A 57,671-nucleotide genomic window follows, 5' to 3' on the forward strand; every position below is an offset into this window, starting at 1 on the left:
ACGTTGGTGCGGATGAAGTCGCCGGGGCCGTGGATGGAGCGGTCCACGTGGCTTTCGGCGGCAAAGTGCACCAGGGCGCGGGGGCGGTGCTCGGCCAGCAGCCGGTCGATGAGCGCCCGGTCGCAGATGTCGCCCTGCACGAAGAGGTGCCGCGGGTCGCCCGCCAGCGAGGCCAGGTTCTCCAGATTGCCTGCGTAGGTCAGGGCATCCAGGTTGACCACCGGCTCGTCGCTTGCGCGCAGCCAGTCCAGAACAAAATTTGCGCCAATGAAGCCGGCGCCGCCGGTTACGAGAATCATGGAGGGTCCTCTGGAAAATCGGAATCTGGGTGCGCGTGCACAAAAGCAAGTCCGGCTTGCAGCACTGACTTGAAGCACCTGAACCTGGCCGGACAAGGTCACCCCTTGCGCCGAGGCCTCGATTTTATACGACAGGCATGACCACCGGATTGACACTGCGCGGGCATTCTCCACGATCGGGATCAAACTCACCGGATAACTGCCGTTAAACACGCTGGAAAGACTCGGGACTTCCTGCATGCGCGCAAACGCCAAAGCTCCAGGATCGGACCCCCCATTGCCGGCCGACAGCAGTGGCGCCGGGCGCGGCTGGCTACGGACGGTGCTACTGCCCACGCTGGTCATCTGTGCGCTGGCGGTGCTGGTAGGCATCCAGGCGGTAAACCGGCTGAACGAGGTCAATGCCCAGGCCCGGCGCGATGCCTTCACCCTGAAGACCTCCGAGATAACCTTGCGCATCGAGGAGCGCTTCAAGGCTTACCGGCAGGTGCTCACCGGCGCCCGCGCCCTGTTCCATGCCTCCCGCGAAGTGTCCCGTGGTGAGTGGCAGACCTACGTGGATGCCCTGCGTCTTCCGGCAGCCTACCCGGGCATCCAGGGCATCGGCTTTGCCGCCTACATCCGGCCTGCCGAGCTGCGGGCCCATGAGGAGAACATCCGTGCGGAAGGCTTCCCGGACTACCGGGTCAGCCCTCCCGGCCCACGCGCCGAGTACAGCGCGATCGTCTTCATCGAGCCCTTCGACTGGCGCAACCAGCGGGCCTTCGGCTACGACATGCTGGCTGAGCCGGTGCGTCGCGAGGCCATGATGAAGTCTCTCGAGCTCGGCCTGCCGGCCCTCTCCGGCAAGGTCCGCCTGGTCCAGGAGACCGCCAGCGTGCCCCAGGCCGGGGTCCTGCTCTACCTGCCGCTGTTCCGCCAGGACGCAGGCCTGCACACCCCGGGCCTGCGCGAGAAAGCCCTGCTGGGCTGGATCTACAGCCCGTTCCGGATGGGTGACCTGATCACCGGCACCCTCGACAACTCGGACACGCTGGTGCGGCTGCGCATCTACGATGGCCATGAAACCACGCCCGAGAGCCTGCTTTACGACAGCCACCCGGAACGCCCGACCGCAGGCCGGCTGCAGGACAAGACCCAGTTGGAGCTGGACAGCCGGATCTGGACCCTGGTCTTCGACAGCCCTCCCGATCGCGGCGGAGACGCCCCCGCCTACCTGGAGCAGGGCGCCATCGTGCTGATCTGCGGCCTTTTCGTGCTGCTCGCCGCCTCTTTCTTCGCCGCCCGCAACCGGGCCCGTGAGCTGGCCCGGATCGGAGCCTCCCTCAGTGCCAGCGAGGCGCGCTACAGCACCCTCGTGAACCAGTCCTTCGAGGGCATTGCCGCGCTCGATGCCGGGCTGCGCTTTTCCTTTGCCAACCCACGCCTGCAGGACTTGCTCGAAGCGCCCGGAGAAACCCTCATCGGTACCCCGTTCACCCGTTTCTGGCCCGACGACCCGCCCCGCGTCCGCCACTTCACCCAGCGCCTGCAACAAGGTCGAGCGGGCACCTTCGAGCAGGAGCTGCTGACCCGCGACGGGCGCAGCCTCACCGTGATCGTCACCGACTCCCCGCGCCTGGACGCCGACGGCCACCTCCAGGAGGTGATCCTCACCCTGACGGACATTTCGGAGCGCAAGACCTCCGAGGAGCGCATCCGCTTCCTGGCCAGCCACGACTCACTGACCGGGCTGGCCAACCGGGCCAGCTTCATGGAGCGGATGGGCGACAGTCTGCTGATGGCCCAGCGCCACCACACCCGGCTCGCCCTGCTCTACCTGGATCTGGACCACTTCAAGGAGGTCAACGACACCCTCGGCCACGCCGCCGGCGACCTCCTGCTCGTCGAAACCGCTCGCCGCATGCGCCAGTGCCTGCGTGCCAGCGACCTGCTGGCGCGCCAGGGGGGTGATGAGTTCATGGCCCTTCTGCATGACATCGGCACCATGAACGAAGCCATGGGCGTCGCCGAGAAGATCCGCCGGGCGATCAACACGCCCTACCTGATTGATGGCCGCGAATGCCGGGCCTCGGTGAGCATCGGCATCGCCCTTTACCCGGACCACGGCCTCAACCTGGACAGCCTGGCCCGCCAGGCCGATGCAGCGATGTACCGGGCCAAGTCCATCGGCCGCAACAGCGCCGCGCTGGCCCCCGTGGTGACCTCCGGCGCTGCGCCACCGGACAGCCCGCCGCCCTTCGAGCCCTGAGCCGAGCCGCTCACAGGCCCTTCGCTTGGCCTAGAATGCCGCAGTCCCACGACACGGCCCTGCCGCCCATCCCACCCTGGAGACCCCATGTCCCGCCACACCAAGATCGTTGCCACCCTCGGCCCCTCCTCCTCCGATCTCAACACCCTGGAGCGCCTGGTTCAGGCCGGCGTAGACGTGGTTCGCCTGAACTTCTCCCACGGCAAGGCGGAGGACCACATCGCCCGTGCCCGGCAGATCCGCGAAGCCGCCCAGCTGGTCGGGCGCCCGGTGGGCATCCTGGCCGACATGCAGGGCCCCAAGATCCGGGTCGGCAAGTTCGAGGAAGGCAAGGTCAACCTGGTCAAGGACGCGGCCTTCATCCTTGATGCCCAGTGCGAGTTCGGCAACGCCCAGCGGGTCGGCCTCGACTACAAGGACCTGCCCCGCGACGTGAAGCCCGGTGATGTGCTGCTGCTCGACGACGGCCGCCTCAAGCTCGGCGTCGAACGCGTGCTCGGCCACGAGATCCACACCAAGGTAAAGGTCGGCGGCGAGCTCTCCAACAACAAGGGCATCAACCGCCAGGGTGGCGGCCTGACCGCACCGGCCCTCACCGCCAAGGATATGGAGGACATCAAGACCGCCGCCCTGATCGGCGTGGACTTCGTCGCCATCTCCTTCCCCAAGGGCTCCGCCGACATGTACATGGCGCGCCAGCTGCTGCGGGCCGCCGGCAGCAGCGCCGTACTGATCGCCAAGATCGAGCGCACCGAGGCGGTGGCCAACCTGGACGAGATCCTCGACGCCTCCGACGGCATCATGGTGGCGCGTGGCGACCTCGCCGTGGAGGTGGGCGACGCCACCGTGCCGGCCCTGCAGAAACGCATGATCCGGGCCGCCCGCGAGAAGAACAAGCTGGCCATCACCGCCACCCAGATGATGGAATCCATGATCCACAGCCCGGTGCCCACCCGCGCCGAAGTCTCCGACGTGGCCAATGCGGTGCTCGACGGCACCGACGCAGTAATGCTCTCCGCCGAGACCGCCTCCGGCAAGTTCCCGGTGGAAGTGGTCGAATCCATGTCGCGGATCTGCCTGGAGGCGGAGAAATCCGCCGAGGTCACCATGGACCGGGATTTCCTCGACCGGGTGTTCACCCGCATCGACCAGTCCATCGCCATGGCCGCCATGTGGACCGCCTACCACCTCAAGGTCAAGGCCATCGCCTCCCTCACCCAGACCGGCTCCACCGCCTTGTGGATGAGCCGCCTCAACAGCGGTGTACCCATCTACGCCCTGACCCCCGAACTCTCCGCGCGCAACCAGATGACCCTCTACCGGGAGGTCTACCCCCTGCTCATGTCCCAGGTCCACGCCGACCGGGACGTGCTGCTGTGGGAGGCCGAGCAGATCCTGCTGGAGCAGGGGGTGGTGGACTACGGCGACCTCATCGTGCTGACCATCGGCGAGCCCATCGGCGCCGCCGGCGGCACCAACACCATGAAGATCGTACGGGTCGGTGAGACCCGCAAGCCCGGCAGCGTGTGACCGGCGACACAAATTGCGCTTCCCGGATGCCTGCCCGCTGCGCAGGCATCATGCTGCCTTGGTAGAATTACGGTTTTACGCCTATACCCGGCCGGGCTCCCGGCCATCGGAGAAAACACCATGTCCCTCGTTTCCATGCGTCAGCTTCTCGACCACGCCGCCGAGTACGGCTACGGTCTGCCCGCGTTCAACGTCAACAACCTCGAACAGGTCCAGGCCATCATGGAAGCCGCTGCGGAAACCGACAGCCCGGTGATCATGCAGGCCTCCGCCGGCGCCCGCAAATACGCCGGCGAAGCCTTCCTGCGCCACCTGATCGATGCGGCTGTCGAAGCCTACCCGCACATTCCCGTCGTGATGCACCAGGACCACGGCCAGTCGCCTGCCATCTGCATGGGCGCGATCCGCTCCGGCTTCTCCTCGGTGATGATGGACGGCTCCCTGCTCGAGGACGGCAAGACCCCCTCCTCCTACGAATACAACGTGGACGTGACCCGCCGCGTGGTCGAGATGTCCCACGCCATCGGCGTCAGCGTCGAAGGCGAACTGGGCTGCCTGGGCTCCCTCGAAACCGGCCAGGCCGGCGAGGAAGACGGCGTCGGCGCCGAAGGCACCCTGGACCATTCCCAGATGCTCACCGATCCCGACCAGGCCGCCGACTTCGTCAAGCAGACCAACTGCGACGCGCTGGCCATCGCCATCGGCACCAGCCACGGTGCCTACAAGTTCACCCGCAAGCCCACCGGCGACATCCTTGCCATCGAGCGCATCAAGGCCATCAACGCCCGCATCCCCAACACCCACCTGGTGATGCATGGCTCCTCCTCGGTGCCCCAGGAACTCCTCGAGATCATCCGTCAGTACGGCGGCGACATGAAGGAAACCTACGGCGTGCCCGTCGAAGAAATCGTTCGGGGCATCAAGTACGGCGTGCGCAAGATCAACATCGACACCGACATCCGCCTGGCCATGACCGGCGCCGTGCGCAAGTTCTTCATCGAGAACCCCTCCAAGTTCGACCCGCGCGACTTTCTCAAGCCCGCCCGCGAAGCCGCCAAGCTGGTCTGCAAGGCCCGCTTCGAAGCCTTCGGCACGGCCGGCAACGCCAGCAAGATCAAGCCGATCTCCCTGGAGAAGATCGCGGCCGGCTACAAGAGCGGCGCCCTGAACCAGGTCATCCGCTGATCCGGCGCCACACGGCGCCCACCCACCTGCGGGGCCGGCTTGCCGGCCCCGTTTGCTTTCCCGAGGAGATCTCCGATGGCACTTCCCTGGTCCACCCTGGTCAAGGCAATTCCCTGGTCCGACGTCATTTCCAAAGCCCCCGATCTCGCCCAGGGCGCCCGCAAGCTGTGGCAGAAGGCCTCCGGCCAGTCCGGAGCCGGGGAGCGGCAGGCCGAAGCCGCAACGCCGCTCGCCGACACGGACGCCCGCTTCGCCAGCCTCGACACCCGGCTCGTCGAACTGGCCACCCGCCAGCAGGAAGTCACCGAACTCCTGGCCGCCCTGGCCACCCAGAATGCCGAACTGGTGAGCACCGCCGACACGCTGCGCCAGCAGTTGCGCCGACTGTGGGTCGCCGTCGGCCTGCTCACTGTGCTGAGTGTGGGTAGCCTGATCCTGCCCTTCCTCACCCGGTGAACTTGTTGCAGCGCAGCAACGATATGTGATCCAGGGCACGACCCTCAACGCCCTCGCCCTTGCCAGCCTGGCTTCCGTAACGGCAAGATTGCTTCCCGACCATCCTCGCGAGCGCGCCGTCGCCCCGCCACCATGACCCTGCCCGACCATTTCGCCGAGCACGCGCAGCGCCACGCCCTCAACGACGAGTTCCACGCCCGGCCTCCGGTTCCGCTGGAAAGCCCCCAGCTCATCAGCTATCTGGCCATGCACCACGACGGTTGCGAACCCGGCGCGGCGTTGCAGCACCTGATCGCCCTGGGCAAGCTGCTTGGCCAGCCCATCGACGCGGAGGGCAGCCATCGGCTGATCGATTTCGGCAGCTTCCAGCTCAGGTGGGAACTCCACAACGAATTCTCCAGCTACACCTTCTTCAGGCCGGTGGCCCGCGGCGAAGGCCTCGATCACAGCACCTCGGCCCTCGCCGCAGCCCCCCAGGCCTGGCTGCAGAGCCTGCCCGGCAAACTGATCGTGGCCACCCACGTGGAGCTGCGCTCCGCCGCCGAAGTGACGCCGGACAGCGTGATGGACAAACTGTCGCCCACCGGCACCGCGATGGTCGGCGCCCAGGTGGCCGACGGTGCGGCCTGGGTGTTCACCGACTTCCTGTTTGAAGAAGGCTTCTCCCGCTTCCTCGTCATCGACGTGTCCCTGACCCGCCGCCAGGCCGGCCGTACCGTGCAGCGCCTTGTCGAGATCGAGACCTACCGCCTGATGGCCCTGCTGGCCTTCCCGGTAGCCAAGGAGGTCGGAAAAATGCTCGGCACCGCCGAACAGACCCTCGCCGATCTCATGGTCCGCACCGGCGCCGCCCGCTCCCCCGACGACGAGCGCAGCGTGCTGGCCGACCTCACCAGCCTGGCCGCAGAAGTTGAACACTCGGTGGCCCGCACCACCTTCCGCTTCGGCGCGGCGCGGGCCTATCACAGCCTGGTCATGCAACGCATTGCCGAACTGCGCGAGCAGCGCATCATCGGCCTGCCCACCTTCCATGAATTCATGGAACGCCGCCTGCTACCGGCCATGCACACCTGCGAGACCATGGCCCGCCGCCAGGAAGACCTGTCCAGCCGCGTGGCCCGCAACAGCCAGCTGCTGCGCACCCGGGTCGAGGTCGAACTCGAACGCCAGAACCAGGAGCTCCTGGCCCAGATGAACCGCCGGGCCAAGCTCCAGCTACACCTCCAGGAAACCGTGGAAGGCCTGTCGGTGGTGGCCATCACCTACTATGCCTCGCAGCTGGTCCAGTACATGGCCAAGGGCGTCAAGCACTACATCGAGCCCTTCACCCCGGAAGGCCTCACCGCCGCCGCCATCCCCGTCATCGCGGGTCTTGTCGCCTTCAGCATGCACCGCATGCGCAAACACCTCGCCGCCGCCGACGGCGGACACTGACCGACCCGCGCCACCCCGCTATAATCGCTTTTTGACCGACGGACTCTCGACCGTGACCACTCCGCTCTTCGAATCCTCCATCCGCAGCCTGCCCCTGCTGGGCCGTGGCAAGGTGCGCGACATCTACGCCATCGACGCCGACAAGCTGCTCATCGTCACCTCCGACCGCCTGTCGGCCTTCGACGTGATCCTGCCGGATCCGATTCCCCGCAAGGGTGAAGTGCTCACCGCCCTGGCCAACTTCTGGTTTGCCCGCCTCGGCCACATCGTGCCGAACCAGCTCACCGGCATCGACCCGGAAAGCGTCGTCGCCGCCGACGAGCGCGACCAGGTGCGCGGCCGCGCCCTGGTGGTGAAGCGCCTGGCGCCGCTGCCCATCGAGGCGGTGGTGCGCGGCTACGTGATCGGTTCCGGCTGGAAGGACTACCAGGACACCGGCGCCATCTGCGGCATCGACCTGCCGGCCAACCTCAAGCAGGCCCAGAAGCTGCCGTTCCCGATCTTCACCCCCGCCAGCAAGGCCGAGGTGGGTGATCACGACGAGAACATCAGCTTCGAGCAGGCCCAGGAGCGTACCGACACGGTGCTCGCCCAAGCCCTTGAAGGCACCGGCAAGACCGGCGCCCAGCTGGTTGCCGAAGCCCGCGACGCCGCCATCCGCTTGTATTCCGAAGCCGCCGACTATGCCGCCACCCGGGGCATCATCATTGCCGACACCAAGTTCGAGTTCGGCATCGACGCCGCCGGCACCCTGCACCTGATCGACGAAGCCCTGACGCCCGACTCCTCCCGCTTCTGGCCGGCCAGCAGCTACGCCGAGGGCATCAGCCCGCCGAGCTACGACAAGCAGTACGTGCGTGACTACCTGGAGACCCTCGACTGGGGCAAGGTCGCCCCCGGGCCCAAGCTGCCCGACGAGGTCATCGCCCACACCGCCGCCAAGTACGTGGAGGCTTACGAACGCCTCACCGGGAAGACCCTGTAAAAGGGCTTTCCGGCGACACAAAAAAACCCGCCTGCCGGCGGGTTTCTTCATGGCCCCAGGTCCTTACACCTGGAACAGGCTGATCATCGCCTGCTTCTCTGTCGCCGACTCCTCCAGCACCGCCTTCAGACGCTCCTCGTCCAGCCCCAGCGTGGCGGCCTTGGCGAGGCCATGGCGGAAACCCTCGTCCTCCTCGGAGAAGGGATTGGGCGTCTCGGCCAGCAGGTGGCCGATGAAGACCAGGTCGGTGATATTGGTCGGAGGCCAGTCGCCGCCGTAGATTTCCGGATTGTCGACCACGTCCACCAGCTCCCGCGGCATGTTCATGGCCGCCAGGACAGCCCGCCCTATGGGTGGATGCCAGACCCGCACGAGGTCGGACAAGGGGCTGTCATCCTGCAGCATCTCGGGATACTCCCAGACCCTGGCCAGCAGGAAGAACTGGCCGATGTCATGCACGATGCCGGCGAAGAAGGCCGCATCCCGGTCCAGCGAGGTACAACGGCGTGCCAGCACGCTGGCCGTTGCGGCCACATCCACGCTGTGCGCCCACAGCTTGCGGACAAGGGGCTGGTAAGGGCCCAGCACATCCCGATGGATCAACTGTTCGGCAGCCACCGCCATGGCCAGCGCCCGCAGCTTGCCGAAGCCGATGCGCACCAGGGCCTTGGGCACATCCGCCACCAGACGCCCGCCGGGGTTGTACCATGCGGAATTGGCCAGGGCGACGGTACGCGCCGCCAGCAAGGGTTCCGCCGAGACCATGGACGACATCCGGGTCAGATCGGTGTCTGGATGGTCGAGGGCCTCGAGTACCCTCAGAGTCACCTCCATGGAGGTGGGAAAGCGCAATTCGCCACGCTCCAGCTCCTGGGTAATCGTGTGCAGGAAAGCCTGCTCGCCCAGATTCAAAGCCTTGTCGCTCACAACCGTCCCCTTTACGCTTCCATCGTCCAGCCGGAATCCGTCGCTCCAGGCGACACCCCGCACGGAATTCGGCAAAATGAAACCACTCAACCGACTGCACCCCCAACCATGACCACCACCACCGCCTCTCCCCTGCTTGAACTGTCCGGCCTGCCGCGTTTCGACGCCATCCGGCCGGAGCACGTGGAGCCCGCCGTGCGTACGCTCCTCGAAGCTCTGCGGAACACTGTCGAACGCCTGCAGGACGACCCCGCCACCCCCACCTGGGCCGGCTTCGTCGACCCGATCGAGATCGAGGGCGAGCGCCTTGGCCGGGCCTGGGGTGTCGCGGTGCACATGCACAGCGTGATGGACACCCCCGAATGGCGGGAGGCCTATAACGCAATGCTGCCCGAGGTCACCCGCTTTTACGCCGAACTGGGGCAAAACCTTAAGCTTTTCCAAAAATATAAAGCGATTGCCGACGGCCCGGAATACCCTTCCCTGTCGCCCGCCCGCCGCCGCATCATCGACAACGAACTGCGCGGCTTCCGCCTCTCCGGTGCCGAGTTGCCCGACGACCTGAAACCGCGCTTCCAGGCCATCCAGGAAGAACTCGCCGGCCTCGGCGCCAAGTTTTCCGAGAACCTGCTCGACGCCACCAACGCCTACAGCCACCTGGTCAGCGACAAGAACGACCTGGCAGGCCTGCCCGAGGACGCGATCGCCGCCGCCGCCGAAGCCGCCGAAAAGGCCGGCCAGAGCGGCTGGAAATTCGGCCTCAGGATGCCCTCCTACCTGCCGGTCATGCAATACGCCGACAACCGGGTCCTGAGGGAGACACTCTACCGCGCTTACGCCACCCGCGCAGCGGAGATCGACAACGGCTACAGCAAGCCCGAATGGGACAACAGCCCGCTGATCAAGCGCCTCCTCGCCCTGCGTGCCGAAGAAGCCCACATGCTCGGCTACGCCAACTATGCCGAAGTATCCCTGGTGCCCAAGATGGCCGACACCCCGGCGCAGGTCCTCGGCTTCCTGCGCGAACTGGCCGCCAAGGCCAAGCCCTTTGCCGAGCGCGACCTGGCCGAACTCACCGCCTTCGCCCGCGACGAGCTCGGCCTGACACCGCTCGAGCCCTGGGATGTGGCCTATGTATCGGAGAAGCTGCGGGTCGCCCGCTACGCCTTCTCCGAACAGGAAGTGAAGGAATACCTGCCCGAGCCCAAGGTCCTCGACGGCCTCTTCGGGGTCATCCAGAAGCTCTACCAGGTGAGCATCAAGCCCGACAGCGGCCCGGTGTGGCACCCGGATGTGCGCTTCTTCCGGATCGAGCGGGACGGCCAGCTGGTCGGCCAGTTCTACCTCGACCTGTACGCCCGCGACACAAAGAAGGGCGGCGCCTGGATGGACTCCGCGATCACCCGCCGGCGCCTCGCCCAGGGTATCGAGACCCCGGTGGCCTACCTGGTCTGCAACTTCCCCGGCCCGGTCGGCGGCAAGCCCGCCACCTTCAGCCACGACGACGTGATCACCCTCTTCCACGAAAGCGGCCATGGCCTGCACCACCTGCTGACCCGGGTGGACGACCTCGCCGTCTCCGGCATCCATGGCGTGGAATGGGACGCCGTCGAACTCCCCAGCCAGTTCATGGAGAACTTCTGCTGGGAGTGGGACGTGGTCCGCGAGATGACCGCCCACGCCGACACCGGCGAGCCCCTGCCGCAGGCGCTCTTTGACAAGATGCTGGCGGCCAAGAACTTCCAGAGCGGCATGCAGACCGTGCGCCAGCTCGAGTTCTCCCTGTTCGATCTGCTGATCCACATGGACTTCGACGCTGAAAAGCAGGATGTGCTCGAGCTGCTCGCCGAAGTCCGCAAGGAAGTCGCCGTGCTGGTGCCGCCGGCCTGGCACCGTTTCCCCAACAGCTTCAGCCACATCTTCGCCGGGGGCTACGCCGCGGGTTACTACAGCTACAAGTGGGCCGAGGTGCTGTCCGCCGACGCCTTCGCCGCCTTCGAGGAAGCCGGGCGGCCCAAGGGCAGCGTGCTGGACGCAGAGACCGGCGCGCGCTTCTGGGACGAGATCCTGGCCGTCGGCGGCAGCCGCCCGGCCCTCGACTCCTTCAGGGCCTTCCGCGGCCGCGAACCCCAGGTGGACGCCCTGCTCCGCCACAGCGGCATGGTGCCTGCGTGACCGCCCGCGCCGGCCTCGCCGCGCTGCTGCTCGCCGCCGCGCTGCCGGCGGCGGCGCAGAGCGCCTACCGCTGGGTGGATGAGCAGGGTCGCGTACAGTACAGCGACCAGCCGCCGCCCCAGTCGATCAAGAAGTTCGAGGAGCGCAAAGTCCAGCCCAATCGGGGCGACGCCCTCGAGGCCTTCGAGAACCGCAAGGCGGCCGGCAGCTTTCCGGTGACGCTCTACACCGGCAAGGACTGCGGCAAGCCCTGCGACGACGGCCGGGCCCTGCTCAAGAAACGGGGCATCCCCTTCAGCGAGACCACCATCGAAACCGCCGAGCAGGTGGCCGAGTTCAAGAAACGCTTCGGTACCGAGCCCTACGTTCCCGCCCTGGTGGTCGGCCGCAAGATCGAATCCGGCCTCGCCGAAGGACTCTGGCACAGCCTGCTCGACGACGCCGGCTACAAGGCCAAACGCTGACAACCACCGTGCGCCGGCCCCTTCAAGCCCGGCCCGGCGCACGCCTTGCCCCAACGCTCTACCCCTCTCCCCATGAAAATCGCCACCTGGAACGTCAACTCCCTCAAGGTCCGCCTGCCCCACGTCGTCGACTGGCTCGCGGCCAATCAGCCGGATGCCCTGTGCCTGCAGGAGCTCAAGTGCGAGAACAGCGCCTTTCCGCTGGCCGAGATCGAAGCCGCCGGCTACCAGGCCGTGTTCAACGGCCAGAAGACCTATAACGGCGTGGCCATCCTGACCCGCCAGTCGCTGGCGGACGTGACCCACAACATCCCGGGCTTCGCCGACGAGCAGAAGCGCATCATCGCCGGCACCCTGGACGGCGTGCGCATCGTCTGCGGCTACTTCCCCAACGGGCAGGCGGTCGGCTCCGACAAGTTCGCCTACAAGATGGCCTGGCTGGAGGCCCTCACCGCCTGGCTGCAGGATGAACTCAAGGCCACGCCCCGGCTGGTGCTGGCCGGCGACTACAACGTCGCCCCGGAAGACCGCGACGCCCACCCCGACTGGAAGGACGAGATCCATGTGTCCGAGCCGGAGCGCGCCGCCTTCCGCCGCCTCATCAACCTGGGCCTGACCGACGCCTTCCGGATGTTCGAGCAGGAAGAGCGCGCCTTCTCCTGGTGGGATTACCGGATGGGCGCCTTCCGCCGCAATTTCGGCCTGCGCATCGACCACCTGCTGATCTCCGCGCCCCTGGTGGAGCACTGCACGGCCTGCTACACCGACAAGGCCCCACGCAAGCTCGAGCGCCCCTCCGACCACACGCCGGTGGTGGTGGAACTGAAGTAAGGCCTGACCGGAGCCCTGCGATGATCGATGCCCCCGCCGGCGATGCGCTGTTCGCCCTCTACCCGATCCTCGCCAGGCTGCCCGAGGCCGCGCGCGATCGCCTGCGCAGCCGGGCGCGGATCATCGGCGTGCCGGCCGGCACCACCCTGTTCGACGAACGCCAGGCCTGCCAGGGCTTTCCCTTCGTGCTGTCGGGGAGCATCCGGGTCATCAAGGCAGCCCCCAACGGCCGCGAGCTGCCCCTCTACCGGGTCACGCCCGGGGAGACCTGCATCATCTCCTCGGCCTGCCTGCTCGGTCAGGCGCCCTACAACGCCCGGGGCGTCACCGAAGCCGAGACCCGCCTGCTGCTCCTGCCAGTCGAAGACTTCCAGGCCTTGCTCGCCGAAACCGCCTTCCGTGACTTTGTCTTCCAGCTCTTCTCCGAGCGCATCGCCGACCTCATGCAGCTGATCGAGGAGGTCGCCTTCCGCAAGCTGGACCAGCGCCTCGCCGCCCTGCTGCTGGGCAAGGGCACCCGCATCCACACCACCCACCAGCACCTGGCCGACGAACTGGGCAGCGTGCGCGAGATTGTCAGCCGGCTCCTCAAGGGGCTGGCGGAGCAAGGGCTGGTGGCCCTGTCACGGGAGCAGGTGGAGATCCTCGACCCCGCCGGCCTGCGCCGTCTCGCTGGCGGCTGAAGGGAACTGAGGGGAGGCTGTGTAACCTTGGTTACAGACGCTCGCCATCCCTGAATGCTGAAATGGGCCCACATCAACCCATTCCTGCCCAGGAGGCAATCATGAAAACGAATGTAGGTGGTATCGACAAGGTCTTGCGGATCGGCGGCGGCGTGGCCCTGGTGGCCTGGGCTGTCATGGGCGGCCCCGTCTGGGCGTGGATCGGCGTGGTGCCCCTGGCCACCGGGCTGACCGGCTTCTGCCCGGTCTATCCCCTGATCGGGCTCAACACCTGCCCGCTGAAGAAGGACTGAGCCTCAGCGCAGGACACGGTAGCCCACACGATCCCGGCCCTGCCCGGGATCGCTGCCGTTTACGCCGGAGCGCCGCCCCTGCCGGCCGCAGCCAGGTAGTCGGCGATCCGCACAAACTCCGCGACGCTCAGCTTCTCGCCACGCAGGCCGGGGTCGAGGGCCAGGGCCGCAAAGTCGGCCTCGTCGAGCCAGCCCCGCAGGGTGTTGCGCAAGGTCTTGCGGCGCTGGCCAAAGGCTGCGGTGACGATCTTGCCGAGCAGGGCGTAATCGGCCGCGGTGCATTCCGTCACCGGGCGCGGCACCATCCGCACAATGCTGGACATCACCTTGGGCGCCGGGCGGAAGGCCCCCGGCGGCACATCGAACAGCCGCCCCATGTTGAAGCGGTACTGCAGCATCACCGACAGGCGCCCGTATTCCTCCGTGCCGGGCTCCGCCACCATGCGCATCACCACCTCCTTCTGCAGCATGAAGGTCATGTCCTTGACCCGCTCGGCGAAGTCCGCCAGGTGGAAGAGGATGGGCGTGGAGATGTTGTAGGGCAGATTGCCCACCACCCGCAGCGGCGTTCCATCCGCCGCCAGGCTGCCGAAATCGAACTTGAGGGCATCACCCTCGTGGATGGTCAGCCGCTCGGGCGGATGGGTCGTCTTCAGGCGGGCGATCAGGTCGCGGTCGATCTCCACCACATGCAGGTGGCCCAGACGCTCCATCAGGGGTTCGGTCATCGCCCCCAGCCCCGGGCCGATCTCGACGATGCGCTCGCCCTCCACGGGACGGATGGCGTCGATGATCTTGCGGATGATGTTGGGGTCCGACAGGAAATTCTGGCCGAAACGCTTGCGGGCCTGGTGTTGTTCACTCATTCGATGATCCTCAACCGTTTTTCTTGTCCCAGGCCGCGATGGCCTCGCGGACCCGCGCCACCGCGGCGAAGCCGACCTTCTCGCCCTCCAGGATGGCTTCGTGGCGCTGCTGGAAGTTGGTGGCCGGCAAACCGCGCAACTCGGGGCGGATCACCACGTCGGCGTCCGCCAGTTCCACCTTGCCCAGGGCACCGCCCATGATGGAGATGGTATCGAGGAGCACATCCACGCTGCCCTGGTTCTTCTTGCCGCTGGGGCGCCCCGAGATATCCACGGCGATGACCAGGTCGGCGCCCATGCTGCGCGCCTCCCGCACCGGGATCGGCGCCACCAGCCCGCCATCCACGTACTCGCGGCCATTGATCGCCACCGGCGGAAACACCCCGGGGATCGACGAGGACGCGCGCACGGCGGTGCCAGTGTTGCCGCGCTGGAAGATGATCGGCTCGCCGCTCTGCAGGTCGGTGGCCACGGCCGCAAAGCGGCGCTTCAGCCCCTCCAGCGGCTTGTTGCCGACATGGGTGTTGATGAAGCGCTCCAGCGCCTCGCCCTTGATCACGCCACGGTCGAAGAGGCTCCAGTCGGTCACCGACGATTCATCCAGCTGGATGGCAAGCTTCTGCAGGTCGAAGGGGCCGTGGCCGGCGGCATACAGCGCACCGACCACCGAGCCGGCGCTGGTGCCGACCACAATATCTGGCAGGATGCCATTGGTTTCGAGGGCCTTGATCACCCCGATGTGGGCAAAACCTCGGGCGGCACCGCCCCCCAGGGCCAGGGCGATGCGCGGCTTGCGGCCCACCCTGGCGGCCACCGGCTCGGGACGTTTCTGCAGTTCGCCACAGGCGGCCAGGCCGAGGGCCGACAGCCCTCCCAGGATCAGGCGACGGCGATCGGTCACGGGCGGCGTCCCTTGGCCATGGCGATGGCCAGCTCGACCGCCGCGAACAGGCTGCCCGGGTCGGCCCGGCCGGAGCCGGCCAGATCCAGCGCCGTGCCATGGTCCACCGAGGTCCGGATGATGGGCAGGCCCAGGGTCACGTTGACCCCGCCGCCGAAGCTGGCGTGCTTGAGCACCGGCAGCCCCTGATCATGGAACATGGCCAGCACCGCGTCCCCCTGTTCGAGGGTGTGCGGCACGAACAGGGTATCGGCCGGCAGCGGGCCGCGCAGGTCCATGCCCTCGGCGCGCAGCGCCTCCAGCACCGGCGTGATCACTTCGATCTCCTCCATGCCCATGTGGCCGCCTTCGCCGGCATGCGGGTTGAGACCCGCCACCAGGATGCGCGGCGCGGCGAGGCCGAAGCGCGCCTTCAAATCCTGGTGCAGGATGCGCAGGGTGTCGGTGAGCAGCGGGCGGGTGATTGCGGCGGGGACGTCCTTGAGGGGCAGATGGGTGGTCGCCAGCGCCACGCGCATACCGCCGCCCACCAACATCATCACCACCAGCGGGGTGGCCGTGGCCTCGGCCAGGTATTCGGTGTGGCCGGAAAAGGGCACACCGGCGTCGCAGATGATGCCCTTGTGCACCGGCGCAGTGACCATGCCGGCAAACTCTCCGGACTTGCAGCCGGCGATGGCCCGGTCGAGCACATCGAGCACGTAGCGGCCATTCAGGGGCTCGAGCCGGCCGGCCGTAGCGGCCACCGCCAGCGGCACATGCAGGACTTCCAGCGCCCCCGGCCGGGGGGCGCCGTCGGGCTGGTAGGCGAGGATGTCGAGGGCCGGCTCGACGGCATGGATGCGCGCCGCGATCATCTCCCGGTCGCCGATGACCACCAGGCGGGCGGGCCATTCGCGGCGGGGCAAGGCGGCACAGAGATCGGGGCCGACACCGGCAGGTTCGCCGCTGGTGATCGCAAAGGTGGGCAGACTCATGATGCGGAATTCCAGGTACGGAAAAGGGATGGGAGCCAGTGGACAGCCGGGCAGGGCCGCGGGTTCACCAGGCGGGGTCCCCAAAAACACAAAGGCCGCCGGCGCCGGGTGAGACCCGGCCACCGGCGGCCCGGAGGACTGCCTATCGCTCTTCCTGGCGATACTCCACGTAGGCCCGGTCGCGCAGCTGGCGCAGCCAATCCTGGTAGGCCTCGTCGGACTTGCGCTCTCGCAGGGCATTGCGGGCGGCGGCGCGCTTGCGCTCGTCGGAGACGTCCTGGACCCGACGATCCTCGACGAGGATCAGGTGCCAGCCAAAGGGCGACTGGATCGGCTGGCTGACCTCGCCGGGCTTGAGGGCGTCCATGCCCTGCTCGAACTCCGGCACGGTGTCACCCGGGTAGATCCAGCCCAGGTCCCCGCCCTTGGAAGCGGACAGATCGGCCGAATGCATGCGGGCCAGCTCGCCAAAGTTGGCCCCGCCCTGCACGACGCTTTCACGCAGGTCGGCGAGACGGCGGCGCGCATCCGCGTCGGTCACCACTTCGCTGGTCTTGATGAGGATGTGGCGGGCGCGGGTCTGCTGCACCTGGGCCGGCACACCGGACTGCCCGCCGCCCTTGCGATCGACCACCCGGACAATGTGGAAACCGGCGGCGCTGCGCAGGATGGCGGTGGTTTCACCAGGCTTCAGCCCGGTAACCGCCTCGGCGAACAGGCTGGGCAGGCGATCGGCGCCACGCCAGCCGAGATTACCGCCGGTCAGGGCATCGGGGGCATCCGAGTAGCTGGCCGCCAGCTTGTCGAAGGGCTCGCCACGGGCCACCCGGGCCGCCACGTCCTCGGCCTTGGTGCGCAGGCGGGCCAGTTGTTCGGGGGTCGCGCCATCCGGCGCCCGGAACAGGATGTGGGAGAGGTTGTACTCCTCCTGCCCGCCGGCGCTCTCGGGATGGGTGAGGAAGTTGCTCACCTCTGCGTCGGACACCACGATGCGGCCGTCCACCTCGCGCTCGCGTACCCGGGTCAGCAGCATTTCGTTGCGCACCTCCTCGCGGAAGCGCTCCCAGGAAAGGCCGTCCTGCTCGAGTGCCTTGCGGAACTGGGTCATCGACATCTTGTTGCTATCGGCGATCCGCCCCACTGCGCGGTCGAGGGTGAGGTCGTCCACCCGCAGGGAGGTTTCATTGGCCAGCTGGATCTGCAGCCGCTCCATGATCTGGCGCTCGAGGACCTGCTTTTCGAGCACGTCGGCCGGCGGCAGCGTGGTGCCCTGACGGGTGAGCTGGCGGGTCACCTGGGCGACGCGCTGACGCAGGTCGGAGAGGGTGATGACTTCGCTGTTCACGACCGCCACGATGCGGTCCACCTCGACGGGGCCGGCGGCAAGGGCCGCACTGGAAATGACGGAAGCGGCGATAAGGGAAACGATCAGTTTCATGGGTCGAGGGAGCGCTTTCAGAATTCGTCGTCGTTGGCGAAGGGGTTGGAGCCGTCGTTGATCTTCCCATAGCCGGGAACGCTGCGGCGGAGCACGTTGAGGGGGCTGGACCCCAGGCTGCCGGCGCCGTTGAACTCGAGCTGGAAGAAGAAGGCACGGGTGACGTCGGTGGCACTGGTGGTGAGGTGCTGCACCACACCGCGGAAGACCCAGCAGCCGGCGTTGTATTCGACGCCTGCAATACCCTGGGTCAGGCGGTGGTCACGCAGGTTGCGGTTGTAGCGCCCGACCCCGTACCAGTTGCCCCACAGGGGCCATTGGCCGGTCAGGTCGATGTCCCGGAAACCGTTGGGGTTGGCCGGGTCGGTGGAATAGTTGCGGCGGTAGCGCCAGCTCACGCCGAGGGTCTTGGCATAGGCCGGCTGGAAACGGAAACCGAAGTTGAAACGCTCGGTCCAGTTGTCCCGCGGGTTGTACTGCCAGGCGGTGTCGAGCTGGGTCTTGGGCGCAATGGTGAGGCCCAGGGCGGCCAGCAGGTCGGCCTGCTTGCCGGTGCGGGCCGGGGTGTCCTTGTTCAGGGTGACCCGCTGGTCGACCAGGTAGTAGCGCTGCCCCAGAGCCGCCCGCACGGTCTCGGCGCCGGTCTGCGGATCGATCAGGCGGCTCTGCACCGCGGTGGTGATCTGGTTGGCGTTGGAGATGCGGTCGCCACCGGTGTAGACGTTCTCGGCGAAGATCTGCGCGAAGTTGAAGTCGTAGAAGCCCGAGTCGAAGTTCGGGATGGTCGACTGGTCGCGGTAGGGCACGTACAAGTAGTAGATACGCGGCTCGAGGGTCTGCACGAAGTCCCGGCCGCCGAACTGGGTGTCCCGCTCGAAGGTCACGCCGCTATCCACCGACACGATGGGCAGCGTGCGGGTCAGGGAGTTGTCCCCCGCGCTGAGGCGCCGGTCAAGCTCGTAACGGGTGGTGTGCACGCCGATCTTCGGGGTCACGAAGAAGGAGGCCGTCTGCAGCGGCAGCGAAAGCTGCGGATAGAAGGTCAGCCGGCGCCCTTCGTCGAAGGTCGGGTGGCTGAAATCCACGTATTCGCTGGCCAGCTGGAAGGTCACACCACCGGGCAGTTCAGGGCGGTTCGCCGTGAGCGTGAGCTGGGGCAGCCGCTTGTAGGGCGTGGCGATCGTGGCCCCCGTCTTCGGATCGGTGAGGGTCTGGTAGGCCTGCAACATGCCGGTGGCCGACCACCAGCCACCGCCGGCGTAGGTCACCGAGCCTTGGCGCAGCAGGTTGACCTGGGAGGTCAGGGTCAGGCGCGAACTCAGGTCGATGAAGTAACGCGGGTCGGACACCCCGTTGAAATTGACGTTGCTGCTCCAGCCGCCGCCAAAGTTCTGATCATGGCGGATCGAGCCGGCATACCGGCTGCGCCCTTCGACCTGGTCGTCGGGCATGTATTCGACATAGGCGATACCCTTGTACATCGGGTCGATGTAGCGGGCCTCGTTGCGGAACTGCAGGCCACGGCGCCCCATCAGGCGGGTGGTCAGGGTGTCGTCGTAGTTGGGCGCCAGGTTGAAGTAGTAAGGCACCGTGAGGTCGAAGCCGACCTTGTTGGACGTGCCGAAGGTCGGCGACAGCAGGCCGGACTTGCGGCTCTCGCCGAGGGGGAAGTCGGCCCAGGGCAGGTAGGCGATGGGCACATCCTTGAACCACATGGTGCCGCTGCGGGCCTCCCCCACCTCGGCGTCGTAGTCGAGGTCGAGCTCCTTGGCCTTGAGATACCAGTCGGGGCGGTCGGGCTTGCAGCTGGTCCAGGTCGCATTGAACAGGCGGAACTGGTTCTCCCCCTCAAGCACCAGCGAATCGGCATCGCCGTGGCCGCTGATCGGCTGCTGGCTGGCGGGCAGGGCCTGACCGGGGAGCAGCGGCGCCTGGCCCGGCCGTGGCGGACGCGCCGGGCGGCTGATGGCATAGCGCGGGGAATCAAACACCCCGACCTGCTCCTGCACCTTCATGCGGGCATGCGGGCCGCTCATCTCGTCGGTACCGCGGGTCACCTTGACGTTGCCGGTGGCCTCGACCTCATCGGTCAGCTCGAAATACTGCAGTCGGTCGGCACTCACCCGGGTGGCGTCACGCACCAGCACCGCCGAGCCTTCGGCCGCCACGTCCGTATCCTGGCGGCCGAACACGCGGTCGCCGGTGATCCGGGTTGCCCCGGGGAGCAGCTCGGGATCCTGGGGCGCCGGCGGCGCAGCCTTGCGCCCCGGCCTGGCCGGCGTGGCAGCTGCGGCAGCACGACCCGGCGCCGCGGCCGCGGACCTGGCTGCTGCAGCGGCAGGCGGCTGCGTGGCTGCGGCTGCAGCGGGCGGCTGCGTGGCAGCCCGGGGCACGGGCCGGCTGGCCGCGGGCTTGCCCAGCAAGGCCGGCGACACCACGAAGGGCGGGAGATCCTCGGCCCCCGCTCGCCCCCACAGGGCGAACAAGGCAATGGACAGGAAGCGCAACTGGGTACGTGGTTTCATCCGGGGACTGGAACCAGCCGGCGAGCCGACCGCATGGTTTGATAAACTGCGCGATTTTACACGAACGCATCTCCGACTCCCGTGGAACGACGCCAACAACTCCAGTCCTGGATCGCCGCCGAATTTCCCGGCCGCCCCTTCGAACTCGCCCCGGCCAGCGCCGACGCCAGCTTCCGACGCTATTTCCGCGTCACCTTCGCGGACGACCCGGTCACCCTGATCGCCATGGATGCACCGCCGAGCCACGAAGACTGCCGTCCCTTCGTGCATGTAGCCGAGCTCTTCGGCGCCGCCGGCGCCCATGTCCCCGCCCTGATCCGGCAGGATCTGGAACAGGGCTTCCTGCTGCTGTCCGACCTGGGCAGCACCACCTATCTGCAGGCTCTCACCAAGGACAATGCCCACAACCTGTATGCAGACGCCCTCGGCGCCCTGATCTGCATCCAGAAGGCCAGCCGCCCCGACGCCCTGCCCGAGTACAGCCGCGAGCTGCTGATGCGCGAGCTGGAACTCTTCCCGGTGTGGTACGTGAGCCGCCACAAGGGCGTCACCCTCACCGACAAGCAGGCGACCCAGCTGTACGAGGTTTTCGAGCGCATCCTGGACGTCAACATGGCCGAGCCCAAGGTCTTCGTGCACCGTGACTTCCACAGCCGCAACCTGATGCTGTCCAGCCCCAACCCCGGCGTTCTCGACTTCCAGGATGCCGTGTACGGCCCCATGAGCTACGACCTCGCCTCCCTGCTCAAGGACGCCTACATCCACTGGGAAGAGGATTTCGCCCTCGACCTGCTGGCCCGCTACTGGGAAACCGCCCGCGCCCTCGGCCTGCCGGTGCGCGAGAACTTTGCCGAATTCCACCGGGACTACGAGTGGATGGGCGTGCAGCGCCACATCAAGGTACTGGGCATCTTCGCCCGCCTGTACCACCGGGACGGCAAGGACGGCTACCTGAAGGACATGCCCCTGGTCATGCACTACCTGCGCAAGGCCTGCGAGCGCTACGGCGAGCTGCGGCCGCTGCTGCGCCTGCTGGAGCAACTGGAACCGACCGTCACCGAAATCGGCTATTCCTTCTGAGCGCCCCATGAAAGCGATGATCCTCGCCGCCGGCCGCGGCGAACGCATGCGCCCCCTCACCGACCACTGCCCTAAACCGCTCCTCGAGGCGGGGGGCAAGCCGCTGATCGTCTGGCACATCGAACGCCTGGCCGCCGCGGGCTGCCGCGATCTGGTCATCAACCACGCCCACCTGGGTGCGATGATCGAGGCGGCCCTCGGCGACGGATCCCGCTTCGGCGTGCGCATCCGCTATTCGCCGGAAGGGAGTGCCCTGGAAACCGCCGGCGGCATTGCCCGAGCCCTGCCCCTGCTCGGCGACGGGCCCTTCATCGTGGTCAATGGCGACGTCTTCTGCGATGCCGACTTCGACGCCCTGGGTCGTGCCGCGGCCGGTCTGGGCGGCGACGGCCGCCTCGCCCACCTGCTGCTGGTGGCCAACCCGGAGCACAACCCCGCAGGCGACTTCGGCCTGCAGGCCGACGGCCTGGTGCGCGACGAAGGCGGCGAACGCCTCACCTTCTCCGGCCTGGGGGCCTACCACCCGGCGCTCTTCGCCGGCCTCTCGCCGGACGCCCCGGCCAAGCTCGCCCCCCTGCTGCGTGCCGCCATGGCCCGCGGCCAGGTCAGCGGCAACCGCCTCGACGGCCGCTGGGTGGATGTGGGCACCCCGCAGCGCCTGCTCGACCTCGACACCAGCCTGCGCACCGGCCGGCAGGCAATCGGCTAAGCTCGCAACGTTCCGCGCCCAGCGCAGTCAATCCCAGAACACCGCCACCGGACACCGCCATGCCCCTCGACATCACCCCCTTCCAGGCCCGTCGCACCCGGCTGCTCCAGACCATGCAAGCTGCCGGCGGCGGCGTCGCCATCATCGCCACCGCCCCGGAGCGCATCCGCAACCGGGACGCCCACTACAGCTACCGCTTCGACAGCTACTTCTACTACCTGACCGGCTTCCGTGAACCAGAGGCGGTGCTGGTGCTGGTGGCCGGCGAAGCGCCCCGCAGCCTGCTGTTCTGCCGCAGCAAGGACATCGAGCGCGAGATCTGGGACGGCTACCGGCACGGCCCAGAGGCCGCCCGCGAGACCTTCGGCTTCGACGAAGCCCACCCCATCGCCGAGCTGGACGAGCAGCTCACGACCCTGTTCGCCAACCAGCCCGCCGTCTTCCACTCGGTGGGCTACGACGACGCCTGGGATGCCCGCGTCACCGGGGCCCTCAACCGGGTCCGTGCCATGGCACGCAGCGGCGCCCACGCCCCGTCCCTGATCCGCGACGTGCGCAGCCTCGTCGACGAGATGCGCCTGATCAAGGACGAGGCCGAACTGGCCATCATGCGCCGTGCCGCAGACATCTCCGGCGGCGCCCACCGCCGTGCCATGCGCGCCACCCGCCCGGGCGCCTGGGAATACGAGATCGAGGCCGAGTTGCTGCACGAATTCCGCCGCCACGGCAGCCAGGCCCCCGCCTACAGCTCCATCGTTGCCGGCGGCGCCAACGCCTGCGTGCTGCACTACGTCGAGAACGACGCCCTGCTCAAGGACGGCGACCTGCTGCTGATCGACGCCGGCTGCGAACTCGACGGCTACGCTTCCGACATCACCCGTACCTTCCCGGTCAATGGCCGCTTCAGCGGCCCGCAGAAGGCCGCCTACGAACTGGTGCTGGCCGCCCAGGCCGCAGCCATGGCCGTGACCCGCGCCGGCGCCGGCTGGAACGACCCCCACGATGCCGCCACCCGGGTGCTGGCCCAGGGCTTCATCGACCTCGGCCTGCTCGAAGGCAGCCTCGACGGCGTGCTCGAATCCGGCAGCTACCGCCAGTTCTACATGCATCGCACCGGCCACTGGCTGGGCCTGGACGTGCACGATGCCGGTGAGTACAAGCTGGCTGGCGAGTGGCGCCCGCTGGTCGCCGGCAACGTACTGACCATCGAACCCGGCTGCTACATCCGCCCGGCCGACGGCGTGCCGGAAGCCTTCTGGAACATCGGCATCCGCATCGAGGACGACGCCCTCGTCACCGCCGACGGCTGCGAGCTGATCACCGGCTCCGCGCCCAAGAGCGTGGCCGACATCGAAGCCCTGATGCGGGAGGCCTGATGGAGCGCCACGACCTCGCCATCATCGGCGCCGGCCCGGTGGGCATGACCCTCGCGCTGGCCCTCAAGGATGCCGGCCTCGACATCGTGCTGCTGGACGCCCGCCCCCGCGGCGCGGCGCGCCAGGACCCGCGCGTGCTGGCCCTGTCCCACGGCACCCGGCTGACCCTGGAGCGGCTGGGCGTCTGGTCGCGCCTGCCGGCCACGCCCATCAAGACCATCCACGTGTCCCACCAGGGCGGCCTCGGCCGCGCCCTGCTGCGGGCCGACGAATACGGCCAGCCCGCCCTCGGCTACGTGGTCGCCGCCGGCGACCTGGCCGCGGCCCTCGACGATGCGCTCGGCGCCACCGGCATTCCGGTTCGCGACAATGCCAGCGTCAGCGGCCTGGCGGCCGGCGCCGAGGATGTGCTGATCAGCCTCGCCGACGGCAGCCACCTGAGCGCCCGCCTCGCCGCCTGCGCAGAAGGGGCCATCCAGGGCAGCGATGACACCGGCCTGATCGAGCGCGACTACGGCCAGCACGCGGTGATCAGCATCGCCACGCCGGCCGCAGCCCATGGCCAGCGGGCCTGGGAACGCTTCACGCCACAAGGCCCGCTGGCCGTCCTGCCCTGTGGCAGCGGCTGCGCCATCGTGCATACCGCCGCACCCGACGACGCCGACGCCCTGATGGCCCTCGACGACGACACTTACCTGGCCCGCCTGCAGGCCCACTTCGGCAGCCGCCTGCGCTTCGCCTCGGTGGGGTCGCGCGCCCGCTACCCGCTGCTGCTGCGCTACCGCCCCAACCCGGTCGGGCAGCGCACCGTATGGCTCGGCAACGCCGCCCAGACCCTGCACCCGGTGGCCGGCCAGGGCTACAACCTGGCCCTGCGTGACGTCTGGGCCTGCGCCCAGACCCTGCTCCGAGCCGGTGGCGACCCCGGCGCAGCCGACACCCTGGCCGCCTACGCCCGCGCCCGCCAGCTCGACCGCCAGGGCACGATCCGCTTCACCGATGGCCTGGTGCGCCTGTTCAGCACCGCCGCGGCGCCCCTCAAGCACCTGCGCGGCGCCGGCCTGTTCGCCCTCGACCTGCTGCCGCCCGCCCGCCATTTCGTGGCCAAACGCATGATGTTCGGCGCCCGCGCCTGGCCCTGAACAAAAACTTCCGGCTGGCGTGACAAAGCTCGTCGCCGCGGCGCAACAAACGCCGTAGAATCCGCTCCCTGCGCGCCACCCGGCGCCCCGCCGCCCACGGGACCAGCACCATGGCCGAAGCCGACGACCTCCAGCAACACGACGACCTGGACATCCACCTGCGTGAGGTGCAGCACCTGCTCGCCCGCCACAAGCTGGTCGAAGACCTCGTCCATCGCCAGGACATGCCCAAGCACGACCTGGTGGAGAACCTCGTCCACAAGCAGCACATCAACGAGCTGACCCACAAGCTCGACAGCCTGCACTCGGCCGACGTCGCCCACATCCTCGAAGCCCTGCCGGTCAGCGAACGTCTGTTCGTATGGGACCTGGTCAAGGCCGAACGGGACGGCGAGATCCTGCTGGAAGTCTCCGACGCGGTCCGCGAGTCCCTGATCGAGGCCATGGACTCGGCCTCCCTGCGCGCGGCGGCCGAACAGCTGGATGCGGACGAGCTGGCCGACCTGGCGCCCGACCTCCCCCACGAGGTGATGGAGGCGGTGTACCAGGGCCTCGAACCCGAGGAACGCGAGCAGTTGCGGGCAGCCATGTCCTACCCCGAGGATTCGGTCGGCGCGCTGATGGATTTCGAGATGGTCACCGTCCGCGAGGACGTCAGCCTCGAAGTGGTGCTGCGCTACCTGCGCCGCTTCGACGAGCTGCCCGATCACACCGACCAGCTCTTCGTGGTGGACCGGGACGAACACCTGCGCGGCGTGCTTCCGATCAACCGGCTGCTGCTGAACGACCCGGAAACCGAGGTGAGCGAGATCATGCTCACCGACACCCTGACCCTCGAGCCCGCCGACGAGGCCGAAACCGCGGCCCAGGCCTTCGAGCGCTACGACCTGGTGTCAGCCCCGGTGGTGGACTACCACCGCAAGCTGGTCGGCCGGGTGACGGTGGCCACGGTGGTGGACTTCATCCGCGAAGAAACCGAAAGCGAACTGCTCAACCAGGCCGGTCTGCGCGAAGGCGAAGACATCTTCGCGCCGGTCTGGGACTCGGTGAAGAACCGCTGGGCCTGGCTGGCCGTCAACCTGGTCACCGCCTTCATCGCCAGCCGGGTGATCGGAGCCTTCGAAGGCTCCATCGAAAAGCTGGTGGCCCTCGCCGCACTGATGCCCATCGTCGCCGGCATCGGCGGCAATTCGGGTAACCAGACCATCACCATGATCGTGCGCGGCATCGCCATGGGCCAGGTCCAGGACGAAGCCCTGACCCGGCTCCTCAAAAAGGAAATGGGCGTCGCCCTGATCAACGGCATCGCGTGGGGCGGCCTGCTCGGCGTGCTGTCCTGGATCCTCTACGGCAGCGGCAAGCTCGGCGCCGTGATGACCGCCGCCATGACCCTCAACCTGCTGCTGGCCGCGATCGTGGGCGTGATGGCACCGATGATCCGCCACCGCTTCGGCCAGGATCCGGCGGTAGGCTCCAGCGTGATCATCACCGCCGTGACCGACTCCGGCGGCTTCTTCATCTTCCTGGGCCTGGCGACCATCTTCCTGATGTAGGGGCGGATTCATCCGCCCCTACAAGCAGGCCGCTCAGCCGGCGTTGGCCGCGAACCAGGCGTCCGCAGCCGCGACGGTGCTGTCGATGTCTGCTTCGGAATGGGCCGCGGACACGAAGCCGGCCTCGAAGGCCGACGGCGCAAAATAGTGGCCGGCATCCAGCATGGCGTGGAAGAAGCGGTTGAAGCTCTCCTTGTCGGAGCCCATCACCTCCGCGTAGCTGCGCGGCACCGCGGCGGCGAAGTAGAGGCCGAACATGCCTCCCACCGAATCGGCCACGAAGCGCACGCCATGCCTTGCCGCAGCGGCGTTGAGCCCCGAAACCAGGCGCTCGGTGCGCGCCGTGAGGGTCTCGTAGAAACCCGGCCGGGCGATCTGCTCGAGGCTGGCCAGCCCTGCGGCCACGGCCACCGGGCTGCCCGACAGCGTCCCCGCCTGGTACACGCCCCCCAGCGGGGCGATCTTTTCCATGATGTCGCGACGGCCGCCGAAGGCGCCCACCGGCATGCCGCCACCGATCACCTTGCCCAGCGTAGTCAGGTCGGGCGTGATGCCGAACAGGCCCTGCACGCCCCGCGGCCCGACCCGGAAGCCGGTCATCACCTCGTCGAAGATCAGCACACTGCCGTACTCGGTGCACAGGCGACGGAGCAGGTGCATGAACTCGGCCGAGGGCTTGACCAGGTTCATGTTGCCGGCCACCGGCTCGATGATCACGCAGGCGATCTCCGCACCGCGAGCCTTGAAGGTTTCCTCGAGCTGGGCCGGATCGTTGTAGTCGAGCACCACGGTGTGCTTGGCGAAGTCTTCGGGCACCCCGGCGGAGGACGGATTGCCGAAGGTCAGCAGACCGGAGCCGGCCTTCACCAGCAGGCTGTCGGCGTGACCGTGGTAGCAGCCCTCGAACTTGATGATCGCATCGCGGCCGGTGAAGCCCCGGGCCAGGCGGATCGCGCTCATCGTCGCCTCGGTGCCGCTGGAGACCAGACGCACCATCTCGAGGCTGGGCAGCAGCTCGCACAGGCGCTCGGCCATGTCGATCTCGCGCTCGGTCGGCGCGCCGAAGGACAGGCCCTCGAGGGCCGCCGCACGCACCGCCTCGACCACCACCGGGTCGGCGTGGCCGAGGATGGCCGGGCCCCAGGAGCCCACGTAGTCCAGGTATTCCTTGCCATCCGCGTCCCACACCCGGGCGCCCAGCGCCTTCTTCAGGAAACGCGGGGTACCGCCCACCGAGCGGAAAGCCCGGACCGGCGAATTGACGCCGCCGGGGATGGTGCGCTGGGCGCGGGCAAAGAGCTCTTCGTTGCGACTGGTCATACGGGGACTTTCCAAGAGGTCATTCAAACAGCCCGGCGAAGGCCGCCGCGCGGGCGGCCGGGTCGGGCGCGGAAAACAGGTCGCTGATCACCGCCGGCAGGTCGGTGCCGGCCTGGATCAGGGGGCGCGCATTGTCCAGGGTGATGCCGCCGATGGCCGCCACCGGCAGGCCCAGCTCAGCCTTCGCGCGGGTGATCAGGCTGACCGGCGCGCACGGCGCCAGGGGCTTGGTGGACGAGGGATACATGGCCCCGAAGGCCACGTAGTCGACACCGGCAACCGCTGCGGCTTCGGCCCGCGACCACTCGCCGTAGCAGCTCGCCCCGAGGATGCGGCCCGGCCCCAGCGCGCGCCGCGCCTCAGCCAGATCACCGTCATCGCGCCCCAGGTGAGCACCATCGGCGCCGAGCTCGAGAGCCAGCGGCAGGTCGTCATTGATCAGCAGCGGCACCCCGGCTGCACGGCACAGGGCCAGCAGCCGCGAGGCCTGCTCCCGACGCAGGGCCGGGTCGGTGGCCTTGCTGCGGTATTGCAGCAGCGCCGGCCGGCCTTCAAGCACGCGGCCCACGGCATCAAGGAGGATGGCGGTGTCCAGCCAGTCGGGGGTCACCGCGTAAAGTCCGCGCAGGGCCATCAGGCTTCCTCGTCGTCACGGCCCGGATGGGCCCAGAAAAAACGGTTGGGAATATGCTGCCCCATGCCAGGCCGGAAGGCGCTGGCCAGGGACTGCCAGGTGAAGCCCTGGGCCTCGAAGACCGCCTCGGGCATCTCCAGCCCGTGGGCCAGGGCTGCCGCCACGGCGGATGCCAGCGTACAGCCCGAACCGTGGTAGCTGCCCGGCAGGCGCTCCCAGCTGTCAGCGCGGATCACCCCGCCGGCACCGTAAAGCGTATTCACCACCTGGGGCGTCTGGGCGTGGGAGCCGGTGATCAGCACGTACTCGCAGCCCGCCTCCAGCAGATGCTGGGCGCAATCAGACAGGGTGCCGCCGCCGTCCTGGCCGTCCGGCAGGCTGGCCACCAGGCGGCGGGCCTCCATGGTATTCGGCGTGATCACCGTGGCCTGCGGCAGGATCAGCTCGCACAGCGCCTCCAGCATGCCCTCGGAAGCCAGCTCGTCGCCCCGCCCGGAGGCAATCACCGGATCGACCACCACGGGGATGTGCGGGTAGTCGGCGATGATTCCGGCGATCGCCGCCACGTTGTCGGTACTGCCCAGCACACCGAGCTTGAAGGCTTGCACGGGCATGTCCTCGAGCACTGCACGGGCCTGCTCGGCGACGAAATCGGCATCGATGGCGAGCACATCCTCAACGCCAGTAGTGTCCTGGACGGTCAGGGCGGTGATGACCGTCAGGGCGTGACAGCCCATGCCTGACAATGTCATGATGTCGGCCTGGATACCGGCGCCACCCGTGGGATCGGCGGCAGCAAAGACAAGAACGAGGGGAGGGTGGGGATCGTTGCGGTTTATAGTCATTAGGAAGGTCGAGGACGCACAAATTTAACTGCGACTGCGCTACCATTCACGATCCAGTCGATTCTAGCCGAAATCATCGCAACGCACTCAAATGGCCAATTCCCCATTCCGGACCTGGATGTGTCTGATCTGCGGTTATATCTACGACGAGGAAGTCGGATCCCCCGAAGAGGGCATCCCCCCCGGCACCCGCTGGGAAGACATCCCCCCCAACTGGACCTGTCCCGAATGCGGTGCCCGCAAGGACGATTTCGAAATGGTCGCCATCTGACCCCCCGTCGCCCCCCTTTCGGCTCCCCGTCAGCCCCGGCCCGTTCCACCCGCAACGACATCGGTATGCCTCCTGGAGAATCAAGGTGAATCTCAGCGGAATAAAAGTCATGGTCATCGATGACAGCAACACCATCCGCCGCAGTGCCGAGATCTTTCTCGCCCAGGCCGGCTGCCAGGTGGTGCTCGCCGAAGATGGCTTCGACGCCCTTTCCAAGATTGCAGACCACGCGCCCGACCTGATCTTCGTGGACATCATGATGCCCCGCCTCGACGGGTATCAGACCTGCGCCCTGATCAAGAAGAACGCACGCCTCAAGTCCACCCCGGTCATCATGCTCTCCTCAAAGGACGGCCTCTTTGACCGGGCCCGTGGCAGGCTCGCAGGCTCCGATGAATACCTCACCAAGCCGTTCACCAAGGAAAGCCTGCTGCGCTCGGTGGCTGCCCATACGGCCCATACCCAGGCAGCCCGCCAGACCACGGCCAACGACTGATCAGCCCGAGACGGACCCATGACGATCAAGAAAATCCTCGTCGTAGACGATTCCCCCACCGAAAGACTCGCCCTCTCGGAAGTACTGGTGAAGAGCGGCTACCAGGTGGTCACCGCCGAAAGCGGCGATGAGGCGGTGGTCAAGAGCAAGACCGAGATGCCCGACCTCATCCTGATGGACGTGGTCATGCCCGGTACCAACGGCTACCAGGCCACCCGGACCATCGTGCGCGACGACGCCACCCGCAACATCCCGGTGATCATCTGCACCAGCAAGGGCCTCGAGACCGACAAGATCTGGGGTTTGCGTCAAGGGGCCTACGATTACATGGTCAAACCCCTGGACCACGCGACACTCCTCGAGAAAATCCGGGCCATGGGCTGAGGACGGGCGATGGCCAAGCGGATCAGTCTCCACGAATTCCAGGCCGGCCTCGCCCGGCGTCTGGCCGAGGCCCGCGACACCCGGGCATCGGCACTGCTGGCCATCCAGGCCGGCAAACGCAACTGGCTCGTCGACCTCACCGAAGCCGGCGAGATCCTGGCGGTCCCCCCGCTGGCGCCGGTCCCCCTCAGCCAGCACTGGTTCCGGGGCCTGGCGAGCGTGCGCGGCACCCTTTTCGGCGTCGTCGACTTTGCCTCCTTCCACAATGACACACCGATTGCCGCCGCCGGGCATGCCCGCCTGCTGCTGGTCGGCGTGCGCCACGACCTGAACTGCGCCATCCTCGTCAGCCGGGCCCTCGGCCTGCGTGCCATCGAGGACTTCGAAGCGCTGCCCGCCTCGCCGGACCCGGAGCAACCCTGGATCGGCGACCAGCTCCGGGATTCCCGCGGCACCCACTGGACGCGCCTGAAGGTCGCAGACCTGCTGAATCACCCTAGCTTTCTGGACGCAGCACAATCATGAAAATCCATTCGGGAGGAGCAGCGGACTTCATCCGCTGAGTGAGGAAAAAAATGGCATTCAAGTTACCCGGACTGTCCCTCGGTGGCAGCAAAGCAGCCGCCAGCAACGTGGACACCATCCTCGACTCCGGCGACGGCGCCCCCACCACCGCCCCGCTGCCTTTCCTGGCCGGCAAGAGCGCCGCCGAGCAATTGCGCCTGTTGCGGATCCCCTTCCTGATCTTCGCCGCACTGACCATTGCCTTCGTGCTTTACCAGATCCGGGTCAGCAGCTTTGGCACCGCCTACGTCACCGCAGCCGGCCAGATGCGCACGCTGTCCCAGCAGCTCGCCAAGGCCAGCCAACTGGCCCTGCAGGGCGAGGCCTCGGCCTTCGTCGAGCTCAAGAACAGCCGCGAACAGTTCAATGCCCTGCTTAACGCCGTCACCAACGGTGGCGACGTGGAAGGCACCTCGGTGCCCGGCGGCAGCAGCGCCGTGGCTGACGAGCTCAACACCGTCACCGAACTCTGGCAGAAGACCGACAAGGACGCCGGCAACCTGCTCGACCAGGAAAAGAACCTGGCCGGCCTGGGCAAGGCGGTGAACACCATCAACACCAAGAACCCCCAGCTCCTTGAGCTCTCCGAGCAGGTGGCGGCCCTCAAGCTGCAAGGCGGTGCATCGGCGCGCGAGATCGCCATCGCCAACCAGGTCGTGATGCTGACCCAGCGCATCGCCAAGAACGCCAACGCCCTGCTGGTGGCCAACGCGATCGACCCGGAAGTGGCCTTCCTGCTCGGCAAGGACACCAACACCTTCCGCGAGCTCATCGAACAGCTCCAGAAGATGACCGCCGACGGCAGCGACGCCAAGGCCAAACTGGCCGAACTCGAAGCCGTGGGCAAGGACAACCTGGGCTCCGTCACCGCCATCCTCGGCAGCATCCAGCGCCTGGTCCAGGCCAAGCAGGCCGGCAGCCAGATCTTCCAGAACTCCGGCCCGCTGCTCACCAGGACCACCGCCTTGGCCGATGGCTACACCCGCGCCTACACCGGCTTCTTCACCTGGGTCAGCCTGGCGATCATCCTCTGTGCCCTGATCACCGTGGCCTGCCTGGTGCTGATGGCCAAGACCTACAACGACGACATCGCCCGCCGCCGCCAGGCCGCCGAGCGCCTCAAGGAAGCCGCCGAAGCCGAGCGCAACGGCACCCAGCAGGCCATCCTGCGCCTCATGAACGAGATGGGCGACCTCGCCGACGGCGACCTCACCGTGCGCGCCACCGTCACCGAGGACATCACCGGCGCCATCGCCGACTCGGTGAACTACACCATCGAGGAGCTCTCCGTATTGGTGCGCCGCATCAACGACGCCGCCATCCGCGTGACCGCCGCCACCGAGTCCGCCCAGCAGACCTCCGACGAACTGCTCGCCGCCACCGAGCGCCAGGCCCAGGAACTGCGTCTGGCCGGCGAGACCGCCCAGAGCATGGCCAGCTCCATGAGCGCCGCCTCGGAAGACGCCCTGCAATCGGCCCAAGTGGCCCGCCGCTCCCTCGAGGCCGCCCAGAAGGGCGCGGTCGCGGTGGAGGACACCATCAAGGGCATGAACGAAATCCGCGAGAAGATCCAGGAGACCTCCAAGCGCATCAAGCGCCTCGGCGAATCCTCCCAGGAGATCGGCGAGATCGTCGAACTGATCTCCGACATCACCGAACAGACCAACGTGCTGGCCCTCAACGCCGCCATCCAGGCCGCCTCCGCAGGCGAGGCCGGTCGCGGCTTCTCGGTGGTGGCAGAAGAAGTGCAGCGCCTGGCAGAACGGTCCGCCGAAGCCACCAAGCAGATCGGCGCCATCGTCAAGACCATCCAGACCGACACCGGCGACGCCGTGGCGGCCATGGAAAACGCCACCCGCGACGTGGTGGACGGTGCCCACCTGTCCGAAACCGCCGGCCAGGAGCTGGCCGAGATCGAGCGGGTTTCCGCCGAGACCGCCCAACTGATCGAACGCATCTCGGTCAGCACCGAAGTCCAGGCACGGGCGGCAACCCAGGTGGCCGAGAAGATGAAGGGCATTCTCGCCATCACCGACCGCACCACCGCCGGCACGCAGCAGACCGCCGTGTCGATTGGTGAACTGGCCGACCTGGCCGTCGAACTCAAGGGCTCGGTCTCCGGCTTCAAGGTCTGAGCCCCCCGCCTGAACGGAACCCGAGCAAGAACGATCGATGAGCTCTGCACATGAACTCGACCTCGGTCCGCTGACCTGGGTCAAAGGCGAGATCGACCTGGCCCTCGAACGGGCCGTGTCGGCGCTTGCCGAAGCCGGGAGCGCCCCGGACCGACTGGGCAGGATCAAGTTTGCCCAGACCCATGTGCACCAGGCGCACGGGGCCCTGTCCATCGTCGGCCTGGACGGCCTGACCCAATTCTCCGAGCAGCTGGACCGCCTGCTGGGTGACATGGCGGGTGGCCAGATCGCCTTCACGCCGGAAGCCACGCAGCTGGCGACCCGCTCTATCGCGGCGATCGGCAACTACTTGGAAGAGCTGGCCCACGGCCAGCCCGACCAGGCTCTGCGCCTGTTCAGCCTGTACGCCGAGCTGGCAGCGGCCCGTGGCCAGGAAGCGCCGACCCAGGGAGAGCTGTTCTACCCCGATCTGTCGCGCCGCCCCGCCTTTGCCGCCCCCGTCGACACCAGTGAAGACCCGAAGCGCCTGCGGGCCCTGCGCGGCCGCTTCGAGCGCGGCCTGCTCAAGTGGTTCCGCAACGGCCAAGACCCGGCCGGCCCCCTCGAGATGCGCGAAGCCGTCGCCGGCATCGAACAGCTCCAGGGCAACCCTGCCTCCCGCGCCTTCTGGTTCGCCGCAACCGCCTTCTTCGACGCCCTTGCCCAGCTCGCCCTGCCAGTGGATGCCGGCACCAAGCGCCTGTGCGGCCGGATCGACGCCCAGATGCGGCGCGTCCTCGAGGGCTCCGGCATGGTGGCCGAGAGGCTGATGCGTGACGTGCTGTACCAGGCCGCCGTCGCCACCTGCGAGACGCCGGTCATCAACACGGTCCGCGAGGCCTACGACCTGCAGAGCCTGATCCCGGGCAACAACCGCCAGGTCAGCGACACGCCGCAGGCGCCGCTGCTGCGCTCCCTGCGCGAAGGCATCAGCGAGGCCAAGGAGGCCTGGGCCCAGTTTGCCAACGGCAGCGCCATCGGCCTGCCGCGCTTCCAGGACATCCTCGGCAACCTCCCGGAACAGGCCCGCCAGCTCGACCAGCCCGAGATCTCGGAGCTGCTCGAAGGCCTCGGCAGCCTGGCCCGCTGGCTTCGCCAGGATCCGCTGCAACTGAGCGACGCCCTGTCGATGGACGTCGCCACCGCCATGCTGCTGGTGGAGAACCGCCTCGAGCTCCACGGTCAGGCAGACCTGGCGGGCACAGCCCAGGAGAATCTCCTCTGCGAGCGCCTCAAGGCGCACCAGCGGGGCGAGCGCCTCCCGCCCCTGCCCCTGGCCAAGCCCGAAGCCCAGGCCCGCCAGCTTGGCCGCCAGCTGGCCCACGAGATCCTCAGCAGCCTGGCCGAAGTCGAACAAAGCCTCGACGGCTACTTCCGGGCCCCCAGCGAAAGCGACGTGCTCAACGCGGTCCGCGCGCCCCTCAAGCAGATCGAGGGCGCCCTGTCGATCATGAACGAGGACGGCGCGGTCCGCCTGCTGCAGGACGCCGCGGCCCGCATCGGCGCCCTGTCAGGCTCGGAATCCGCCGCTGACATTACTGCCTTCGAAGAGATCGCCCACCGCCTGTCGGCCCTCGGCATCTACATCGAGGCCCTCCAGCACGGCCCCGCCGACCTCGAGCGCATCCTCCACCCCGAGCAGGACGAGACTCCCGACGGCACCAGCATCGAAGCCGAACTCGACCAGCAGAAGCGGGACACCGCCGCCCTCGCCGCCGCCCTCAAGGACAACCCGGACGACGACGGCCTGCGCACCGAGCTTCAGGTCAACCTCGAGAACCTCCGCCAGGACGCCTCCCTCACGGCCAACACCGAGCTCGAGAAGCAGGCCCGCCAGACCCTATCCCTGCTCGACGCCGGAGAACTCTTCGGCGCCGAGGTCCCGATCGCCGCCGAGCCGGAGGCCCCCGCCCTGTCGGCGGAAGCCAGCCGCCTTCTCGCCGCCAGCGAGGAGGAACTGGACGCCGAGCTCCTCGGGATCTTCATCGAAGAAGCCGTCGACGTCCGCGCCACCATCGCCGAGCACCTCGCCCTGCTCACCCGCGATCCGGACGACACCGAGGTCCTCACCACCATCCGGCGCAGTTTCCACACCCTCAAGGGCAGTGGCCGGATGGTCGGGCTCAAGGACTTCGGCGAAGCCGCCTGGGGCATCGAACAAACCCTCAATCACTGGCTGCGGGTCGAACTGCCGGTCAGCAGTGAGCTGCTGTCCTTCATCGGACACGCCCTCGCCGAGTTCTCCGCCTGGATCGACCAGCTGCAGGCCGGCGCGGGCACCCAGCGTGACGTCACCCGCCTGCAGGAAGAAGCCGCCCACCTGCGCGACGAGGGCAGCAGCGCCTCGCCACGCCACGCCCCTGAGGTGGAAGCCCCCGCAGCGGAGGCCCCTGCCGCCCCCCCGGAAGCCGTGTCCGGGCACCCCGTGGCACCGGAGGAAGACGAAGACCTGCAGGACGTGGCCCTGCTCGACGAATCCCAGGAGGTGGACCTCGAAGCCACCCTGGTGATGACCGAGGTCGACCTCGCCGCCACCAGCATCAACCTGCCCATGTCGATGCGCGAGGACGAGGAAGCACCGTCCGAAGCCATCGAGCTGGACTTCCCCGAGCTCAGCTTCGATGACCCGGCCCTCGCCGGCGTCGCAGCCGCAGCAGTCACCGGGCTGCCGGCCGAAGCACCGCCCGCAGCAGCCCTTCCCGGAACACCGGACGAAGCGCTCACCGATCTCGCTGACGCGCCGCTCGAAGCATCCCTCCCCGATCTTCCCGAAGCGGGTCCGGATGAAGCCCTCGAGCACACCGAAGCCCTTGAACCGGACGAGAGCTTCGAACTCGGCGAACCATCAAGCCCCGCCGAACACCCAGCACGGGGCACGGGGCTCACCACGGCCGAAGCAGACGCCTTCGATTTCGACTTCGAGCTGACCCCAGACACGGCCCAGATCCCCGACATCGAGGCCGCCGAGCTCTTCGATGCCCTGCGCGAGACCCGCGCCGCCGAGGCCGGCGCACCGGAATCCCTCGAGTCTGTCCCGATCGCCCCCCCCTCCGTCGAAGCCCTCGACATCGAGGCGATCCCCTTCGACGAGGACGTGCTCATCGACGAGGGTGCCCTCCTCATCGAAGACGCCCTTCCGCCGGTCGGTGCCGAGCTTCTCGAAGCCTCCGCCCCCCTGGAGAACATCGACTTCGCAGAGGAAGGCTTCGAAGCCACTGAGCTGGAACCCCTGGACGACCTTCTGACAGAGGAATTCGCTGCAGAGAGCATCGATTTCCCTGTGGCAGGCTCCGGCGCGGCACCGCCCGACCTGTCCATCGAGTCCGCAGAACCCTCGCTCGCCGAGCTCGAGGCCCTGGAGAAGGCCGAGGCCGCAGCCCTCGGCAGCCCGGATGCCGGAATCGTGGTCGAGGAAGCCGCCGAGCCCCTCGCCGCAGAAGACCCCGACGAGGTCCGCCTCGGCGACGTCAGCCTGTCGCGCCCGCTCTTCGACCTCTACCTTGCCGAAGCCCGGCAGCACGTGGCCACCCTGCGCCACGAGCTGGCCCGCCTGGCCGTCAACCCGAGCCTCGTTCCTCCCACCACCGCCATCCGGGCAGCCCACACCCTGGCCGGCATCTCGGGCACCGCCCGCTTCAGCGCCCCCCAGCAGCTCGCCAAGGCCCTGGAGCTCGCCGAGCAGCGCCTGGCCGACCACGACCGGGCCCCCACGGCCGCCCAGACCGCCAGCCTGACGGCCGCGGCCACCGCCCTGGAAGGCATGCTGGTCACCCTTACCACACGCCAGCTGCCGGCCGCCGAGCCAGCCCTGGTCGCCGCTCTCGACGGCATCCTGGTGTCGCACCTGGCCCAGGTGATCAGCCTGCACCCGGCCAACGCCCCGGCACCTGCGCGCGAGCCGGAAGCCACCGAAGTGCGCGAAAGCGCGGCCGCTCCGCGCACGCCCGAAGCCACGCCGGCGCCGCCTCCGCTGCGGGACGAGCTCGACCTGGACCTGCTGCCGATCTTCCTCGACGAAGGCAGCGAGCTGCTCGACAGCCTGTCGACCGCCCTCCGTGCCTGGCGCGACGATCCGGACGAGGCCGCCCACGCCAGCGGCGTGGCGCGCCTGCTGCACACCCTGAAGGGCAGCGCACGGATGGTCGGGGCCATGAACCTGGGCCACCACCTCCACGAACTGGAAACCCGGTTCGAACGGGCACGCAACCAGAACACCCCGACGGAAGCCATCATCGAGGACCTGGAAGGCGCCCTCGACCAGGCCCGCCAGACCCTCGACGGCCTGCAGCAGCCGGGCAGCACAGCCGCGGCCTCCACCGACACACCGGTCGCCACCGATGACGCGGCCACCGCCCAGGGCGGCGACACCGTCACCCAGGCCGCCCGCACCCAGTTGCGGGTCGAGGCCAGCCGCATCGACCAGTTCGTGAACGAAGCCGGCGAGATCAGCATCGCTCGCACCCGCATCGAGGGCGAGATGCGCACCCTGCGGCGCTCCCTGCTCGATCTGACCGAAAACGTGATCCGCCTGCGCAATCAGCTGCGGGAGGTGGAGATCCAGGCCGACACCCAGATGCAGTCGCGCCTGTCCCAGGTCGAAACCCAGCACACCGAGTTCGACCCCCTGGAAATGGACCGCTACACGCGCCTCCAGGAGCTCACCCGCATGATGGCGGAGAGCGTGGGCGACGTGACCACGGTGCAGCAGAACCTGCTCAAGAACCTCGACGGCGCCGAGGCGGCCCTGCACGCCCAGTCCCGCATGGCGCGGGAGCTCCAGCAATCGCTGATGCACGTGCGCATGGTGCCCTTCGACAGCCTGGCCGAGCGGCTCTACCGCCTGGTCCGCCAGACCGCCAAGGAAGTCGGCCGGCGCGCCAACCTTGACATCGTCGGCGGCCAGATCGAGATCGACCGCAGCGTCCTCGAGGCCATGACCGGCCCCCTCGGCCACCTGGTCCGCAACGCCGTGGCCCACGGCATCGAGACACCGGAACGCCGCCGTCAGGCCGGCAAGCCCGAGATCGGCCAGATCACCCTCAAGGTCTCCCACGAAGGCAACGAAGTCGTCATCGAATTCCGCGACGACGGCGCAGGCCTGGACTTCGACCGGATCCGCACGCACGCCCTCGAAAGCGGGCTGATCAGCCGTGACGAGGACGTGGACGACAAGCGCCTCACCAACCTCATCTTCGTCCCGGGCTTCACCACCGCCACCCTGTCCAGCCTGGCCGGCCGCGGTGTCGGCATGGACGTGGTGAAGAGCGAGACAGCCGCCGTCGGCGGACGCATCAGCGTCGAGACCGAGAGCGGCCAGGGCACCTGCTTCCGCATCCACCTGCCGCTCACCCTGGCGGTCACCCAGGCCCTGCTGGTCAAGGCCGGTGGCCGGACCTTCGCCATCCCCTCGTCGATGGTCGCCCAGGTGCTGGAGCTCAAGGCGCCGGCCCTCGAGAAGATCCGCCAGGAGCGGGGCACCGAATGGCTCGGCGAGCACTACGGCTACCGCTACCTGCCGCGCCTGCTCGGCGACTACACCTCGCATCCCCAGGTGGAACGCTTCAACTGGGTGCTGCTGCTGCGGGCCGGCAGCGAAACCCTGGCCCTGCACGTGGACACCCTGCGTGGCAACCAGGAAGTGGTGGTCAAGAACGCCGGGCCGCAATACGCCCGGATGGTCGGCTACTCGGGCGCCACAGTGCTCGGCGATGGCGAGATCGTGCTGATCCTCAACCCGGTGGCACTGGCGGCCCGCAGCCCGGTCGTCGAAGGCGACGACACGCCCCTGCGCCTCACCACCCCGGCCGTGCCGAGCCAGCCCCTGGTCATGGTGGTGGATGACTCCCTCACCGTGCGCAAGATCACCGGCCGCCTGCTCGAGCGGGAAGGTTACCGGGTCATCACTGCCAAGGACGGCGTGGACGCCCTGGAGCAGCTCCAGACCGCCCGCCCCGACGTCATCATCGCCGACATCGAGATGCCGCGCATGGACGGCTTCGACCTGACCCGCAACATCCGGGCCGATGCCGCACTCAAGCGCGTGCCCATCATCATGATCACCTCCCGCACGGCCGAGAAGCACAAGCGTTATGCGGAAGAGATCGGCGTCAACCACTACCTGGGCAAGCCCTACGACGAGGACGTGCTGCTGGGCCTGATCCAGGGCTACGTCACCGGCAGCAGCACCTGACCCGGACGAAAGCCACGCTTTCGTCCGGCCGCCGGGCCGGGCTTGGCTATAATCGCGTGTTTTCCAGCCTGGCCTTCCCATGAATCTGCTCTTCGAAGAGGACGGTGCCTTCAAGACCGGCACCATCCTGACCGACAACGACGCCTCCCTGCAGGTGGAAACACCCTACGGCAAGCGCCTCAAGCTGAAGAGCAAGGACGTGCTGATGCGCTTCGCCCAGCCGTCCGCGGGCGAACTGCTCGAGCGCGCCGAAGCCGAGGCGGAAGGCCTCGACACCGAGTTCCTGTGGGAAGTCTGCGGCGACGATGAATTCGGCTTCGCCGAGTTTGCCCAGGAGTACTTCGGCCATACGCCCAACACCGTGGAATCCACCGCCGTCCTGCTGCGCCTGCATGCGGCCCCCATCTATTTCCATCGCAAGGGCCGCGGCCGCTTCCGCAAGGCGCCGGCCGAGATCCTGCAGGCCGCCCTCGCCGGCCTCGAGAAGAAACGCCAGCAGGCCGCAGCCATCGAGCGCATGCGCGACGAACTCCTCGCCGGCCGTCTGCCCGAAGAACTCAGGCCCCTGGTCCGCCAGCTGCTGTACAAGCCCGACCGCAACCGCCTCGAGACCAAGGCCCTGGAAGCCGCCTGCGCCGAGAACGGCAAGTCGCCTGCCCGCCTGCTGCTCGACTGCGGCGCCCTCGCCTCCTCCCACGAGCTGCATTTCGACCGCTTCCTGTTCGAGTACTTCGCGGCCGGCACCGACTTCCCGGCGGTGGACGAGCCCGTGGAGCCGGCCGACCTGCCCCTCGCTGCGGTGCGCGCCTTCTCCATCGACGACGCGGCCACCACCGAGATCGACGACGCTTTCTCGGTCACCCCCACCGACACGGGCTGGAGTGTCGGCATCCACATCGCCGCGCCGGGCCTCGGCTTCGGCCGCGGCTCCGGACTCGACGGCATCGCTCGCGAGCGCCTGTCCACGGTGTACATGCCGGGCAACAAGATCACCATGCTGCCGGACCACATCGTCGGCCGCTTCACCCTCGGCGAAGGCCGCGACTGCCCGGCCCTGAGCCTCTACCTCGAGGTCAGCCGCGACCTGATCGTCACCGGCAACCGCTCCTGCATCGAGCGCGTACCGGTGGTGGCCAACCTCCGCCACCACGACATCGAGCCGGTGTTCAACGAGACCACCCTCGCCGACGGCGGGCCGGACTTCCCCTGGAAAACCGAGCTGACCCTGCTGTGGGAGCTCGCCACGGTGCTCGAGGCCGGCCGCGGCAAGCCCGCCGCCAACCAGAACCTGGTGGACTACAACTTCAACGTAGACTGGAACGTCGTCACCGAGGACGGCCCCGGCCGCATCGAGATCGGCCGCCGCCCACGCGGCTCGCCCCTCGACAAGCTGGTCGCCGAGCTGATGATCGCGGCCAACAGCACCTGGGGCAAAGCCCTCGCCGACGCCGGCATCCCGGCCCTGTACCGGGCCCAGACCGGCGGCAAGGTGCGCATGACCACCGCCGCAGCGCCCCACGAGGGCTTGGGCGTTGACTGCTACGCCTGGTCGAGCTCGCCGCTGCGCCGCTACGTGGACCTGGTCAACCAATGGCAGCTCATCGCCTGGCTGCAGGGCAGCACGCCGACCTTCCCGCCCAAGTCCGCCGAGCTGATCGCCGCCATGCGCGACTTCGAGCTCACCTACGCCGCCTACGCCGAATTCCAGCGCGGCATGGAGCGCTACTGGTGCCTGCGCTGGCTGCGACAGGCCGGCCATCCGTCGATGAGTGCCCGCGTGCTGCGCGAGAGCCTGGTCCGCCTCGAGAACATCCCGCTGATCTTCAAGGTCCCGTCGATGCCCACCCTGCCCCCCGGCACCCGGGTGCAGCTGTCCATCGACAGCACCGACCTGATCGACGTCGAAGTGCGTGCCACCTACCAGGAGACCCTCGCCGCAACGGGCAACGAGCAGCCCGTTGAAGAAGAGGACATGCCCGAACTGGCCGCCACCGAAACCCCGGAAGCCCCGCCGGCTGCGGAGACGCCCGCAGCGGAAGCCTCCTGAGCCTCATCCATGGTGTCGGTGCTCCCGCGCTTCTTCCGCTCCGCCGCCCCGCCCCGCCCGGCGGGCAAGGCCCTGCGCGACTGGCCGGTGTTCATGGGCAAGACCGCCCGCTACGCCCTCGAGTGGGGCGTCGGCTTGTCCTTGGGCCTGCACGCCCTGCTGCTCACGGTGCATTTCGTGATGCCGGATGCCAGCCATTTCAAGCTGCGTGACCGGGGGCTCGACGTGGTGCTGGTCAACTCCCGCCACGCCCAGCGGCCCGACAAGGCCGACCTGCTGGCGCAGAGCAATCTGGACGGCGGCGGCACCGGCGAGAAGGGCGACAAGCTCGCCACCCCCCTGCCGCCCCAGGACAGCAGCCAGGCCGGCACAGGCCTGGTGGAAGCGCAACGCCGCAGCGAGCAGGCCGAAACGCCCCAGATGCAGGCCATGACCACGGCACGCAGCAAGGCCTCGATCGCGTCCGACACACGCCAGACCAATCCCGTCGACACACCCCGCCAGGCTTCCGGCTACGACCTGCTCGACAGCTCCGCCGCTGTGGCCCGCATCGAGGCCCAGATCGACAAGGACCTGGTGGACTACGCGGCCCGCCCGCGCAAGAAGTTCATCGGCGCCCGCACCGAGGAATACCGCTTTGCCCAGTACGTGGAGGACTGGCGCCAGAAGATCGAGCGGGTCGGCAACCTCAACTACCCGCCGGCCGCCCGCGGCAAACTGTATGGCAGCCTGCTGCTGTCGATCAGCATCCGCGCCGACGGCAACGTGAAGCACGTGGAGATCCAGCGCTCCTCCGGCAACAAGATCCTCGACGACGCGGCGGTACGCATCGTCCAGCTGTCGTCCCCCTTCCCCTCCTTCCCCGACGCCATCCGCAAGGACACCGACGAGATCGTGATCACCCGCACCTGGAAATTCACCAATGCGGACGTGGTGCGGACGGAAAACACCGAATAAGCCAGGGAACCCTCCATGGACCGCTACGCCGTGATCGGCAACCCGATCGCCCACAGCAAGTCGCCCCGCATCCACAGTCTGTTCGCCGCGCAGACCGGCCAGACGCTGAGCTATGAGGCCCTCCTCGCCCCCCTCGACGGCTTCGCCGCCACCATCGCGGCCTTTCGCGCCGCGGGCGGACGCGGCCTCAACGTGACCGTCCCCTTCAAGCTCGAAGCCTTCGACCTGGCCGACCGGCACACCCCCCGCGCCCTGGCCGCCGGAGCCGTCAACACCCTGGCCTTCGGCCCCGACGGGGTGCTCGGCGACAACACCGACGGCGCCGGCATCCTGCGCGACATCACGGTCACCCTCGGCTGCCCGGTGGCAGGCAGGCGTACCCTCCTGCTGGGCGCCGGCGGCGCCGCCCGGGGCACCATCCTGCCTCTGCTGGAGGCCGGCCCGGCGAGCCTGACCATCGCCAACCGCACCGCCTCACGTGCCACCGAGCTGGCCGACGAATTCGCCCGCGCCGGCACCCTGCGCCCGCAGGGCTGCGGTTTTGCCGAGCTGGCCGGCCAACACTTCGACGTGGTCATCAACGCAACCAGCGCCAGTCTCTCCGACGCCGCCCCCGACCTGCCCGCTGGCCTCTACGCCCCCGGCAGCCTGGCCTACGACATGATGTACGGCAAGGGCGACACGCCCTTTCTGGTGCAGGCCCGCCAGCAGGGTGCCGCCCGGCTGGCCGACGGCCTGGGCATGCTCGTCGAGCAAGCCGCCGAAAGCTTCTTCCTGTGGCGCGGCGTGCGCCCGGACACCACGGCGGTGCTGGCCGGGCTGCGCGCGGCCCTCTGAACCCGCAGCCCGTCGATGAAGATCTTCTGGCGCTGGATCCGCCGGGGCCTGCTGGCCCTGGTGCTGCTCTTCATCGCCTGGCACCTGTGGCTGCTCGGCAACGTGCTGTGGTGGAAGTGGGTCCCGCCGTCGGAGACCAGCTTCATGAGCCTGCGCCTGTCCGAACTGAACCAGGCCAAACCCGACGCCGAGCTGCACTACCGCTGGGTGCCCTACGAGCAGATCTCGGTGCATCTCAAGCGCGCGGTGATCGCCGCCGAAGACGACAAGTTCGTGGACCACGAAGGCTTCGACTGGGACGGCATCCAGAAGGCCATCGAGAAAAACCAGAAGAAGGGCAAGGCGGTGGCCGGCGGCTCGACGATCAGCCAGCAGCTCGCCAAGAACCTCTTCCTGTCCCCGTCCCGCAGCTATTTCCGCAAGGCCGAGGAAGCCATCATCACCGTGATGATCGAAGCCCTGTGGGACAAGCGGCGCATTCTCGAGGTGTATCTCAACGTGGTCGAATGGGGCAACGGCATCTTCGGCTGCGAGGCCGCCGCCCAGCGCTACTACCGGGTGCCGGCCTCGCGCCTGGCCCCCACGCAGGCCGCCCGGATGGCCGTGATGCTGCCCAATCCGCGCAAGTACGAGACCCGGTTCGGCCCTCGCCTGGCGGCCCATGCCGCCCGCATCCAGGGGCGCATGCAGTACTCCGAAGTTCCGTAACGACAGCTCCCGGCCCGCCATTGAGGGACTTCGGCCCCTGCCCTCGCGAGGGCCCTTGGGGTAGAATGCGCTGCTTTTCCCCAGCCGCGCCTCCCCGATGCAATTCGCCGGATTCACCTTGCGAAACAATCTGTTCGTCGCCCCCATGGCGGGTGTGACAGATCGTCCTTTCCGCCAGCTATGCAAGAAGCTGGGGGCGGGGCTCGCCGTCTCCGAGATGGTCACCTCCAACTCCCTGCTCTACGGCAGCGCCAAGACCCAGCGGCGCGCCAACCACGATGGCGAGGTGGACCCGATCTCCGTGCAGATCGCCGGCGCCGATCCGGCCATGATGGCCGAGGCCGCCCGCCACAACGTCGACCGCGGCGCCCAGATCATCGATATCAACATGGGCTGCCCGGCCAAGAAGGTCTGCAACGTGATGGCCGGCTCCGCGCTGATGCAGGACGAGCCCCTGGTCGCGCGCATCCTCGAAGCCGTGGTGAGCGCCGCCGGCAGCACCCCGGTCACCCTCAAGTTCCGCACCGGCTGGAACAAGGCCAACAAGAACGCGCCGATGATCGCCCGCATCGCCGAAGAGTCGGGCATCCAGCTCATCGCCATCCATGGCCGCACCCGCGCCTGCCAGTACACCGGCGACGCCGAGTACGACACCATTGCCGACGTGAAGACCCGGGTGCGCATCCCGGTCATCGCCAACGGCGACATCACCACCCCGCAGAAGGCGAAGTTCGTGCTCGACTACACCGGCGCCGACGGCGTCATGGTGGGCCGCGCCGCCCAGGGTCGCCCCTGGATCTTCCGCGAGATCGAACACTTCCTGAAGACCGGCGAGGAGCTGCCTCCCCCCCTCGTCTCCGACATCCAGCTCGTCTGCAAGGAGCACCTGGCCGACCTCTACGCCTTCTATGGCGAGGACACCGGCGTCAAGGTCGCCCGCAAGCACATCAGCTGGTACACCAAGGGTCTGGTCGGATCGGCGCAATTCCGCCGCATCATGAACACCCTGCCGACCGTACAAGAACAGATTGCCGCCATAGACGAGTTCTTCGGCCGGCTCGCCGACAGAGATAGCCGACTGGTCTACGCAGACCCCGAAGAATTCCCCCAGGAGCTTGCCGCATGAGCAGTACCAGCAACGAGATCGCCGATTCCGTGTGTCGCGCGCTGGACACCTATTTCCGCGATCTGGACGGTGAGAAGCCCAACGCCCTCTACGACATGGTGATCAAGAACGTCGAGCGGCCGATGCTCGAGTTCGTCCTCCGCCAGGCCGGTGGCAACCAGACCCTGTGTGCGGAGATGCTCGGCATCAACCGCAACACCCTGCGCCGCAAGCTCACCGAGCACGAGCTGCTCTGAGACTGCATCCAGCGCTTTCCCGAACTCCCTCTTTTGCGCCGCGGCCCGTCCGCGGCTTTCCCGAGAAGCCCCATGAAAGTCACTCAAGCCCTGCTCAGCGTCTCCGACAAGACCGGCGTCATCGAATTCGCCCGTGAACTGTCCGCCCTCGGCATCGCCCTGCTGTCTACCGGCGGCACCGCCAAGTCCCTGCGCGACGCCGGCCTGCCGGTCACCGACGTATCCGACTACACCGGCTTCCCCGAGATGCTCGACGGCCGCGTGAAGACCCTGCACCCCAAGGTGCACGGCGGCATCCTGGCCCGTCGCGACCTGCCCGAGCACCTGGCCAAGCTGGAAGAGCACAGCATTCCGCGCATCGACCTCGTGGTGGTGAACCTCTACCCCTTCCAGGCCACCGTGGCCAAGCCCGACTGCAGCCTGGAGGACGCCATCGAGAACATCGACATCGGCGGCCCCACCATGGTCCGCGCTGCGGCCAAGAACCACGGCAATGAAGCCGGCGGCGTCGGCATCGTGACCAACCCCGAGGACTACGCGGGCATCGTCGCCGAGCTCAAGGCCAACGCCGGCGCCCTGTCCTACCAGACCCGCTTCGACCTGGCGCGCAAGGCCTTCACCCATACGGCCCGCTACGACTCCGCCATCTCCAACCACCTGACCGCCCTGGCGGAAGATGGCACCAAGAAGGCCTACCCGGAGCGCTTCCAGCTGGCCTTCGACAAGGTGCAGGACCTCCGCTACGGCGAGAACCCCCACCAGACCGCCGCCTTCTACAAGGAGTCCGACACCCCGGCCGGCGCCATCGCCGCCTACACCCAAGTGCAGGGCAAGGAGCTGTCCTACAACAACATCGCCGACTCCGACGCGGCCTGGGAGTGCGTGAAGGCTTTCGACGGTGGTAACGGCACCGCCGCCTGCGTCATCGTCAAACACGCCAATCCCTGCGGCGTGGCGGTTGCGGCCAGCCCCCTGGAAGCCTACAAGAAGGCCTTCTCCACCGACCCCACGTCAGCCTTCGGCGGCATCATCGCCTTCAACACCACGGTGGACAAGGCTGCTGCCGAAGCCGTCAGCGCCCAGTTCCTGGAAGTGCTGATCGCCCCCTCCTACACCGAGGAGGCCCTCGAGCTGCTCAAGGCCAAGCAGAACGTCCGCGTGCTGATCGTCCCGCTGGGCACCGTCAAGCAGCCCGACTACAAGCGTGTGGGCGGCGGCCTGCTGGTGCAGAGCGCCGACTTCGCCCCGATCACCGCCGCCGACCTGAAGGTCGTCACCAAGCGCGCCCCCACCGAGCAGGAGCTCGGCGACCTGCTGTTCGCCTGGCGCGTGGCCAAGTACGTCAAGTCCAACGCCATCGTCTACTGCAAGGACGGCATGACCATCGGCGTCGGCGCTGGCCAGATGAGCCGCGTGGACTCCGCCCGCATCGCCAAGATCAAGGCAGAGAACGCCGGCCTGGTGATCCCCGGCTGCGTGGTCGCCTCCGATGCCTTCTTCCCGTTCCGTGACGGCCTCGACGTGCTGGCCCAGGCCGGCGCCACCGCGGTGATCCAGCCTGGCGGCTCGATGCGCGACGCCGAGGTGATCGCCGCCGCCGACGAGCAGGGCATCGCCATGGTCCTCACCGGCTTCCGCCACTTCCGCCACTAAGAGCAGGTTCCGCAGCATGAAGATCCTCGTCATCGGCTCCGGCGGGCGCGAACACGCGCTGGCCTGGAAACTCTCCCGCTCCCAGCGTGTGCACAAGGTGTTCGTGGCACCCGGCAACCCGGGCACCGCCCGCGAGCCCGGCCTCGAGAACCTGCCCATCACCGCGATCCCCGAGCTCGTGGACTTCGTGCGCAAGGAACAGATCGGCCTCACCGTCGTCGGCCCCGAGGCCCCCCTCGCCGCCGGCGTGGTGGATGCCTTCCGGGCCGCCGGTCTGCCCATCTTCGGGCCGACCCGCCTGGCGGCCCAGCTGGAAAGCTCCAAGGATTTCGCCAAGCAGTTCCTGCAGCGTCACCACATCCCCACCGCCCGCTACCAGACCTTCTCCGACCCCGCCCAGGCCCACGCCTACGTGGACGCCGAAGGCGCCCCGATCGTCATCAAGGCCGACGGCCTCGCCGCCGGCAAGGGCGTGGTGGTGGCCATGACAGTCGATGAGGCCCACGCCGCCATCGACGCCATGCTGACCCACAACACCCTGGGCGTGCAGTACGACGAGCGCGGCCCGCGGGTGGTGATCGAAGAGTTCATGGACGGCGAGGAGGCCAGCTTCATCGTGATGGCCGACGGCCGCCACGCGCTGCCCCTGGCCACCTCCCAGGACCACAAGCGCCTCAAGGATGCCGACCTGGGCCCCAACACCGGCGGCATGGGTGCGTATTCGCCCGCTCCGGTGGTAACCCCCGAGGTGCATGCCCGCGCCATGCGCGAGATCATCATGCCGACCCTCGCCGGCATGGCTGCAGAAGGCCTGCCCTACACCGGCTTCCTGTACGCCGGCCTGATGATCGACAGCAAGGGCGCGCCCCGCGTGGTGGAATTCAACTGCCGCATGGGCGACCCGGAGACCCAACCGATCATGATGCGGCTCAAGTCCGACCTGGTGGACCTGGTCGAGGCCGCCGTAACCGGCAAGCTCGACAAGATCGAGGCCGAATGGGACCGCCGCTTCGCCCTCGGCGTGGTGATGGCAGCCGCCGGCTACCCGGACAGCCCCCGCAAGGGTGACGCCATCCACGGCCTCCCCGCCGCAGCCGCCGACGATGCTCACGTCTTCCACGCCGGCACCACCGAGGCTGATGGCGAGATCCGCACCAGCGGCGGCCGCGTGCTGTGCGTCACCGCTCTCGGCGACAACGTCCGCAGCGCCCAGAAGCGTGCATACGAGCTGGTGGACCAGATCCACTTCGACGGCATGCAATGCCGCCGCGACATCGGCTACCGGGCTGTCGGCCGCAAGGGCTGATCCGACCATGCCCCACCTTCGCGTCGAGTACAGTTCCAACATGGCGGGCCGCCTGGATGGCGCCAGCCTCGCCCAGGCAGCCTGCGACGCCCTGCTCTCCAGCGGCGTCTTCAACCCGCCCGACTCCATCAAGGTACGGCTGATCCCGGTGGAGCACTTCCGGGTCGGCAGCGGGGCCGATCACGGTTTCGTGCATGCCGAGCTGGCGATGCTGTCCGGCCGCGACAAGGCCACCAAGCAGCGCCTCACCGAAGCCCTGGTGCTGGCCATGAGCGCCTGCATCGGCCCAGGCCCGCAAACCGTCCAGGTCACGGCGGACGCCCGCGACATGGACCGGGACGTCTACGCCAAGCGCCTGCTGCCCGCCACCTGATGCCCGTCCGGCTCCCCCGGGAGCCGCTCACGTTTCATCCCGAGAGACTTCCCATGCCCGACCGCGCCGCTGTCAAAGCCTACCTTCTTGATCTCCAGGCCCGTATCGTCGCAGCCCTCGAAGCCTTCGACGGCAAGCCCTTCGTCACCGACAGCTGGGAACGCCCCGCCGGCGGCGGCGGCCTCACCCGCCTGATCGAGGAAGGCGGCTTCTTCGAACGCGGCGGCTGCAACTTCTCCCACGTGATGGGCGAAGGCCTGCCCCCCTCGGCCACCGCCGCCCGCCCCGAACTGGCCGGCCGCAGTTACGAAGCGATGGGCGTGTCCCTGGTGCTGCACCCACGCAATCCCTATTGCCCGACGGTGCACATGAACGTGCGCTTCTTCATCGCCTCGGCACCCGGCAAGGACGACGTGTGGTGGTTCGGCGGCGGCATGGACCTGACCCCCTACTACCCCTTCGAGGAAGACGTCCGCCACTTCCACGCCACCTGCAAGGCCGCCGTGCTGCCCTGGGGCGAGGCCGAGTACCAGCGCCTGAAGGACTGGTGCGACCGCTACTTCTTCCTCAAGCACCGCAATGAACCGCGCGGTGTCGGCGGACTGTTCTTCGACGACCACGGCGCCGACGGCCAGGTGGATTTCGACGCGGCCTTCGCCATGACCCGCAGCGTCGGCGACGCCTTCCTGCCCGCCTACCTGCCTGTCGTCGAGCGCCGTCGCGACACCGCCTACGGCGAGCGGGAGCGTGACTTCCAGGCTTACCGGCGCGGCCGCTATGTCGAGTTCAACCTGGTCTTCGACCGCGGCACCCTGTTCGGCCTGCAGTCCGGCGGCCGCACCGAGTCCATCCTGATGTCCATGCCGCCCATCGTGAAGTGGCGCTACGACTGGCATCCAGAGGCCGGCAGCGCCGAGGAGCGGCTGTACAAGGAATTCCTCGTACCTCGTGAGTGGACCTGACCCGCTGCAGGAAGCCCCCATGAAAACAGCCGCCGGCTCTCACGAACCGGCGGCTGTTTAACTTATGAACGGGCATGCGCCCGTCCGGGATCAGTTGCGGATCAGGTGGTCGAAGGCCGACAGCGAAGCCTTGGCACCGTCCCCCATGGCGATGATGATCTGCTTGTAGGGCGTGGTGGTCACATCACCCGCGGCAAACACCCCCGGCACCGACGTGCGGCCGTGGTCATCGACGATGATCTCGCCGCGGGTCGACAACTCGACCGTGCCCTTCAGCCAGCTGGTGTTGGGCAGCAGGCCGATCTGCACGAAGATGCCGGCCAGCTCGACCTTGTGCACATCGCCCGAGACACGGTCCTTGTAGGTCAGGCCGACAACCTTCTGGCCATCGCCGTTTACCTCGGTGGTCTGGGCGCTCACGATGATCTTCACGTTGGGCAGGCTCTCGAGCTTCTTCACCAGCACCGCATCCGCCCGCAGCTTGCTGTCAAACTCCAGCAGGGTCACGTGGGCGACCACACCCGCCAGGTCGATGGCGGCCTCCACGCCCGAGTTGCCACCGCCGATCACCGCGACCCGCTTGCCCTTGAACAGGGGGCCGTCACAGTGGGGACAGTAGGTCACGCCCTTGGTCCGGTATTCGGTTTCGCCCGGGACGTTCATGTCGCGCCAGCGGGCGCCGGTGGACAGGATCACCGTCTTCGACTTGAGACTGGCGCCGCTGGCCAGCTTGACCTCGACGTAGTCCTTGCCCGGCACCAGGGCTTCGGCCCGCTGCAGGTTCATGATGTCCACGTCGTACTGTTTGACGTGCTCTTCGAGGGCCGCCGCCAGGCGCGGGCCTTCGGTCTCCTTCACGGAGATGAAGTTCTCGATGGCCAGGGTGTCCAGCACCTGGCCGCCGAAACGCTCGGTGACCACACCGGTGCGGATGCCCTTGCGCGCCGCATAGACGGCCGCTGCTGCGCCGGCCGGCCCGCCGCCCACCACCAGTACATCAAAGGCTTCCTTGCCGGCGATCTTGGCGGCCGCGCGGGCTTCGGCGCCGGCATCCACCTTGGCGAGGATCTGCTCGAGCTCCATGCGGCCCTGGCCGAACTCCTTGTCGTTGAGCAGGATGGTCGGCACCGCCATGATCTGGCGCTGGGTCACTTCGTCCTGGAACAGGGCGCCATCCACCGTGGTGTGGCGGATCTTCGGGTTGAGCAGCGCCATCAGGTTGAGGGACTGGACCACCTCAGGGCAGTTCTGGCACGACAGCGAAATATAGGTGACGAAGTTGAACTCCCCGTCCAGGTCGCGGATCTGGGCAAGGACTTCCTCGCTGACCTTGGGCGGATGACCGCCGGTCTGCAGCAGGGCCAGCACGAGGGAGGTGAATTCATGGCCGAGGGGAATGGCAGCAAAGTGGATGCCGATGTCCATGCCCGGGCGGGTGATCTGGAAGGACGGCTTGCGCTCGGCGCTGCCGCTCACTTCGACGTAGGACAGCAGGGGCGACAGGCTGACGATCTCCTGCAGGAGTTCGCGCATCTGGCGGGCGGAATCACCCTCATCAAGGGACGCCTTGATCTCCACCGGACGGGTCACCTTGGTCAGATAGGCTTGCAACTGGGTCTTGAGGGTGGCATCCAGCATGATGATCTCCTTGATTCTCGAATTTCGGATGTAAAAACGCCCGAGCGCCGACGGACGCCCGGGCGTTCTGGAACGACTTGCAGCTATTGGCGGCGGATCAGATCTTGCCGACCAGGTCCAGAGACGGCTTCAGGGTCTCGGCGCCTTCCTGCCACTTGGCCGGGCACACTTCGCCCGGGTGGGAGGCGACGTACTGGGCAGCCTTCACCTTGCGCAGCAGCTCGGAAGCGTCACGGCCGATGCCCAGGTCGTGAATCTCTGCAACCTTGATCTGGCCTTCCGGGTTCACCACGAAGGTGCCACGCAGGGCCAGGCCGGCTTCTTCGATCATCACGTCGAAGTTGCGGGTGATGGCGCCGGTGGGGTCGCCGATCATCGGGTAGGTGATCTTCTTGATGGTCTCGGACGCATCGGCCCAAGCCTTGTGCACGAAGTGGGTGTCGGTGGAAACGGAGTAGACCTCGACGCCCAGCTTCTGGAATTCGGGGTACACATCAGCCATGTCGCCCAGCTCGGTCGGGCACACGAAGGTGAAGTCGGCCGGGTAGAAGAAGAAGATGGACCACTTGCCCTTGACATCGGCTTCGGTCAGATCGACGAACTTGCCATTGTGGAAGGCGCTGGCTTTGAACGGCTTGATTTCGGTATTGATCAGGGACATCGCGTTTCCTTAACGGGTTGATGAGAGGTTGGTGAAACTTGGAGATCACATGATAGGGCGGCCGACCATATCGTTCAAATTGATTGATGAAATGATCTGGATTGTTAAAACCTATCGGCCGCCAGAACCCGGTCCCGATGGGGACACGGGCCGGAGGCAGTCAATCTTATGCCGTTAACTTGAAACAGAAAAGACAGGCCGGCAGAACACCGGCCCGCGATCAACGCCGCGACAGCTCGGCCGCAGCCCGGTAGTGGCGGTTGGCATCATCGGTCTTGCCGATACGCTCGGCCAGATGGGCCAGCTCCACGTGGGCCTCCCAGCCCGGCTCGATGGCCAGCGCCGCCCCCAGGTAGCTCTCGGCCTTGCCCCACAGCTGGGACTGCACGCACAGGCGCCCAAGGCTCAGCAGCAGCTGCGGATCCCGCGGATGGAGCTTGAGCCACTCCTCGGCATGGGCCAGGCGGCTGCGTACGTCACCCTCCTCGCAGCGACCATACACACCGGCCAGGATGGAATCCCAGGCCGATGCCAGCTGGACCTCGATGACCTTCTGCGCCGTTGCACTGTCGCCGGCGGCGATAAGGGCCCGGGCCAGCTCGGTGACCAGGCGCGGGTCGCGTTGCTCGTCGCGGGGCACCGCCTGCCAGTAGGTCTGCAAGGCCAGGGCATCGCCGGCGCGCTGCCGCAGGCCTTCCTGGTGGGCCCGCCGCTTGACCGGATCGGCCTGCTCGGCGGTCATGGCCCGCACCTTGACCAGCTGACGCACCAGGCGGACCGCCTCGACCCAGTCGCCACGCGCCTGGGCGGTGCGGAGCGCCAGACGCAGCGCCGCGATGTGACGCTGGCCACCGGCCTGCAGATCGGCGATCCGTTCGGCCGCCTCGTCGAAACGGCGCCCCTCGACGGCCAGCTCGGCCTCGGTCATCAGGCGTGCGACCCGCACCTCCTCGTCGTGGGCGGCCGCGCGGGTCAGCCACTGGCGGTAGCGTTCGTCGTCGCGCAGCGAATGAGCGGCCCGTGCCGCCAGCAAGGCGGCCAGCCCGGGGGACTCACCCGCCTCGTACGCAGCGGTGGCCTGCTTGAGCGCCTGGCCGAAGCGCCCTTCGATGCGCAGGCGCGTTGCGTCATAAATGGCCTGGGAGGCCCGCTCGCGACTCTTGCGGGCGCGGAACTGCTGCACCGCGCGGGGCAGGGCCAGGGTCCGCGCCACCAGGCGCGACAGACCATATAGGGCGGCAAAGCTGGCGATGAAGAGGAGGATCAGGAGGTTGAGGGAAATCTGCAGCCGGTACGGCGGCCACACCATCAACACGTAACCTTCGTTATAGCGCCCGGCCACCGCAAGGCCGGCAGCCAGGGCAAAGAGGCCGAGCAACCACAGCAATCCACGCATGGCCGGCCTCAGTTCTTGCGGGCGGAACGCGCCGCCCTGGCCGGCGTCGCCGCGGGGATCGGCTCAGCGCGCCGCTCCGAGACGGAGAGCAGGCTGCGCAAGGCGTTCTGGCTGGCATTGAGCCCTGGCAGGTCTACACCGACCGGCGACTTCTGGAGCGCCAGCAGCTCGGCCCGGGCGGCGGCCACGGCCGGGTTGCGGACGTCGAAATAGCGGTCCAGCCATTCTGCCGAGATGCGCATGTCTTCGCGGAAGGTGTTGCCGTCGCGGGTGAGCAGGGCCAGGCGGGCGTTCATCAGGCGCAGCTTGAGGTTCTCGCGCAGGAAGACCGCATTGCTCGGCGCCAGCAGGGCCGGGTCCGGGCGGTCCATGCGCTCGATGCGGATCAGCTGGCTGAACTCCTGCCAGAAATCCTGCCACAGGGCCTGCAGCCAGCCCTGCTCGGCCACCGCGGCCGGCGCCTCGCTGCGCGGACGGGCCTCGAAGGCCAGCGGCAGGCGATCGAGACGGCCGATCAGAGTTTCGAGCTTGAGGGCCACCCCGGCACCATCCACCTGGGGCAAGGCCTTGAGGGTTTCCAGGTCTTCGGTGATGGCCTTGCGCAGTGGCAGCCACTGGGGCCGCTCGACGCTGGCCAGGCGGGCGTCGGCGGTTTGCAGTGCCGCCAGCGCGTTATGCACGTTGCCAGCCAGCTGGAGCTGCTGCACGGCGATGGTGAGCGCCTGCTCGACCTCGGACAGGACCCGGTCGTCGCGGGTGCGGGAGAATTCCTGGTACATCGCCTCCAGGGCGACCTGCTGGCCCTGGGTTTCCGAGAAGCGTGCCTCCAGGGCGCCGAGCTTGCCCTGCAGGTCCTGCAGGTTTTCCTGGGCCTGGCGGGCCAGGACACGGGCTTCGGAGGCGGCGGTGTCACCCTGGGCCAGGCGACGGGCCAGCTCTTCCTGCAGGTCGGCCATGCGGCTGCGGGTCTCGACCCACTGCCAGCCGAGCAAGGCCACGGCAAGGGCGGCGATGATCGCGGAGGGGCGACGCCAGGAAGAGGAGGACGGGGCCGGTGCGGGCAGGACGGGCTGCGCGGCGTCAAGAGACGGCAGGCTGGGGATTTCGCTACTCATGGGCGTGAGTTTAACCCGGATACGTGTTGTGGTTACGGGGGGCGAAGTGGGCGACGAGGCCGGCGACGAGACCGGAATCTCCCGCTTCGGTGACGATCACCCGGGAAAAACCGGTCTCTCCGGCCCGTTCGGCAATCCGCGGATGGGGCACGAACAAGGGCAGGTCGAGCAGGGCCTCGGCCCCCGGCAGGGCCCGCAGGTAGCCCAGCCCCTCGCTGCTGGTGATGGTCAGGGCCGACAGGCGGCCAGCCCTGGCTGAGGCCAGCAGGGGCGCGGGATCGGTGGCCGGGCCACTGCGGTGATAGCAGGTGAGGTAGTCCACCCGGGCGCCCCTCTCGATCAGGGTCTGGCCAAGCAGATCGCGTCCGCCGTCACCGCGCAGGATCAGGATGCGCCGCCCCGCCACCGCGGCCGGCTGGAAGGCCGGCAGGGCGAGCACGGATTCACTGTCGAAGCCCTGCTCGGGGGCGATCACGCCCTGGAAGCCGCGCTCGGCCAGCACGGCCTGACTACCCCTGCCGACGGTTGCCACCGCCACCGCGGACGGCCAGGGCGCCACCGGCAGCATCACGTCGAGCGCATGGCGCACGGCGTTGGGGCTGACGAAGAACACCATCGAATAGTCGGCCAGCTGCCCGGCCATGGCCTGCAGGGGCGCGGGATCATCCACCGGCGCGACGGTCAGCAGGGGGAAGCGCAGCGGCTCGGCTCCCAGCGCCGCCAGCGTCGCGCACAGCGCGTCCGCCTGCCCGGCAGGGCGGGTGATGGCGATGATCCGCCCGGCGAGGGGCTGCCCGGCCATGCCTTCCGCGCTTACAGGCCGGCGAGGATCTCGTCGGCGCCGTCGGCGCGCAGATCGGCCGCCAGGGCCAGGCCGAGGGCCTCGGGCTGGTCGAGGGGGCCACGCCGTTCGGCACGGGCGATGCGGGAGCCATCGGGCAGGGCGACGAAGCCGCGCAGGCGCAGCTCGCCATCCTGTACTTCGGCATAGGCACCCAACGGCACCTCGCAGCTGCCCGCCAGGGCGCGGGAGGTGGCTCGCTCGGCGCGCACGCAGGCGGCGGAGTGCGGATCGACGAGGGGGGCCATCCAGGCGGCCACTTCGGGTCGATCGGCCAGGGCCTCGATGCCCAGGGCGCCCTGGCCAGCCGCCGGCAGGGACACCTCGGAGGGCAGGGTGGAGCGGATGCGCTGGCCCAGTCCGAGGCGGCTCAGGCCCGCGGCTGCCAGGATGATCGCGTCGTACTGCCCTTCGTCGAGCTTGCGCAGGCGGGTGTCGAGGTTGCCGCGCAGGCTGCTCACCGCCAGCATCGGGTACTGGGCGTGGATCTGGGCCTCGCGGCGCAGGCTGGAGGTGCCCACCACCGCGCCCGGCGGCATGTCGTCGAGGCTCTCGTACTTGTTGGAGACGAAGGCATCGAGCGGCACCTCGCGCTCGGAGATGGCCACCAGGGCGAACTCCGGCGGCAGCTCCATCGGCACATCCTTCATGGAATGCACGGCGATGTCGGCAGCCCGGTCGAGCAGCGCGGTTTCGAGTTCCTTCACGAACAAGCCCTTGCCGCCCACCTTGGCCAGGGGCCGGTCGAGGATCTGGTCGCCGCGGGTGGTCATGCCCAGCAGTTCAACCTTGCAGGACGGGTAGAGGGCCTCGAGGCGGGCCTTGACGTGCTCGGCCTGCCACAGGGCAAGGCGGCTTTCACGGGTGGCGATGACGATGCGGTCGGGCGTAGGTGCGCTCACGGTGTGGGGACTCGGCGGCGAAGGGTGGAAGAAAGTGATCGGCGAAGGGCGCGGATATGGACAACTACCGGGAAACCGGGGCACTCTGCAGGCTTCCTGCAGTGCAGCATCAGGGTAGGCACCTATGGCGATCTTTCGGGTCGCGATTCTAGCATGGGGCCTTGATGCGCCTTTCGCGCGAACGCAACCCACAGGACCCCGCCCCGATGAGCGACCAAAGAAACAGCGAAGACAAGGATCTGCCCCTCCGTGACGACATCCGCCTGCTCGGCCGGGTGCTCGGCGACACCGTGCGCGCCCAGGAAGGCGAAGCGGTGTTCGACCTGGTCGAAACCATCCGGCAGAGCTCCATCCGCTTCCGCCGCCACGAGGACCAGGGCGCCCGCCGGGAGCTGGAGGCGACCCTCGACTCCCTGTCCCGCGACCAGACCATCGACGTGGTGCGGGCCTTCAGCTATTTCTCGCACCTCTCCAACATCGCCGAGGACCAGCACCACATCCGCCGCTCCCGTGCCCACCAGATCGCCGGCTCGGCGCCCAAGGAGGGCAGCCTCGCCCACGCCCTGCAGCGGGCCTTTGACGCCGGCATGGGCAGCGCCGAGCTGACCGCCTTCTTCGACAGCGCCAACGTGGTGCCGGTGCTCACCGCCCACCCCACCGAGGTGCAGCGCAAGAGCATCCTCAACTGCCAGATGGTGATCGCCCGCCTGCTCGACGAGCGCGACCGCATGCAGCTCACCCCCGAGGAACAGCAGGCCAACGACGAGGCCCTGCGTCGCGCCGTGCTGACCCTGTGGCAGACCCGCATGCTGCGTACCGAGAAGCTGTCGGTGATGGACGAGGTCAGCAACGGCCTGTCCTATTTCGACTACACATTCCTGCGCGAGCTGCCCCGCCTCTACGCCTGTGTGGAAGACCGCCTGGCCGCCCATGACCGCAGCTGGGGCGCCCTCGAGCTGCCCAACTTCATGCGGGTCGGCAGCTGGATCGGCGGCGACCGGGACGGCAACCCCTTCGTCACCGCCGAGATCCTCGAGAAGGCCCTGGCCACCCAGGCCGAGAAGGTTCTCACCTATTACATGGACGAGGTGCACACCCTCGGCTCCCAGCTGTCCGTGGCCCAGGGCCTGGTGAGCGCTTCCGATGCCCTGCTGCGCCTGGCCGAAGCCTCGCCGGACGGCTCGCCGCACCGCAGCGACGAACCCTACCGCCGCGCTCTGACCGGTGTTTACGCGCGCCTCGCCGCCACCTACCTGCAGCTCCTCGGTCACCAGCCGCCGCGCCACGCGGTGGGCCCGGCCGCCCCCTACGTCAGCCCGGACGAGCTGGCCGACGAGCTGGAGGTGGTGCATCGCTCCCTCACCGCCAACGGCCTCGGCGCCCTGGCCCGCGGCCGCCTGCGCCACGTGCGCCGCGCGGTATCGGTGTTCGGCTTCCACCTGGCGCCGATCGACCTGCGCCAGAACTCCGACGTGCATGAGCGGGTCGTCGCCGAGCTGCTCAAGGCCGCCGACCCCGCCAAGGACTACCTGGCCCTGGACGAAGCCGGCCGCTGCGCGATGCTGCTCGAAGAGCTGGCCACCTCGCGCCCGCTGGCCTCACCGTGGATCGACTATTCCGAGGAAAGCCGCGGCGAGCTGGCCATCTTCCGCGCCGCCCGCGCAGCCCACCTGCGCTACGGCAAGGCAGCCGTGCCCAACTGCATCATCTCCAAGACCGACGACGTCTCCGACATCCTCGAGGTTGCCGTGCTGGCCAAGGAATCCGGCCTGCTGCGCCCCGCCGAAGGGGTGCTCGACGTCAACATCATCCCGCTCTTCGAAACCATCGGCGATCTGCAGAACGCCGCCGGCGTGATGGACCGCCTGTTCGCCATTCCCGCCTACATGGCCCTGCTGGAATCCCGCCGCAAGGAGCAGGAGGTCATGCTCGGCTATTCCGACAGCAACAAGGAC

General features: G+C 68.0%; 49 protein-coding genes (1 of these 49 running past the window's edge). 33 read left to right on the forward strand and 16 right to left on the reverse strand.

Annotated features, from left to right (window positions below; translation table 11 throughout):
* Nucleotides 1–299 (reverse strand): GDP-mannose 4,6-dehydratase (locus HHL15_RS13375; RefSeq protein WP_169146287.1); only part of this gene is annotated, 299 nt, incomplete at its 3' end.
* 277 nt (nt 300–576) lie between these two features.
* Between HHL15_RS13375 and HHL15_RS13380 the strand changes: the two genes are divergently transcribed.
* The 6 genes from HHL15_RS13380 (at nt 577) to HHL15_RS13405 (ending at nt 8,140) form a co-directional block, all read left to right on the forward strand.
* The gene (locus tag HHL15_RS13380; protein WP_169146288.1) at nt 577–2,550 is read left to right on the forward strand and encodes a CHASE domain-containing protein; all 1,974 of its coding nucleotides are present in this window, start codon (nt 577–579) and stop codon (nt 2,548–2,550) included.
* Between the two features lie 87 nt (nt 2,551–2,637).
* Complete coding sequence (gene pyk, locus HHL15_RS13385; protein WP_169146289.1) at nt 2,638–4,080, forward strand: pyruvate kinase; 1,443 nt, start codon at nt 2,638–2,640, stop codon at nt 4,078–4,080.
* 120 nt (nt 4,081–4,200) lie between these two features.
* Nucleotides 4,201–5,265: a class II fructose-bisphosphate aldolase gene (gene fba, locus HHL15_RS13390; RefSeq protein WP_169146290.1), complete on the forward strand. Its 1,065-nt coding sequence runs from the start codon at nt 4,201–4,203 to the stop codon at nt 5,263–5,265.
* A 75-nt stretch (nt 5,266–5,340) separates the two neighbouring features.
* Nucleotides 5,341–5,721: a hypothetical protein gene (locus tag HHL15_RS13395; RefSeq protein WP_169146291.1), complete on the forward strand. Its 381-nt coding sequence runs from the start codon at nt 5,341–5,343 to the stop codon at nt 5,719–5,721.
* A 132-nt stretch (nt 5,722–5,853) separates the two neighbouring features.
* Nucleotides 5,854–7,155: a DUF3422 family protein gene (locus tag HHL15_RS13400; protein ID WP_169146292.1), complete on the forward strand. Its 1,302-nt coding sequence runs from the start codon at nt 5,854–5,856 to the stop codon at nt 7,153–7,155.
* Between the two features lie 52 nt (nt 7,156–7,207).
* Nucleotides 7,208–8,140, forward strand: coding sequence for a phosphoribosylaminoimidazolesuccinocarboxamide synthase (locus HHL15_RS13405; protein WP_169146293.1), 933 nt, complete (start codon nt 7,208–7,210; stop codon nt 8,138–8,140).
* A 63-nt stretch (nt 8,141–8,203) separates the two neighbouring features.
* Here HHL15_RS13405 and HHL15_RS13410 read toward each other — a convergent pair whose 3' ends face one another.
* Entirely contained in the window at nt 8,204–9,067 is an 864-nt protein-coding gene (locus tag HHL15_RS13410; RefSeq protein ID WP_169146294.1) for an HDOD domain-containing protein, read from the reverse strand.
* Between the two features lie 108 nt (nt 9,068–9,175).
* Between HHL15_RS13410 and HHL15_RS13415 the strand changes: the two genes are divergently transcribed.
* The 5 genes from HHL15_RS13415 to HHL15_RS13435 all read left to right on the forward strand — a co-directional run bounded on the left by HHL15_RS13415 (nt 9,176) and on the right by HHL15_RS13435 (nt 13,513).
* Entirely contained in the window at nt 9,176–11,242 is a 2,067-nt protein-coding gene (locus HHL15_RS13415) for a M3 family metallopeptidase (protein ID WP_169146295.1), read from the forward strand.
* Nucleotides 11,239–11,706, forward strand: a complete 468-nt coding sequence (locus HHL15_RS13420) for a glutaredoxin family protein (RefSeq protein ID WP_169146296.1) — start codon at nt 11,239–11,241, stop codon at nt 11,704–11,706. Before HHL15_RS13415 ends, HHL15_RS13420 begins: the two co-directional genes overlap by 4 nt.
* Nucleotides 11,707–11,778: 72 nt before the next feature.
* Nucleotides 11,779–12,537 (forward strand): exodeoxyribonuclease III, encoded by a 759-nt coding sequence (xth, locus tag HHL15_RS13425; protein WP_169146297.1) that lies wholly within the window; start codon nt 11,779–11,781, stop codon nt 12,535–12,537.
* 20 nt (nt 12,538–12,557) lie between these two features.
* Entirely contained in the window at nt 12,558–13,220 is a 663-nt protein-coding gene (locus tag HHL15_RS13430) for a Crp/Fnr family transcriptional regulator (protein WP_169146298.1), read from the forward strand.
* Between the two features lie 101 nt (nt 13,221–13,321).
* A complete protein-coding gene (locus HHL15_RS13435; protein WP_169146299.1) occupies nt 13,322–13,513 on the forward strand; it encodes a YgaP family membrane protein in 192 nt (63 codons plus the stop codon).
* A gap of 59 nt (nt 13,514–13,572) precedes the next feature.
* Here HHL15_RS13435 and rsmA read toward each other — a convergent pair whose 3' ends face one another.
* The 5 genes from rsmA to HHL15_RS13460 form a co-directional block, all read right to left on the reverse strand.
* Nucleotides 13,573–14,379: a 16S rRNA (adenine(1518)-N(6)/adenine(1519)-N(6))-dimethyltransferase RsmA gene (gene rsmA, locus HHL15_RS13440; protein ID WP_169146300.1), complete on the reverse strand. Its 807-nt coding sequence runs from the start codon at nt 14,377–14,379 to the stop codon at nt 13,573–13,575.
* Nucleotides 14,380–14,389: 10 nt separating this feature from the next.
* Complete coding sequence (locus HHL15_RS13445) at nt 14,390–15,280, reverse strand: patatin-like phospholipase family protein (RefSeq protein WP_169146301.1); 891 nt, start codon at nt 15,278–15,280, stop codon at nt 14,390–14,392.
* Entirely contained in the window at nt 15,277–16,257 is a 981-nt protein-coding gene (gene pdxA / locus HHL15_RS13450; protein WP_169146302.1) for a 4-hydroxythreonine-4-phosphate dehydrogenase PdxA, read from the reverse strand. The genes HHL15_RS13445 and pdxA overlap by 4 nt, the downstream gene beginning before the upstream one ends.
* A 142-nt stretch (nt 16,258–16,399) precedes the next feature.
* Entirely contained in the window at nt 16,400–17,695 is a 1,296-nt protein-coding gene (locus HHL15_RS13455; RefSeq protein WP_169146303.1) for a peptidylprolyl isomerase, read from the reverse strand.
* Nucleotides 17,696–17,712: 17 nt separating this feature from the next.
* Entirely contained in the window at nt 17,713–20,220 is a 2,508-nt protein-coding gene (locus HHL15_RS13460; protein ID WP_169146304.1) for an LPS-assembly protein LptD, read from the reverse strand.
* An 81-nt stretch (nt 20,221–20,301) separates the two neighbouring features.
* Here HHL15_RS13460 and HHL15_RS13465 point away from each other — a divergent pair, with 81 nt between their 5' ends.
* The 5 genes from HHL15_RS13465 to mgtE all read left to right on the forward strand — a co-directional run bounded on the left by HHL15_RS13465 (nt 20,302) and on the right by mgtE (nt 26,080).
* Nucleotides 20,302–21,300, forward strand: coding sequence for an aminoglycoside phosphotransferase family protein (locus HHL15_RS13465; RefSeq protein ID WP_169146305.1), 999 nt, complete (start codon nt 20,302–20,304; stop codon nt 21,298–21,300).
* Nucleotides 21,301–21,316: 16 nt separating this feature from the next.
* Complete coding sequence (gene murU, locus HHL15_RS13470) at nt 21,317–22,009, forward strand: N-acetylmuramate alpha-1-phosphate uridylyltransferase MurU (RefSeq protein WP_169146428.1); 693 nt, start codon at nt 21,317–21,319, stop codon at nt 22,007–22,009.
* Between the two features lie 59 nt (nt 22,010–22,068).
* Complete coding sequence (pepP, locus tag HHL15_RS13475; RefSeq protein WP_169146306.1) at nt 22,069–23,385, forward strand: Xaa-Pro aminopeptidase; 1,317 nt, start codon at nt 22,069–22,071, stop codon at nt 23,383–23,385.
* Nucleotides 23,385–24,527: an FAD-dependent monooxygenase gene (locus HHL15_RS13480; RefSeq protein ID WP_169146307.1), complete on the forward strand. Its 1,143-nt coding sequence runs from the start codon at nt 23,385–23,387 to the stop codon at nt 24,525–24,527. Before pepP ends, HHL15_RS13480 begins: the two co-directional genes overlap by 1 nt.
* Nucleotides 24,528–24,637: 110 nt before the next feature.
* Nucleotides 24,638–26,080: a magnesium transporter gene (gene mgtE / locus HHL15_RS13485; protein WP_169146308.1), complete on the forward strand. Its 1,443-nt coding sequence runs from the start codon at nt 24,638–24,640 to the stop codon at nt 26,078–26,080.
* A 33-nt stretch (nt 26,081–26,113) separates the two neighbouring features.
* Here mgtE and hemL read toward each other — a convergent pair whose 3' ends face one another.
* From hemL to thiD, 3 genes are read right to left on the reverse strand one after another with little or no spacing between them, the layout of a single operon-like run.
* Nucleotides 26,114–27,400, reverse strand: coding sequence for a glutamate-1-semialdehyde 2,1-aminomutase (gene hemL, locus HHL15_RS13490; protein ID WP_169146309.1), 1,287 nt, complete (start codon nt 27,398–27,400; stop codon nt 26,114–26,116).
* Between the two features lie 19 nt (nt 27,401–27,419).
* Nucleotides 27,420–28,034 (reverse strand): thiamine phosphate synthase, encoded by a 615-nt coding sequence (thiE, locus tag HHL15_RS13495; RefSeq protein WP_169146310.1) that lies wholly within the window; start codon nt 28,032–28,034, stop codon nt 27,420–27,422.
* Nucleotides 28,034–28,879, reverse strand: coding sequence for a bifunctional hydroxymethylpyrimidine kinase/phosphomethylpyrimidine kinase (gene thiD, locus HHL15_RS13500; RefSeq protein WP_169146311.1), 846 nt, complete (start codon nt 28,877–28,879; stop codon nt 28,034–28,036). Before thiD ends, thiE begins: the two co-directional genes overlap by 1 nt.
* Nucleotides 28,880–28,997: 118 nt before the next feature.
* Between thiD and HHL15_RS13505 the strand changes: the two genes are divergently transcribed.
* The 16 genes from HHL15_RS13505 to hemF all read left to right on the forward strand — a co-directional run bounded on the left by HHL15_RS13505 (nt 28,998) and on the right by hemF (nt 49,163).
* The gene (locus tag HHL15_RS13505; protein ID WP_206198763.1) at nt 28,998–29,150 is read left to right on the forward strand and encodes a rubredoxin; all 153 of its coding nucleotides are present in this window, start codon (nt 28,998–29,000) and stop codon (nt 29,148–29,150) included.
* An 85-nt stretch (nt 29,151–29,235) separates the two neighbouring features.
* Nucleotides 29,236–29,646 carry a response regulator gene (locus HHL15_RS13510; protein WP_169146313.1) on the forward strand — a complete coding sequence of 137 codons (411 nt, stop codon included), beginning with the start codon at nt 29,236–29,238 and terminating at the stop codon, nt 29,644–29,646.
* 18 nt (nt 29,647–29,664) lie between these two features.
* On the forward strand, nt 29,665–30,030 hold the full coding sequence (locus HHL15_RS13515) for a response regulator (protein ID WP_169146314.1): 366 nt from the start codon (nt 29,665–29,667) through the stop codon (nt 30,028–30,030).
* Between the two features lie 9 nt (nt 30,031–30,039).
* The gene (locus tag HHL15_RS13520) at nt 30,040–30,555 is read left to right on the forward strand and encodes a chemotaxis protein CheW (protein ID WP_169146315.1); all 516 of its coding nucleotides are present in this window, start codon (nt 30,040–30,042) and stop codon (nt 30,553–30,555) included.
* A 50-nt stretch (nt 30,556–30,605) separates the two neighbouring features.
* Nucleotides 30,606–32,729, forward strand: coding sequence for a methyl-accepting chemotaxis protein (locus tag HHL15_RS13525; RefSeq protein WP_169146316.1), 2,124 nt, complete (start codon nt 30,606–30,608; stop codon nt 32,727–32,729).
* A gap of 37 nt (nt 32,730–32,766) precedes the next feature.
* Nucleotides 32,767–38,958 carry a hybrid sensor histidine kinase/response regulator gene (locus HHL15_RS13530; RefSeq protein WP_169146317.1) on the forward strand — a complete coding sequence of 2,064 codons (6,192 nt, stop codon included), beginning with the start codon at nt 32,767–32,769 and terminating at the stop codon, nt 38,956–38,958.
* Nucleotides 38,959–39,037: 79 nt separating this feature from the next.
* Nucleotides 39,038–41,005 carry an RNB domain-containing ribonuclease gene (locus tag HHL15_RS13535; protein WP_169146318.1) on the forward strand — a complete coding sequence of 656 codons (1,968 nt, stop codon included), beginning with the start codon at nt 39,038–39,040 and terminating at the stop codon, nt 41,003–41,005.
* A gap of 9 nt (nt 41,006–41,014) precedes the next feature.
* Nucleotides 41,015–41,962, forward strand: a complete 948-nt coding sequence (locus HHL15_RS13540; RefSeq protein WP_235943390.1) for an energy transducer TonB — start codon at nt 41,015–41,017, stop codon at nt 41,960–41,962.
* Nucleotides 41,963–41,977: 15 nt separating this feature from the next.
* Nucleotides 41,978–42,799 carry a shikimate dehydrogenase gene (gene aroE, locus HHL15_RS13545; protein ID WP_169146319.1) on the forward strand — a complete coding sequence of 274 codons (822 nt, stop codon included), beginning with the start codon at nt 41,978–41,980 and terminating at the stop codon, nt 42,797–42,799.
* Nucleotides 42,800–42,814: 15 nt separating this feature from the next.
* Nucleotides 42,815–43,507 (forward strand): monofunctional biosynthetic peptidoglycan transglycosylase, encoded by a 693-nt coding sequence (gene mtgA / locus HHL15_RS13550; RefSeq protein ID WP_169146320.1) that lies wholly within the window; start codon nt 42,815–42,817, stop codon nt 43,505–43,507.
* A 97-nt stretch (nt 43,508–43,604) separates the two neighbouring features.
* A complete protein-coding gene (dusB, locus tag HHL15_RS13555; protein WP_169146321.1) occupies nt 43,605–44,633 on the forward strand; it encodes a tRNA dihydrouridine synthase DusB in 1,029 nt (342 codons plus the stop codon).
* Complete coding sequence (locus HHL15_RS13560; protein ID WP_169146322.1) at nt 44,630–44,869, forward strand: helix-turn-helix domain-containing protein; 240 nt, start codon at nt 44,630–44,632, stop codon at nt 44,867–44,869. Before dusB ends, HHL15_RS13560 begins: the two co-directional genes overlap by 4 nt.
* Before the next feature lie 72 nt (nt 44,870–44,941).
* The gene (gene purH, locus HHL15_RS13565) at nt 44,942–46,522 is read left to right on the forward strand and encodes a bifunctional phosphoribosylaminoimidazolecarboxamide formyltransferase/IMP cyclohydrolase (RefSeq protein ID WP_169146323.1); all 1,581 of its coding nucleotides are present in this window, start codon (nt 44,942–44,944) and stop codon (nt 46,520–46,522) included.
* Between the two features lie 16 nt (nt 46,523–46,538).
* A complete protein-coding gene (purD, locus tag HHL15_RS13570) occupies nt 46,539–47,828 on the forward strand; it encodes a phosphoribosylamine--glycine ligase (RefSeq protein WP_169146324.1) in 1,290 nt (429 codons plus the stop codon).
* Between the two features lie 7 nt (nt 47,829–47,835).
* Nucleotides 47,836–48,201 carry a 5-carboxymethyl-2-hydroxymuconate Delta-isomerase gene (locus tag HHL15_RS13575; protein ID WP_169146325.1) on the forward strand — a complete coding sequence of 122 codons (366 nt, stop codon included), beginning with the start codon at nt 47,836–47,838 and terminating at the stop codon, nt 48,199–48,201.
* 53 nt (nt 48,202–48,254) lie between these two features.
* Nucleotides 48,255–49,163 (forward strand): oxygen-dependent coproporphyrinogen oxidase, encoded by a 909-nt coding sequence (gene hemF, locus HHL15_RS13580; protein WP_169146326.1) that lies wholly within the window; start codon nt 48,255–48,257, stop codon nt 49,161–49,163.
* Nucleotides 49,164–49,253: 90 nt separating this feature from the next.
* Here the strand turns inward: hemF and ahpF are convergent, their stop codons facing one another.
* The 6 genes from ahpF to hemC all read right to left on the reverse strand — a co-directional run bounded on the left by ahpF (nt 49,254) and on the right by hemC (nt 55,716).
* On the reverse strand, nt 49,254–50,801 hold the full coding sequence (ahpF, locus tag HHL15_RS13585; protein ID WP_169146327.1) for an alkyl hydroperoxide reductase subunit F: 1,548 nt from the start codon (nt 50,799–50,801) through the stop codon (nt 49,254–49,256).
* A 97-nt stretch (nt 50,802–50,898) separates the two neighbouring features.
* The gene (gene ahpC, locus HHL15_RS13590; RefSeq protein ID WP_169146328.1) at nt 50,899–51,462 is read right to left on the reverse strand and encodes an alkyl hydroperoxide reductase subunit C; all 564 of its coding nucleotides are present in this window, start codon (nt 51,460–51,462) and stop codon (nt 50,899–50,901) included.
* A gap of 220 nt (nt 51,463–51,682) precedes the next feature.
* Nucleotides 51,683–52,858, reverse strand: coding sequence for a heme biosynthesis HemY N-terminal domain-containing protein (locus HHL15_RS13595; protein WP_169146329.1), 1,176 nt, complete (start codon nt 52,856–52,858; stop codon nt 51,683–51,685).
* Nucleotides 52,859–52,866: 8 nt separating this feature from the next.
* Complete coding sequence (locus HHL15_RS13600) at nt 52,867–53,973, reverse strand: uroporphyrinogen-III C-methyltransferase (RefSeq protein ID WP_169146330.1); 1,107 nt, start codon at nt 53,971–53,973, stop codon at nt 52,867–52,869.
* 10 nt (nt 53,974–53,983) lie between these two features.
* A complete protein-coding gene (locus HHL15_RS13605) occupies nt 53,984–54,775 on the reverse strand; it encodes a uroporphyrinogen-III synthase (protein ID WP_169146331.1) in 792 nt (263 codons plus the stop codon).
* Between the two features lie 11 nt (nt 54,776–54,786).
* Entirely contained in the window at nt 54,787–55,716 is a 930-nt protein-coding gene (gene hemC / locus HHL15_RS13610) for a hydroxymethylbilane synthase (RefSeq protein ID WP_169146332.1), read from the reverse strand.
* A 206-nt stretch (nt 55,717–55,922) separates the two neighbouring features.
* Here hemC and ppc point away from each other — a divergent pair, with 206 nt between their 5' ends.
* Nucleotides 55,923–57,671, forward strand: partial view of a phosphoenolpyruvate carboxylase gene (ppc, locus tag HHL15_RS13615; RefSeq protein WP_169146333.1) — the 5' portion only. Its footprint extends 1,014 nt past the window's final position; the window shows 1,749 of its 2,763 coding nt (coding positions 1–1,749); it begins with the start codon at nt 55,923–55,925; its stop codon lies beyond the right edge, outside the window.

The organism is Zoogloea dura, assembly GCF_012927165.1.
In the GTDB taxonomy this organism is placed as follows: Bacteria; Pseudomonadota; Gammaproteobacteria; order Burkholderiales; family Rhodocyclaceae; genus Zoogloea; species Zoogloea dura.

What these genes read in the sequence shown, in the direction of transcription:
- pyk (WP_169146289.1), top strand. Translation starts at nt 2,638, where the DNA reads ATGTCCCGCCACACCAAGATCGTTGCCACCCTCGGCCCCTCCTCCTCC.
- fba (WP_169146290.1), top strand. Translation starts at nt 4,201, where the DNA reads ATGTCCCTCGTTTCCATGCGTCAGCTTCTCGACCACGCCGCCGAGTAC.
- HHL15_RS13395 (WP_169146291.1), top strand. Translation starts at nt 5,341, where the DNA reads ATGGCACTTCCCTGGTCCACCCTGGTCAAGGCAATTCCCTGGTCCGAC.
- HHL15_RS13400 (WP_169146292.1), top strand. Translation starts at nt 5,854, where the DNA reads ATGACCCTGCCCGACCATTTCGCCGAGCACGCGCAGCGCCACGCCCTC.
- HHL15_RS13415 (WP_169146295.1), top strand. Translation starts at nt 9,176, where the DNA reads ATGACCACCACCACCGCCTCTCCCCTGCTTGAACTGTCCGGCCTGCCG.
- xth (WP_169146297.1), top strand. Translation starts at nt 11,779, where the DNA reads ATGAAAATCGCCACCTGGAACGTCAACTCCCTCAAGGTCCGCCTGCCC.
- HHL15_RS13430 (WP_169146298.1), top strand. Translation starts at nt 12,558, where the DNA reads ATGATCGATGCCCCCGCCGGCGATGCGCTGTTCGCCCTCTACCCGATC.
- HHL15_RS13435 (WP_169146299.1), top strand. Translation starts at nt 13,322, where the DNA reads ATGAAAACGAATGTAGGTGGTATCGACAAGGTCTTGCGGATCGGCGGC.
- rsmA (WP_169146300.1), bottom strand. Translation starts at nt 14,379, where the DNA reads ATGAGTGAACAACACCAGGCCCGCAAGCGTTTCGGCCAGAATTTCCTG.
- pdxA (WP_169146302.1), bottom strand. Translation starts at nt 16,257, where the DNA reads ATGAGTCTGCCCACCTTTGCGATCACCAGCGGCGAACCTGCCGGTGTC.
- HHL15_RS13455 (WP_169146303.1), bottom strand. Translation starts at nt 17,695, where the DNA reads ATGAAACTGATCGTTTCCCTTATCGCCGCTTCCGTCATTTCCAGTGCG.
- HHL15_RS13460 (WP_169146304.1), bottom strand. Translation starts at nt 20,220, where the DNA reads ATGAAACCACGTACCCAGTTGCGCTTCCTGTCCATTGCCTTGTTCGCC.
- murU (WP_169146428.1), top strand. Translation starts at nt 21,317, where the DNA reads ATGATCCTCGCCGCCGGCCGCGGCGAACGCATGCGCCCCCTCACCGAC.
- pepP (WP_169146306.1), top strand. Translation starts at nt 22,069, where the DNA reads ATGCCCCTCGACATCACCCCCTTCCAGGCCCGTCGCACCCGGCTGCTC.
- HHL15_RS13480 (WP_169146307.1), top strand. Translation starts at nt 23,385, where the DNA reads ATGGAGCGCCACGACCTCGCCATCATCGGCGCCGGCCCGGTGGGCATG.
- mgtE (WP_169146308.1), top strand. Translation starts at nt 24,638, where the DNA reads ATGGCCGAAGCCGACGACCTCCAGCAACACGACGACCTGGACATCCAC.
- hemL (WP_169146309.1), bottom strand. Translation starts at nt 27,400, where the DNA reads ATGACCAGTCGCAACGAAGAGCTCTTTGCCCGCGCCCAGCGCACCATC.
- thiE (WP_169146310.1), bottom strand. Translation starts at nt 28,034, where the DNA reads ATGGCCCTGCGCGGACTTTACGCGGTGACCCCCGACTGGCTGGACACC.
- thiD (WP_169146311.1), bottom strand. Translation starts at nt 28,879, where the DNA reads ATGACTATAAACCGCAACGATCCCCACCCTCCCCTCGTTCTTGTCTTT.
- HHL15_RS13505 (WP_206198763.1), top strand. Translation starts at nt 28,998, where the DNA reads ATGTGTCTGATCTGCGGTTATATCTACGACGAGGAAGTCGGATCCCCC.
- HHL15_RS13515 (WP_169146314.1), top strand. Translation starts at nt 29,665, where the DNA reads ATGACGATCAAGAAAATCCTCGTCGTAGACGATTCCCCCACCGAAAGA.
- HHL15_RS13520 (WP_169146315.1), top strand. Translation starts at nt 30,040, where the DNA reads ATGGCCAAGCGGATCAGTCTCCACGAATTCCAGGCCGGCCTCGCCCGG.
- HHL15_RS13525 (WP_169146316.1), top strand. Translation starts at nt 30,606, where the DNA reads ATGGCATTCAAGTTACCCGGACTGTCCCTCGGTGGCAGCAAAGCAGCC.
- HHL15_RS13530 (WP_169146317.1), top strand. Translation starts at nt 32,767, where the DNA reads ATGAGCTCTGCACATGAACTCGACCTCGGTCCGCTGACCTGGGTCAAA.
- HHL15_RS13535 (WP_169146318.1), top strand. Translation starts at nt 39,038, where the DNA reads ATGAATCTGCTCTTCGAAGAGGACGGTGCCTTCAAGACCGGCACCATC.
- HHL15_RS13540 (WP_235943390.1), top strand. Translation starts at nt 41,015, where the DNA reads ATGGTGTCGGTGCTCCCGCGCTTCTTCCGCTCCGCCGCCCCGCCCCGC.
- aroE (WP_169146319.1), top strand. Translation starts at nt 41,978, where the DNA reads ATGGACCGCTACGCCGTGATCGGCAACCCGATCGCCCACAGCAAGTCG.
- mtgA (WP_169146320.1), top strand. Translation starts at nt 42,815, where the DNA reads ATGAAGATCTTCTGGCGCTGGATCCGCCGGGGCCTGCTGGCCCTGGTG.
- dusB (WP_169146321.1), top strand. Translation starts at nt 43,605, where the DNA reads ATGCAATTCGCCGGATTCACCTTGCGAAACAATCTGTTCGTCGCCCCC.
- HHL15_RS13560 (WP_169146322.1), top strand. Translation starts at nt 44,630, where the DNA reads ATGAGCAGTACCAGCAACGAGATCGCCGATTCCGTGTGTCGCGCGCTG.
- purH (WP_169146323.1), top strand. Translation starts at nt 44,942, where the DNA reads ATGAAAGTCACTCAAGCCCTGCTCAGCGTCTCCGACAAGACCGGCGTC.
- purD (WP_169146324.1), top strand. Translation starts at nt 46,539, where the DNA reads ATGAAGATCCTCGTCATCGGCTCCGGCGGGCGCGAACACGCGCTGGCC.
- HHL15_RS13575 (WP_169146325.1), top strand. Translation starts at nt 47,836, where the DNA reads ATGCCCCACCTTCGCGTCGAGTACAGTTCCAACATGGCGGGCCGCCTG.
- hemF (WP_169146326.1), top strand. Translation starts at nt 48,255, where the DNA reads ATGCCCGACCGCGCCGCTGTCAAAGCCTACCTTCTTGATCTCCAGGCC.
- ahpF (WP_169146327.1), bottom strand. Translation starts at nt 50,801, where the DNA reads ATGCTGGATGCCACCCTCAAGACCCAGTTGCAAGCCTATCTGACCAAG.
- ahpC (WP_169146328.1), bottom strand. Translation starts at nt 51,462, where the DNA reads ATGTCCCTGATCAATACCGAAATCAAGCCGTTCAAAGCCAGCGCCTTC.
- HHL15_RS13595 (WP_169146329.1), bottom strand. Translation starts at nt 52,858, where the DNA reads ATGCGTGGATTGCTGTGGTTGCTCGGCCTCTTTGCCCTGGCTGCCGGC.
- HHL15_RS13600 (WP_169146330.1), bottom strand. Translation starts at nt 53,973, where the DNA reads ATGAGTAGCGAAATCCCCAGCCTGCCGTCTCTTGACGCCGCGCAGCCC.
- HHL15_RS13605 (WP_169146331.1), bottom strand. Translation starts at nt 54,775, where the DNA reads ATGGCCGGGCAGCCCCTCGCCGGGCGGATCATCGCCATCACCCGCCCT.